43 protein-coding genes and 1 pseudogene are annotated in these 41,441 nt (G+C 72.3%); 16 read left to right on the plus strand and 28 right to left on the minus strand.

The window, feature by feature from the left end:
* Positions 1–119: 119 nt before the first annotated feature.
* Positions 120–560, minus strand: a complete 441-nt coding sequence (locus ACWGR4_RS18560; RefSeq protein ID WP_380011516.1) for a MarR family winged helix-turn-helix transcriptional regulator — start codon at positions 558–560, stop codon at positions 120–122.
* A gap of 111 nt (positions 561–671) precedes the next feature.
* On the opposite strand from ACWGR4_RS18560, the gene ACWGR4_RS18565 reads away from it, so the two are divergent.
* Positions 672–1,046, plus strand: a complete 375-nt coding sequence (locus tag ACWGR4_RS18565; protein ID WP_380011519.1) for a cupin domain-containing protein — start codon at positions 672–674, stop codon at positions 1,044–1,046.
* Positions 1,047–1,067: 21 nt separating this feature from the next.
* On the opposite strand, the gene ACWGR4_RS18570 is transcribed toward ACWGR4_RS18565, so the two are convergent.
* The 3 genes from ACWGR4_RS18570 to ACWGR4_RS18580 form a co-directional block, all read right to left on the minus strand.
* On the minus strand, positions 1,068–1,787 hold the full coding sequence (locus ACWGR4_RS18570) for a TetR/AcrR family transcriptional regulator (protein ID WP_452133673.1): 720 nt from the start codon (positions 1,785–1,787) through the stop codon (positions 1,068–1,070).
* Positions 1,788–1,901: 114 nt separating this feature from the next.
* Entirely contained in the window at positions 1,902–2,381 is a 480-nt protein-coding gene (locus tag ACWGR4_RS18575; RefSeq protein WP_380011525.1) for a carboxymuconolactone decarboxylase family protein, read from the minus strand.
* Complete coding sequence (locus tag ACWGR4_RS18580) at positions 2,378–3,457, minus strand: NAD(P)H-dependent amine dehydrogenase family protein (protein ID WP_452133915.1); 1,080 nt, start codon at positions 3,455–3,457, stop codon at positions 2,378–2,380. Before ACWGR4_RS18580 ends, ACWGR4_RS18575 begins: the two co-directional genes overlap by 4 nt.
* Before the next feature lie 327 nt (positions 3,458–3,784).
* Between ACWGR4_RS18580 and ACWGR4_RS18585 the strand changes: the two genes are divergently transcribed.
* The 4 genes from ACWGR4_RS18585 to ACWGR4_RS18600 all read left to right on the plus strand — a co-directional run bounded on the left by ACWGR4_RS18585 (position 3,785) and on the right by ACWGR4_RS18600 (position 9,953).
* Positions 3,785–3,976, plus strand: a complete 192-nt coding sequence (locus tag ACWGR4_RS18585) for a hypothetical protein (protein ID WP_452133914.1) — start codon at positions 3,785–3,787, stop codon at positions 3,974–3,976.
* A gap of 271 nt (positions 3,977–4,247) precedes the next feature.
* Complete coding sequence (gene lanKC, locus ACWGR4_RS18590) at positions 4,248–6,758, plus strand: class III lanthionine synthetase LanKC (protein ID WP_452133913.1); 2,511 nt, start codon at positions 4,248–4,250, stop codon at positions 6,756–6,758.
* Between the two features lie 233 nt (positions 6,759–6,991).
* Positions 6,992–7,645, plus strand: coding sequence for a response regulator (locus tag ACWGR4_RS18595; RefSeq protein WP_380011966.1), 654 nt, complete (start codon positions 6,992–6,994; stop codon positions 7,643–7,645).
* 217 nt (positions 7,646–7,862) lie between these two features.
* The gene (locus ACWGR4_RS18600; protein WP_452133912.1) at positions 7,863–9,953 is read left to right on the plus strand and encodes a GAF domain-containing sensor histidine kinase; all 2,091 of its coding nucleotides are present in this window, start codon (positions 7,863–7,865) and stop codon (positions 9,951–9,953) included.
* Between the two features lie 599 nt (positions 9,954–10,552).
* Here ACWGR4_RS18600 and ACWGR4_RS18605 read toward each other — a convergent pair.
* The 10 genes from ACWGR4_RS18605 to ACWGR4_RS18650 all read right to left on the minus strand — a co-directional run bounded on the left by ACWGR4_RS18605 (position 10,553) and on the right by ACWGR4_RS18650 (position 18,900).
* Entirely contained in the window at positions 10,553–11,899 is a 1,347-nt protein-coding gene (locus tag ACWGR4_RS18605) for an acetyl-CoA carboxylase biotin carboxylase subunit (protein WP_452133264.1), read from the minus strand.
* A gap of 6 nt (positions 11,900–11,905) precedes the next feature.
* Positions 11,906–12,379, minus strand: a complete 474-nt coding sequence (accB, locus tag ACWGR4_RS18610; RefSeq protein WP_380011543.1) for an acetyl-CoA carboxylase biotin carboxyl carrier protein — start codon at positions 12,377–12,379, stop codon at positions 11,906–11,908.
* Positions 12,376–14,157 carry a carboxyl transferase domain-containing protein gene (locus ACWGR4_RS18615; protein ID WP_452133263.1) on the minus strand — a complete coding sequence of 594 codons (1,782 nt, stop codon included), beginning with the start codon at positions 14,155–14,157 and terminating at the stop codon, positions 12,376–12,378. Before ACWGR4_RS18615 ends, accB begins: the two co-directional genes overlap by 4 nt.
* A gap of 46 nt (positions 14,158–14,203) precedes the next feature.
* Positions 14,204–15,376 carry a type III polyketide synthase gene (locus ACWGR4_RS18620; RefSeq protein ID WP_452133262.1) on the minus strand — a complete coding sequence of 391 codons (1,173 nt, stop codon included), beginning with the start codon at positions 15,374–15,376 and terminating at the stop codon, positions 14,204–14,206.
* Positions 15,377–15,609: 233 nt separating this feature from the next.
* A complete protein-coding gene (locus tag ACWGR4_RS18625; protein ID WP_452133261.1) occupies positions 15,610–15,855 on the minus strand; it encodes a DUF5999 family protein in 246 nt (81 codons plus the stop codon).
* 209 nt (positions 15,856–16,064) lie between these two features.
* On the minus strand, positions 16,065–16,496 hold the full coding sequence (locus tag ACWGR4_RS18630; protein ID WP_380039072.1) for a GNAT family N-acetyltransferase: 432 nt from the start codon (positions 16,494–16,496) through the stop codon (positions 16,065–16,067).
* Positions 16,497–16,660: 164 nt separating this feature from the next.
* Complete coding sequence (locus ACWGR4_RS18635; protein WP_452133260.1) at positions 16,661–17,119, minus strand: hypothetical protein; 459 nt, start codon at positions 17,117–17,119, stop codon at positions 16,661–16,663.
* An 84-nt stretch (positions 17,120–17,203) separates the two neighbouring features.
* On the minus strand, positions 17,204–17,857 hold the full coding sequence (locus tag ACWGR4_RS18640) for a methylated-DNA--[protein]-cysteine S-methyltransferase (protein ID WP_452133259.1): 654 nt from the start codon (positions 17,855–17,857) through the stop codon (positions 17,204–17,206).
* Positions 17,858–17,861: 4 nt separating this feature from the next.
* A complete protein-coding gene (locus ACWGR4_RS18645; RefSeq protein WP_380011561.1) occupies positions 17,862–18,344 on the minus strand; it encodes an RNA polymerase sigma factor in 483 nt (160 codons plus the stop codon).
* Positions 18,345–18,387: 43 nt separating this feature from the next.
* Positions 18,388–18,900, minus strand: a complete 513-nt coding sequence (locus ACWGR4_RS18650; RefSeq protein WP_452133258.1) for a methylated-DNA--[protein]-cysteine S-methyltransferase — start codon at positions 18,898–18,900, stop codon at positions 18,388–18,390.
* A 291-nt stretch (positions 18,901–19,191) separates the two neighbouring features.
* Here ACWGR4_RS18650 and ACWGR4_RS18655 point away from each other — a divergent pair, with 291 nt between their 5' ends.
* Positions 19,192–20,058, plus strand: a complete 867-nt coding sequence (locus tag ACWGR4_RS18655) for a universal stress protein (protein WP_452133257.1) — start codon at positions 19,192–19,194, stop codon at positions 20,056–20,058.
* A gap of 98 nt (positions 20,059–20,156) precedes the next feature.
* On the opposite strand, the gene ACWGR4_RS18660 is transcribed toward ACWGR4_RS18655, so the two are convergent.
* Positions 20,157–20,579, minus strand: coding sequence for a CBS domain-containing protein (locus ACWGR4_RS18660; protein ID WP_380011570.1), 423 nt, complete (start codon positions 20,577–20,579; stop codon positions 20,157–20,159).
* A 220-nt stretch (positions 20,580–20,799) separates the two neighbouring features.
* Here ACWGR4_RS18660 and ACWGR4_RS18665 point away from each other — a divergent pair, with 220 nt between their 5' ends.
* Positions 20,800–21,063: a hypothetical protein gene (locus ACWGR4_RS18665; protein WP_452133256.1), complete on the plus strand. Its 264-nt coding sequence runs from the start codon at positions 20,800–20,802 to the stop codon at positions 21,061–21,063.
* A gap of 18 nt (positions 21,064–21,081) precedes the next feature.
* Here the strand turns inward: ACWGR4_RS18665 and ACWGR4_RS18670 are convergent, their stop codons facing one another.
* From ACWGR4_RS18670 to ACWGR4_RS18715, 10 genes are all read right to left on the minus strand, one after another.
* The gene (locus tag ACWGR4_RS18670; protein WP_380011576.1) at positions 21,082–21,846 is read right to left on the minus strand and encodes a maleylpyruvate isomerase family mycothiol-dependent enzyme; all 765 of its coding nucleotides are present in this window, start codon (positions 21,844–21,846) and stop codon (positions 21,082–21,084) included.
* Positions 21,847–21,946: 100 nt separating this feature from the next.
* Complete coding sequence (locus tag ACWGR4_RS18675) at positions 21,947–24,478, minus strand: ATP-binding protein (protein WP_452133255.1); 2,532 nt, start codon at positions 24,476–24,478, stop codon at positions 21,947–21,949.
* Positions 24,479–24,746: 268 nt separating this feature from the next.
* On the minus strand, positions 24,747–25,127 hold the full coding sequence (locus ACWGR4_RS18680; protein WP_380011582.1) for a hypothetical protein: 381 nt from the start codon (positions 25,125–25,127) through the stop codon (positions 24,747–24,749).
* Positions 25,111–25,617, minus strand: a complete 507-nt coding sequence (locus tag ACWGR4_RS18685; protein WP_452133254.1) for a SigE family RNA polymerase sigma factor — start codon at positions 25,615–25,617, stop codon at positions 25,111–25,113. Before ACWGR4_RS18685 ends, ACWGR4_RS18680 begins: the two co-directional genes overlap by 17 nt.
* A gap of 116 nt (positions 25,618–25,733) precedes the next feature.
* Positions 25,734–26,582, minus strand: coding sequence for a metal ABC transporter permease (locus tag ACWGR4_RS18690; RefSeq protein WP_452133253.1), 849 nt, complete (start codon positions 26,580–26,582; stop codon positions 25,734–25,736).
* Positions 26,579–27,451 (minus strand): metal ABC transporter permease, encoded by an 873-nt coding sequence (locus ACWGR4_RS18695; protein WP_452133252.1) that lies wholly within the window; start codon positions 27,449–27,451, stop codon positions 26,579–26,581. Before ACWGR4_RS18695 ends, ACWGR4_RS18690 begins: the two co-directional genes overlap by 4 nt.
* Before the next feature lie 6 nt (positions 27,452–27,457).
* Positions 27,458–28,222, minus strand: a complete 765-nt coding sequence (locus ACWGR4_RS18700; protein WP_380011593.1) for a metal ABC transporter ATP-binding protein — start codon at positions 28,220–28,222, stop codon at positions 27,458–27,460.
* A gap of 58 nt (positions 28,223–28,280) precedes the next feature.
* Entirely contained in the window at positions 28,281–29,279 is a 999-nt protein-coding gene (locus ACWGR4_RS18705; protein ID WP_452133251.1) for a metal ABC transporter substrate-binding protein, read from the minus strand.
* Positions 29,280–29,462: 183 nt separating this feature from the next.
* Complete coding sequence (locus ACWGR4_RS18710; protein WP_380011599.1) at positions 29,463–29,723, minus strand: hypothetical protein; 261 nt, start codon at positions 29,721–29,723, stop codon at positions 29,463–29,465.
* 95 nt (positions 29,724–29,818) lie between these two features.
* A complete protein-coding gene (locus ACWGR4_RS18715) occupies positions 29,819–30,232 on the minus strand; it encodes a hypothetical protein (protein WP_380011602.1) in 414 nt (137 codons plus the stop codon).
* A gap of 219 nt (positions 30,233–30,451) precedes the next feature.
* Here ACWGR4_RS18715 and ACWGR4_RS18720 point away from each other — a divergent pair, with 219 nt between their 5' ends.
* The 5 genes from ACWGR4_RS18720 (at position 30,452) to ACWGR4_RS18740 (ending at position 34,294) form a co-directional block, all read left to right on the plus strand.
* A complete protein-coding gene (locus ACWGR4_RS18720) occupies positions 30,452–31,063 on the plus strand; it encodes a TetR/AcrR family transcriptional regulator (RefSeq protein ID WP_452133750.1) in 612 nt (203 codons plus the stop codon).
* A 96-nt stretch (positions 31,064–31,159) separates the two neighbouring features.
* Entirely contained in the window at positions 31,160–32,161 is a 1,002-nt protein-coding gene (locus ACWGR4_RS18725; protein WP_452133751.1) for a hypothetical protein, read from the plus strand.
* Positions 32,162–32,304: 143 nt separating this feature from the next.
* Entirely contained in the window at positions 32,305–33,225 is a 921-nt protein-coding gene (htpX, locus tag ACWGR4_RS18730; RefSeq protein WP_380011611.1) for a zinc metalloprotease HtpX, read from the plus strand.
* Positions 33,225–33,785, plus strand: coding sequence for a PspA-associated protein PspAB (pspAB, locus tag ACWGR4_RS18735; protein WP_380011614.1), 561 nt, complete (start codon positions 33,225–33,227; stop codon positions 33,783–33,785). Before htpX ends, pspAB begins: the two co-directional genes overlap by 1 nt.
* A gap of 275 nt (positions 33,786–34,060) precedes the next feature.
* Positions 34,061–34,294, plus strand: a complete 234-nt coding sequence (locus tag ACWGR4_RS18740; protein WP_380011617.1) for a DUF2795 domain-containing protein — start codon at positions 34,061–34,063, stop codon at positions 34,292–34,294.
* A gap of 48 nt (positions 34,295–34,342) precedes the next feature.
* On the opposite strand, the gene ACWGR4_RS18745 is transcribed toward ACWGR4_RS18740, so the two are convergent.
* Genes ACWGR4_RS18745 through ACWGR4_RS18755 form a run of 3 tightly spaced genes read right to left on the minus strand, consistent with a single transcriptional unit; the run spans position 34,343 to position 36,580 of the window.
* Complete coding sequence (locus tag ACWGR4_RS18745; protein WP_452133752.1) at positions 34,343–34,831, minus strand: hypothetical protein; 489 nt, start codon at positions 34,829–34,831, stop codon at positions 34,343–34,345.
* A gap of 22 nt (positions 34,832–34,853) precedes the next feature.
* Positions 34,854–35,459: a response regulator transcription factor gene (locus tag ACWGR4_RS18750; protein WP_380011623.1), complete on the minus strand. Its 606-nt coding sequence runs from the start codon at positions 35,457–35,459 to the stop codon at positions 34,854–34,856.
* Positions 35,456–36,580 (minus strand): sensor histidine kinase, encoded by a 1,125-nt coding sequence (locus tag ACWGR4_RS18755; protein ID WP_452133753.1) that lies wholly within the window; start codon positions 36,578–36,580, stop codon positions 35,456–35,458. Before ACWGR4_RS18755 ends, ACWGR4_RS18750 begins: the two co-directional genes overlap by 4 nt.
* 129 nt (positions 36,581–36,709) lie before the next feature.
* Between ACWGR4_RS18755 and ACWGR4_RS18760 the strand changes: the two genes are divergently transcribed.
* From ACWGR4_RS18760 to ACWGR4_RS18775, 4 genes and pseudogenes are all read left to right on the plus strand, one after another.
* Positions 36,710–37,621 (plus strand): ABC transporter ATP-binding protein, encoded by a 912-nt coding sequence (locus tag ACWGR4_RS18760; protein WP_452133754.1) that lies wholly within the window; start codon positions 36,710–36,712, stop codon positions 37,619–37,621.
* The gene (locus tag ACWGR4_RS18765; RefSeq protein ID WP_380011632.1) at positions 37,618–38,328 is read left to right on the plus strand and encodes an ABC transporter permease; all 711 of its coding nucleotides are present in this window, start codon (positions 37,618–37,620) and stop codon (positions 38,326–38,328) included. Before ACWGR4_RS18760 ends, ACWGR4_RS18765 begins: the two co-directional genes overlap by 4 nt.
* Before the next feature lie 435 nt (positions 38,329–38,763).
* A complete protein-coding gene (locus ACWGR4_RS18770) occupies positions 38,764–40,314 on the plus strand; it encodes a M4 family metallopeptidase (protein ID WP_452133755.1) in 1,551 nt (516 codons plus the stop codon).
* Between the two features lie 253 nt (positions 40,315–40,567).
* Positions 40,568–41,441 (plus strand): annotated as a pseudogene (locus ACWGR4_RS18775) (peptidase M28); the annotation flags it as partial.

Genomic DNA, 41,441 nt, shown 5'->3' on the forward strand with positions numbered 1-41,441 from the left:
CGGCGGTCCTGCCCGGCCTGTTGCACTTGCGGGGCGGCGTGGTCGGCCCCCCCCCCCCCCCCCCCCCCCCCGGGCCGCCCCCCCCCCCCCCCCCACGACTCCATCGTGTCCGGAGGCGGTCACACGGACCGGAACAGGCGCGTGGAGTCGGGCGTGGTCGCCACGACGCGGGACAACACCTCGCGCGTGGTCGCCACCTCCTCGGCACCGAGCCGTTCGGCCAGGCGGCGTTCGAAGTCGGCGTGGAACGCCCGGACCCGATCGAGCAGTTCCCGGCCCTGCGGGGACAGGTACAGCCGCTTGGCCCGACCGTCGGCCGGGTCGGGCCGCCGTTCCACGTATCCTGCCGCCACCATGTCGTCGACGATCTTCGCCGCCCCCTGCGCGGTGATCCCGAGCCGGTCGCCGAGTTGGCTCGTGGTGACCGCCGCCACGTCCAGGGTGCGCAGCACGAAGCCGTACGACGCGCCCACGACGGTCGCGCCGTTGGCGGTCAGGTGCGCGTGCAGTTCCTGGACGAACGACTCGTAGGCGTGCCCGAGCAACAATCCGAAATCCATTGACGGCCTCTCCCGCATATGTTCAACTCTGGTTACACACCTTGGTTGTCAACCCCGGTTGAACACTCAGGATGCTCACCATAGCCGTTGATATCACCCGGAGGAACCACCATGCCGCTCGTCAAAGCCGCCGACGCCCCCGTCTTCGACAACGACCACGCCACCTTCGTAGGGTTGGCCGCCCCCAGCCGGGGCTCCGGCGAGAACTCGGCCTGGCGGGTAATCCTCAAGCCCGGCGCGGCGGGTCCGCCACACGCCCTGTCCCGGGAGGAGATCTTCGTGGCGCTCTCCGGCCGGGCCGTCGTCACCATGGACGGCGACACCCTCGACCTCGGACCCGGCGACGCGCTGATCGTCCCGGCCGAGACGCTGTTCACCCTCGCCAATCCCGGCCCGGACCCGTTCGAGGCGGTGGCGATCCTCCCGGTCGGCGGCCTGGGCCTGCTCGCCGGCCAGGAGCCGTTCACCCCGCCGTGGGCCGCCTGACCCGCCGCGCGCACCCGCGCCTCACGCCGGCGGCACGAGCAGCGTGTCCACGATCCGGCGGACCCGGCCCGGCGCGTCCGCGTCGCCCAGGCGCAGCGCGGTGTTGGCCGCGGTGAGCACCGCGTCGATCTGGAACGCCGCCAGGTCCGCGTCGGGGTCCACGATCTCACCGGCCTCGACGGCCTGGCGCACCTCTCCGGCGAGCAGGGCCAACCAGCCGCGGTGGTGTTGCAGCAGTTCGTCCCGGATCGGGCCGGGCCGGCTGTCGAAGTCGGGGAGGTTGGCGGCCCAGAAGCAGCCGCCCGCAAACAGCGGCGTCTCGGCGTAGCCGATCCAGTGCTCGATCAGCGCCCGCAGTCGCGCGGCGCCGCGCGGGGCGGCGGAGGCGGGACGCACGACCGCGTCGAGGAAGGCGGCGTGCGCCCAGGCCGCGGCGGCGAGCTGCAACTTCTCCTTGGTGCCGAACAGGGTGGCGATGCCGCTCTTGCTCAGCCCCAGGTCACCGGCCAGGCGACCGATGCTGAGACCGTTCAGCCCCTCCATGGAGGCCACGTCGACGGCGTGCCGCGCGATCACCTGCCGAGCCCGAGCACCGCGCAACAGCCGCCGATCGGTCGTCCCGGACGCGACCGGATCCACCGGCTCCATCGGGTCGACACGATCGACCGGATCGTCGGCATCGACCGGATCCACCGGCTCGCGGGCCGACCCGGCTGCCGAATCGGGACGTGTCGGACTCATACCTCCATCGTCCCACGCGCCTTCCCGATCCATACGAACGCTCGTATGGGGAGGGATCCGCCCCGGTCGCCCGCCGACCGGGCGACCGGGGCGACCGCGCCCGGCCGCTCGGCGTCAGTGCTGCGTCAGCACACACACCGTGTCGAGGCCGAGCACGTGGTTGAGCCGGCCGAACGCCAGCCAGGAGCCGATCGCCATGCTCAGTTCGACGATCTCGGCCTGGCTGTACAGCGCGGACATCCGGGCCCAGAACTCGTCGTCCAGGTTGTGGTGGTCCTCCGCGTAACGCTCGGCGTACTCCGCGGCCAGCCGGGTGCGGTCGTCGAAGACCTCGGTGGTGCGCCATTGCGCGACCGCCTCGTCGAAGCCGTCCTCGACCTTCTCCCCGTCCCGTTCGGTGCGCCAGTCCAGGCAGAACACACAGCCGTTGATCTGCGCGATCCGCAACCGCGCGGCCTCGAACTCACGCAGTCCGAGCGTGCTGTGGTCGTAGACCTTCATCGAGAAGGTCGAGGCGGCGATGCCGATCTCCGGCACCATCTCGCCCCAGACGTAGGCGATCGGGTCCTTGTCCTCGGGGATGTCGATCCTCATGCGTGTTTCCTTCCCAGTTTGCCCACGGCCGGCCGAAGGGGAATGTCGAGTGCGTCGTAGAGCCCGGGTTCGGCGGCCACGAGCCAGTCGATGGCGCCCACCAGGCGCCCGACGGCGGTGGCGTTGCCGCCGGCGGATCGGTTCTCGCCCTCGTCCGTGGCCTCCACCGTGACCTCGATCCGCGGCCGGCCCTCGATCACCACGCGGTGCGCCCCGGCCCCGTCGGGCGGCGTCGGCCAGTCGGGCGCGCAGGACGGGTGGATCCGGGTGACGTGTTCGATGACGATGCGCGGTTCGCCCTCGACGATGCCCTGCACCTCGAACCGCACCGCGCCCTGTGTGCCCGCCGCGAACTCGCCCATCGTCGAGGTCCGCACCGTGCTCTCCAGCGCCCGACGGTCCATCGTCTCGCGGATCTCCTCCAGTTCCACCCCGAGCGCCCGGGCCATCAGCCGGATCTGCCCGCCCCACACCATGGTCGGCATCTCCGGCCACAACATCGGCGCGCCGTAGTCCATGGGTTGGCCCATGCCGACCAGGTTGCGGACCGAGTCCTCCTGGTCGTAGGTGGAGTAGTCGAAGATCTCCTGGCAGCGGATCGCGTCGACCGTGGTGCCCAATCCGCTGATCAGCAGCGGCAGTACGTCGTTGCCCCACCCCGGGTCGACGCCCGAGACGAACAACGAACCGCCGCCCGCCGCGATCGCCGCCAGCACCGGATCGCGCAGCTCCGCCGGGGCGTTGGTCGGATCGTAGAGCGCGTACAGGGCGGGCGTGACCACCACCGCGCCGGCCTCGATCGCCCGCACGATGTCGGCCAGCGCCTCGTCGGGGCGGATATCGCCCGACGCCGCGTACACCACTGCCCCCGGCCCGGCGGCCAGCACCGCGTCGATGTCGTCGGTCGCCGCGACCCCCAGCGTCCCGTCGAGTCCGGCGAGTTCGCCCGCGTCGCGGCCGACCTTGTCCGGGTTGTGCACGAGCACCGCCGCGAGGTCGAGCGCCGGGTGGGCCTCGACGGCTCGAATGGCCGCGCGACCGACGTTGCCGGTACCCCAGACAACCGTGGAAATCATGCGCTGGAGGGTAGCGACGGGTGCCGGCGGTTCCTAGGGCCATGCCCGGAAAACCTGACCGGTTGGGGCAGTTGCGCCACAACCGGGTCGATCGGCGGGCGTGGCGCGGGCTCGGGGCGACCGGTGTCCTGTCGCAATGAAGGCGGGCCGGCGGAACTCTGGGCTGTTGCGCCAAACGACTACGGTCCGCCCTCGAATGGCGGCCCATCTCAGGCCATACCGACGAATCGGGTATAGCTTCCTATACGGACCTGAAAAGATGGCAGGCGGAAGGAACGCGGCCGGAACCAGCAGGTCTCCCCCCTCCCACACACAGGAGAAAACGCCATGGGAAGCGAATCGACTGTCTCAAAGATCCTCGAAGGCCCCGAGTATGAAAACGTGAAGAAGCTGGCAGAGCAATCCATCGGCCATTCCCTGGATCGGATTCTGGAGCGACAGGGTCGCCCCGGGCAGGATCTCGAAGCCAGCACGTGTTTCAGCCTGCTCAGCGTCATCATCACAAGCTCCGCCGAGTAGTGATATATCACAAACTCTCGGCCTGCGGCACGAATTCCGTGCCCTACAGGAAGCCTTGAATCGCCCCGCCTTTACTTCGAGGGCGGGGCGTATCACCGAACGGTTCAGCCGGGCCCCAACGGGTGCCCCGGCTTTCTGTCGTATCGTCCCACTGCCGGCGCCCCGGGCCTGTCAACGGTCGGGCACTTGAGCCGGCGGGACGCGGTACCCGGGCGGGTCGGTACCTGCCGGGCCCTTCCGCCCGAACCCCGGACCAGGGAAAGAGCAGCCTGTGCCCGACCTACAGACCACCCAGCTCTACTGTCAGGCAGACCGACGCTACTACGAGGCCCTCTACCACTTGGCCGACGCGGGTACGCACTTCACGCTCCCCGAAGCTCCCAGCGGATGGCGCTGCTCGGCTCAGGGCATCTGGACCGTGCTCACCCCCCTCGATCATCAATCACCCGAGCAAGGGTGGAAAATCCACCTCGCCGCCGTCCCGGAAGAGGCTCGCAGCACGTTGGCCGCCGCCTCCGATATCTGCTTCGACGCTGGTGTGCCGTTCAAGTTCCTACGTAGCCCGGACATGCTACGGATCATGTCCGCGACACATACTCCGCGGTCCAGCAGTGGCAAATTCCTCACCATCTACCCGGCGGACGACGCCCAGTTCGGCAAGCTGGTCGAGGAGTTGTCCGCCGCGCTGGTGGGCAGGCGCGGTCCCTACATCCTCAGCGACCTGCGTATCGGCAGCAGCCCGGTGCACGTACGCTACGGCGCCTTCCGCCCTCGGTACCGTCCTGGGCCGGACGGCGTGCCGACTGCAGTACTGCGGGGGCCGTCCGGAGCATTCGAACACGACGAGCGACGGCCGGTATTTCGCATCCCGACCTGGGCGACGATTCCTGACGTGCTCGTGCCTCACATGGACGCTCGTGAGAACAACACAGAGTCCGGCCCGCCCTACGTGGTACGTGATGCCCTTCACTTCACCAATGCCGGCGGCGTCTACCTGGCCGACGATCCTCGCACCGGCGACCGCCTTGTCCTGCGCGAGGCTCGGCCGCACAGCGGGCTGGACCCATTTGGTGCAGACGCCCAGGAGCGGCTGCGCCGGGAGTACGCCACACTACGCCGCCTTGCTGGACTGCCGTGCGTCCCTCGGGTATTCGGACTGCACGAAATCTGGGGACATCTGTATCTGGCAGAAGAGTACGTAGAGGGCGAGACGCTGCTGCACGCGGTCATCGCTCGAAGCCCTCTGGTCCATGTCGGGCACACCCGACAGGATCTGGCCGACTACGTTGCATGGGTGGATGGTGTGGTGGGCAGCATCCGGAAGGCTCTCACTGCCGTACACGCCAACGGCATCGCGTTCGGGGATCTGCACCCCAGCAACGTCATCATCCGCCCGGACGGCTCGGCCGCCTTGATCGACTTCGAGTATGCCGCAGCCCTTGATGAACCGGCCGCCCCACGCCCTGGCGCAACCGGCTTCACCCCGCCTGCCCACCTCACTGGCGCCGAGGCCGACCTGCACACGCTGGGGATGCTCAGGCTCTGGATGCTGATGCCGATGACCGAGCTGCGGGAGCGGCATCCAGGCAAAGCCACCACCATGGTGCGACTGGTCATCGACCGGTACCCGTTTCCCGCCGAAGAACCAATGCCCGCCCCCGACGTTGACGAGAACGTCGTACGAGCCTTGTTCGGCATTCCCGACCATGACGCGGGTTGGCTGGACGGCCTCGCCGCCCACCCGGACTGGCCGGCGCTGCGTCGGGCCCTGACAGCCGGTGTACTCTCCGCCGCGACCCCCGAACGCACCGACCGGCTGTTCCCGGGCTCCCCCGAGATGTTCACGTATGGCGGGCACACGCTGGCGCACGGCGCCGCGGGTGTACTGGGCGCCCTCCACCGAATCGGCGAACCAGTCCCGGAGACATACACCGATTGGTTGCTCACGGCGGCACGGAGCGCCGACGCGAACGCCGGCGGGGGGCTCTTCCACGGCCTGCACGGCGCCGCCTCCGTGCTGGCGGACCTCGGCCGCCGCGAGGAAGCCCTCGAACTGGCCGACCGTGCCGCCGAACCGCCTCCATCGGCGAGGGGACTTGCCACCGGAGCGGCCGGGGTGGGGCTCGTCCACCTCAAACTGGGCAACCTCACAGCGGCACTTCGCATCGGTGCGCGCCTGGCCGACGAGCCGGCAGACCCACCGGACGAGGCCGGACTGCTCCTCGGCATGAGCGGCCCGGCACTCCTGCATCTCGCGCTCCACCAAGCCACGGGCGACACCCAATGGCTCCGCGCTTCCCGCGCCGCCCTTGCCCAAGACATGTCACGATGCGTGACCCGACCGGACGGAACCGTCCAGGTGCAGCGGTCGGGCAATCGCTACCTCGTCTACCTGGGTATGGGCAGCGCCGGTATCGCCACGGTTGCCCACGCCTACCTCGCGGCGGCCGACGAGGACGACCCCGAAATCACCGCCTTTGTCGCCGGTACCCGGCTGGCCTGCACGAACTTGTTCGTCCGGGAAGCAGGCCTGCTGCAAGGGCGGGCCGGGCTGGCGGCCGCACTCGCCGCGCTCGGCGCACCACGCGCTGCGGTCACCGCCCAGGCCGCCCGGTTGGCCTGGCACGGCATCCACGACTCGGGCAAACTCCTGATCCCCGGCGCCCACATGTTGCGGTTCTCCGCTGATCTGGCCACCGGCGCCGCCGGTGTCCTGCTGGCCCTGCACGCCGCGCTGACCGACGCCCCGGTCTCCCTGTTGTCCCTGCTCGCTTCGGACTGAAGGGGCGCCGTCGAATCGCTGCTGGTCAGACTTCACTGCATGGAGCCGGCGATGTGAACCGTTCCGGATGGTTCGGAACGACTGGGATTGGCTCACCAGCAGCGGGACAGGTCACGCGGGCTCGGGCCGACCGGGTGGCGACGCCGGCGTCGCCACATGCGGAACTTACGGAATGTGACGGTCTTTTCACGCGTAGTATGTACCGCGTGGTTGGTGAATGCGGGTCCGTGCCGTTGCGAATCGTGATCGTCGACGATCATCCGCTGTTCCGCGCCGGCCTGCGGGCGGCCCTGGAGAGCGCCGGTGACATCGTCGTGATCGCCGAGGTGGAGACCGCCGCCGCGGTGATCCCGGCGGTCGCCGAACATCGGCCCGACCTGGTCGTGATGGACCTCAACCTGCCCGACGGTTCGGGCATCGAGGCCACCCGCGCCCTGGTCGCCGACACGCCGGTGCCGGTCCTGGTGCTGACCATGTCCGACGACGACGGCAGCCTGCTCGCCGCGATACGCGCGGGCGCCGGGGGCTATCTGGTCAAGGGCGCCGCCCGGGACGAGGTGCTGCACGCCGTGCGCACCGTCGCCGCCGGCGGCGCTGTCTTCGGCGCGCAGACCGTACCCCGGCTGACCGCACTGCTCGCGGGCACCGCAGGGCGTGGCGGCGAGCGGGTCTTCCCCGAGCTGACCGACCGCGAGTGCGAGGTGCTCGACCTGCTCGCCCGCGGCCTGGACAACCGCCGCATCGCGCGCCGGCTCTTCCTCGCCGAGAAGACCGTGCGCAACCACATCACCCACATCTTCGAAAAGCTGCACGTGAGCACCCGCGCCGAGGCGGTGGCCCGGGCCCGCGACGTCGGTCTGGGCGCCGACCACCCCACCGAACCCTGAATCGGCGCCCGCCAAGGCCGCTCCCCGCTCACCCGGCCCCCGGTGTCCCGACCCACCTCGGGACCGCCTCGGGACCGGTGCCTCCCGCGCCCGGGACCACGGGAGCCGCACGCTGGGACCGGCGAACGCAGATGGCACCCACGCGTCGGATCCGCCGGGGACGCCCCGGCTCCACTCGTCCGCGACGTCCCCCGCCGACGTCCCGTGAGGAGGCCACATGCCCATCACCGCGCTGGAGCAACGGGCGGGACCCGCCCGGGTCTACGGGGCGGGCGCCGTCAGCCTGCTGAGCTGCCTGGTCGCCCTGGTCCTGCTGATCACCCACCTCGACGACCCGCGCCTGGCCCCCAACCCCGGCCTGACCGGTGTGTTCGTCCTGCTCGGCTGCGGCTTCGCGCTGTCCGGCCTGTTCGTGCTCGCCCGTCGCTCCGCGCCCGGTCTGGGCCGCCTGCTGCTCTATACCGGAGTCGCGGTCACCGTCGGCTACGCGGTCCTGCTCGGCGCGGTGTTCGCCGACGCCGGTCCGGGGTGGTCCGCCTTCGCCATCGTGCTGTGGCTGATCGCCGACACCGTGTACTTGTTCACCATGTACGCGCTGCCCCTGTGGCTCCCCGACGGCCGACTGCCACGCTCCCGCGTCGTGCGGGTCTGGGTCGCGCTGGTCGTGGTGTGGAGCGCGGTACACGCCTACCGCGACTACGCCGGCTTCGACTGGTACGGGCTGCCCGGCTTCCTGGACCAGGGCGTGTGGGCCGACGCGGAACGGTGGCTGAACGATTGGGTCACCCCGCACCAGGATCTGATCCCGCCCCTGGTCATCGCCGTGAGCCTGACCATCATGACGGTGCGCTGGGTGCGCTCCCCCGGCCCGCACGCGGTGCGCTTCCTGCCGCTGCTGCCCTACGTGTTCTGGCTCGCCGTGGAATTCCTCGGCTACCACCTCGAACTCTCGGACTCGATCTACAACTTCCTGATCTACGGGGGCATCGTCGTGTGGCAGCTCTCCTTCGCGTACGCCTTCGCCCGGGACCGACGCCGACATCTGGACCGCTCCGTCTCCCGGGCGTTGGCCGCGTTCGCGCTGGCCGCGGTGCTCATGGGCGGATACCTGGCGATCGCCGTGCAACTGTCCGACCGCCTGCCCGGCGCCGACAGCTCCGGCGCCATCGTGGTGGCCGGCGGCGCGCTCGTCATCGGTGCGCTGCTGCGCCCGACCGTCGGCTGGGGCGCGCGCCTGGTCGATCGCTTCTACTACGGCGAACGCGCCAAGCCCTACCAGGTGGTCCGCGACCTGGCCGAACAGCTCAGTCGCGCGGTCGCTCCCGGCGCGGCCCCCGAGTTGTTGTGCCGCACCGTCGTACACACCCTCGGCCTGCCCGGTGCGAGCGTCGTCGTCGACACCCGGCGCGGCGAACGCGAACTCGCCCGGCTGGGCACTCTCCCCGAGGACTGCACCGAATTCCCGCTCGCCTACGAGGGGGCCGTCATCGGCCGGTTGTCCGTACCGCCACGCGTCGGCCAGACCACGCTCGACCGGCAGGACATGGACCTGCTGCGTTTCCTCGCCGACCAGGCCGCCCCCGCCATCGCGTCGCTACGCCTGTACGAGGAGTTGCAGGAGAGCCGCGAGCGCATCGTGCTCGCCCGCGAGGAGGCCCGCCGCCGGTTGCGGCACGACCTGCACGACGGCCTCGGCCCCGCGCTGTCCGGCACCCGCCTCCAGGTCGACACCGCCCGAGCCTGCGTACCTCCCGACACCCCCGCCGCCGGCACCCTCGTGATCGCCTCGCAGGGGATCGGCGAGGCGATCACCGAACTGCGCCGGATCACCGACGGACTCGCCCCCGCCGCGCTGCTGCGCCTGGGCCTGGCCGGCGCGCTCCGCGACGCCGCACACCGCCTGGACACCGGCCGCGACGGGCACCCCCGGATCGAGATCACCTTCGACCCCGACCCGCCGCCGGAACTGGCCCCCGCCGTCGAGGTCGCGGTCTACCGGATCTGCGGCGAGGCACTGAACAACGTGGTGCGGCACGCCCGCGCCCGACGCGCCGCGCTCGCGGTCCGGATCAGCGAGACCCGGGTCACCGTCGAGATCACCGACGACGGTGTGGGCCTGCCTCCCGACCCGGCCGGCCCCGATGCCGCGGGTGGTGGGGTGGGGTTGCGCTCGATGGCCGATCGGGCCGAGGAGCTGGGCGGCACCTTCACCGCGACCCGGGACGAATACGGCACCACCGTGCGTGCGGTGATCCCGCGCCCCGGCCCACACACCCGGGACATGCCCCGGACCGGGCCGGGACCGTGATCACATGCGCCCGGGACGGCGCTGCGTGAGAGTGGAGGAGCGGTCGCAGAACAGGAGCACCGCATCCCCACCCAACTACTACGGAGGACGACATGTCGCACCATTCCCACCCGAAGGGCGAACAGCCATCCGAGCCGAATGGGATCGACAAGGGTGCCTCGTGCACTCCGCCGAACCCGAAGTGCTTCGTGCTGCCCGACCCGAGCGAACCGGACAAGCCGGGTGGTGAACACCCGTCGAAGCCGGGGAAACCGGGGAAACCGGGGAAACCGGGCAAGCCACACCGGCCGTCGGCACCGGGCAGTTCGCCCACCTCCGACCCGGGCCACCGCTACCCACCGTAGGCCCGGCACACCAGCGGAGCGCCCATCGTCGCGGATCCCGATCCACCCGGTCGGTGACATCGGGATCCGGACGTCGGGAAACAGTCGAACAGCGAGAATCTCGCCCCCATCGCGTCCGGCGATGGGGGCGAGATCATGTGGACATCCGGCGCACCGAACCGGCCGACGCCTCGAAGGCTCGGGCCGGGCCCGGCTTCGCAAGCCGATACCCGGCCCGGACGGGGCACCCCCGTCGACGCGCCGGATGCCCCGTCGTCAGGACGCCGACCGTCGATCGAGCAGGGTCGTGTCGTGGCGGCCCGCACAAAAGTCCGGGTCGTCGAGCACGTCGGCAAGCAGCCCGGCCGTGGTGTGCACGCCCGGTCCCTCCACCCTCAATTCGCCCAGCGCCCGGCGCATCCGGGCCAGCGCCTGATCCCGGTCCTGCCCCCACGTGACCACCTTGGCCAGCAGCGAGTCGTACTCCGGGCGGGCCTGCGCCCCCGGGAACGCGTGCGTGTCGACCCGGACGAACGGCCCGCCCGGCGCCCGGAATCCGGTCAGCGTGCCGGGGCACGGCGCGAAGTCGCGCGCCGGGTCCTCGGCGTTGATCCGACACTCCACCGAGGCCCCGCGCCGCTCCACCCGATCCTGGTCGAAGCCCAGCGGTTCCCCGGCGGCGATGCGCAGCTGCTCGCGGACGATGTCGATCCCGGTGACCATCTCGGTCACCGGATGTTCCACCTGGATCCGCGAGTTCACCTCGATGAACGCCGCCTCCGCGCCACGCACCAAAAACTCGAAGGTGCCGGCGCCGCGATACCCCGCGGCCCGGCACCCGGCCACCGCGTAGCCGGCCAGGCGATCGGCCAGGCCGGCGGGCAACTCCGGAGCCGGCGACTCCTCGACCAGCTTTTGATGTCGGCGCTGCACCGAACAGTCACGCTCGCCGAGATGCACCACGTTGCCGTGCCCGTCGGCCAGAACCTGGATCTCGATGTGCCGGGCGCCGTACAGGTATTGCTCCATATATACGCGGTTGTCGCCGAACGCCGCCTGAGCCGCGGCGCGGGTGGCCCGAAACGTGGGCAGCAGCGCGCCGGCGTCGCGCACCACCGCCATCCCCCGCCCGCCCCCGCCCGCGACCGCCTTGACGATCAGCGGGTAGCCGATCCGCCGCGCCACCTCGGCCGCCTCGTCGGCGGTGCCCACCGGCTCGCGCGAGCCCGGCACCACCGGCAGCCCGGCGTCGGCCATCATTTGCCGAGCGGTGGACTTGTCGCCGAGGCGGGCCATCACCTCGGCCGCCGGGCCGACGAAGACCAGCCCGTTCTCCGCGCAGATCGTGGCGAAGTCCGGGTCCTCGGACAGGAATCCGTATCCGGGATGCACGGCCTGCGCCCCGGTCAGCCGGGCCGCCTCGATCACCGCCGGAGCGTAGAGATAGCTTCGGCGCGGATCGGCCGGGCCGATGTTGATCCGCCGGTCGGCGGCCCGCGCCGCGGCCGAATCCGCGTCCACCCCCGAGTGCACCACCACGCTGGTGATGCCCAGGTCCCGGCAGGTGCGCACCACGCGCAGCGCGATCTCGCCGCGGTTGGCGATCAATACGGTGTCGAACACGGTGGTTCACCCCTGCCCGTCGCAGTCGAGTTCGAAGAGCGGCTCGTCGTAGCCGACCCCGTCGCCGTTCTTGACCAGTACGGCGGTGACCCGACCGGCGCGGTCCGCCTCGATCGGGTTCATCAGCTTCATCGCCTCGATGATGGCCACCTGTTGCCCCGCCTCGACGAGGTCGCCGACCGCGACGAACGGCGGCGCGCCGGGTTCGGGCGCGGCGTAGAAGGTGCCGACCAGCGGGGCGCGGACGAGGTGTCCCTCGCTCGCCGCCGGCTCTCGCTGCGCCTCGACCGGCGCGGGCGGGACCGCCTCGGGTGCGGGCGGCGGGGCGACCGCGGCCGACCAGGTCAGCTCGATGCTCTCCCCTCCGGACCGCACCACGACGTGCGTGGGCGGTCGCGAGGCATCGTGCAACACCCGGTCGAGCGCGGCGTGCAGTGCGGCCAGGGTGGCCGCCGGGCCTTGGTGGTCGGCGCCGGTCATGCCGATTCCTCCTCGTCGGTGTCCTCGAAGCGCGCCCGGTCCGAACCGGTCGCGGTCGGCCCGGGCAGTCCGAAGCCGCGCAGTCGCCGCCGCCGTCGGCGCACCCGTTCGGCCGGATCGAGCACGGCGAGTTCGTCCAGCGTGCCCAGCACCGCGTCTCGCAGGATCAGGCTCGCGGCGGCCGGATCGGCCTGCGCACCGCCCTCGGGCTCGGGCACCACCCCGTCCACCACGCCCAGTTCGAGCAGCGACCGGGCGTCGAGACCCAACGCGCGGGCCGCCGCCGGGCTCTCCTCCCGGGTCTTCCACAGGATCGCCGCGCAACCCTCGGGGCTGATCACCGAGTAGAGCGCGTTCGCGCCGATCAACACCCGATCGGCGACGCCGAGCGCCAGCGCCCCGCCGCTGCCGCCCTCCCCGGTGACCACCGCCACCACGGGCACCCGCAGCCCGGTGAACACCCGCAGGCAGTCCGCGATCGCCCCGGCCTGGCCCTGCTGCTCCGCCTCGATCCCCGGATGCGCCCCGGGGGTGTCGATCAGCGTCACGAGCGGCACGCCGATCTTCTCGGCGAGCCGGGCCAGCCGGATCGCCTTGCGGTAGCCGGCGGGCGAGGCCATCGCGAAATTGGCCCGCACCAGTTCGGCGGTGGTGTGCCCCTTCTGGTGGCCGAGCACCACCACGGACCGGCTCTCCACCGTGCCGAGGCCACCGACGATCGCCGGGCAGTCCGCGCCCGCCCGATCGCCGTGCAGTTCGACGAAGGTGTCCATCCAGTACGCGAGGTGGTCGCGCGTGGTCGGCCGCCGCAGGTCCCGGGCCGCCGCGACCACCTCCGGCGCGGACCGCACGGCGAGCCGCGCGGGATCGCGCACCACCGTCGCCGGTGCGGGACGCGGCAGTTCCGCGACCCGATCGTCCCGACCGGCGCGCGGCGGCCCGGTGCGGTCGAGGTGTCCGCGCGCCGAGGCCAGCAGGACCGCGAGCGTACGGCGCAGTTCGCCGCGCGGGTGCACCGCGTCCACCAGGCCGTGCCGCAGCAGGAACTCGGCCGTCTGGAAGCCGTCCGGAAGCCGCTGCCCGATGGTCTGTTCGATCACGCGCGGGCCGGCGAACCCCATCCGCGCCCCCGGCTCGCACACCACCACGTCGGCGAGAGTGGCGAACGAGGCGGCCACCCCGCCGTAGGTCGGATCGGCGATCACCGTGACGGTGAGGATGCCGGCCTCGTCGAGCGCCGCCATCGCCGCCGCGGTCTTGGCCATCTGCATCAGCGCCAGCGCGCCCTCCTGCATCCGCGCCCCGCCCGACGAGGTGACCAGGACCAGCGGCGCCCGCCGGGCCAGCGCGACCTCGGCGGCCATCGCCACCGCCTCCCCGGCGGCTACGCCCAGACTGCCGCCCATGAAGGCGAAGTCCATCGCGGCGACCACCACCGGATACCCGAACACCGTGCCGGCCGCCACCCGCACCGCGTCCGCGTGCCCCGTGGCCGCGCGGGCGGCGGACAACCGGTCCGGATACGGCTTCAGATCGGCGAACGAGAGCGGGTCGTGCACCGTCTCGGCGGCGGTCAACGGCCGGGCGCTGCCCGGATCGAGCAGCGCGTCCAGGCGCCGTGCCGCACTCAGCGGCGCGTGCGTCCCACAACTCGGACACACCCCGTCGGCCCGCTCGAACCGTTTGCGGTACACGAGCGCCCGACAGCGCGGACAGGCCAGCCAGTCCGTGACCGGCGCCCCGGCGGGATCGGCGGGATCGGAGGTTTTCGCGTTCATCGAGATCTCCCGGTGCTGGGTTCGGCGGACGGTCGGCTCGGCGGCCTCATCCCGGCCACACGGGCGAGACCGCCGGGTGCACGGGCGAGGTCGCGGGCTGCACGGGCGCGGACCGCTGCCCGGTGACCCGGCCCCGGGTGCGCCCACGCCGGCGGTGCTCGACGGGCGGCGCGCCGCGGGTCCAGGTACCGAGCGCCATCTCGGCGGTGATCCCCGGGCCGAATCCGGCCACGATGCCGCGCCCGCCGACACTCGGCTCACCCTCGGCGAACAGCCGGTCGAGCGCGTCGAACACCACCGCGCTGGCGATGTTCCCGTACTCGGTGAGCGTGGCCCGGCTGTGCCGGAACGCGTGTTTGTCGACGCCGAGGAATCGGCTCAGGTCGTCCAGGATGCGCGGGCCGCCGGCGTGCACGACGTAGAAGTCCAACGCCGAGGCGTCCCACGTGTGTCGGCTCACCAGATCGGCGATCACCGGCGCCAGCGGCTCCATCGTGCCCGGCACCCGCTTGTCCAACCGGAAGTGGAAACCGGTCTCCTTGACGGCGTACGAGATCCAGTCCTGGGTGTGCGGGATCAGGTAGGAGGCGTTGCGTTCCAGGCGAACCCCCGTACCACCCGAACCGCGCACCACCGCCGCCGCCACCGCGTCGCCGAACAACCCGTCGGACAGCAGCGAGCCGATGTCGTCGTCGCCGGGCTGGTAGCACAGCGAGCAGAACTCGCAGGCCACGATCAGCACGTTGGCGTCGGGATAGGCGGTGGAGAAGTCGTGCGCCCGATTGATCGCCGCGCCACCGGCGGCACACCCGAGCTGGGCGATCGGCAACTGGCGCGTGTCCGAGCGCATGCCCAGTGCCTCGACCAGCCAGGCGGTCATCGAGGGCATGGTGAAGCCGGTGCACGAGACGTAGATCAGCAGATCGATGTCCCGCACGCCCAACTCCGCGTTGGCCAGCGCCTGATAGACCACGGGCGGCACCCGGCGCTTGGCCTCCCGCTCGTAGACGAGGTTGCGCGCCTCGAAACCCGGGTGCCGCAGGGTCTGTTCGAGCGGTTGCACGAGGTGTCGCCTGCGGACACCGGTGTTGCCGATCAGCCGCAGCGCCAGCGGCAGCCGCGGGTTGTCGGCATGCAGCCGGCGGGCGATGTCGATCGACTCGTCCAGCGTGACGATGTTCTCGGGGACGGCCACGGCGGGCCGGCACAGAGTACTCACGGGGTGCCTCTCTCTATCGTTCGGAACTGCGGGGCGATGTGTCCACAACCCTCGGTGCGCCCGGGTCCCGTTCACCTGAGGCCGAAGTCCCGTCCCGAGTCCCGGAACACCTCGGGACCGAACGAGGCGGTCGCACCCCTTGGAACACCCGCCGCGCCTCCCCGGACGCACACGAAGAGGACCGCACGCGCGGGGCGTGCGGTCCTTTGTGGGTATCGGTGCGGTCGGCCCGCCTACCCGGCGGTTTCCAGTCGGCGCTGCGCCGGGACCCGGGCGGGCCCGTCGACGGGCGATCCTTCCGGGTCCGGCCGGTGCGGTGCCTCGACGGCACCGTCGGGCAGCAGCGCGCCGGTGTCCTCGAAGATCACCACCCCGTTGCACAGCAGGCTCCAGCCCTGCTCGGGGTGGCTGGTGACGACGTGGGCCGCGAGGTGGTCGGGGGCCGATGCGGTGGGACAGGTGGGAATGTGCCAGCACATGATCCTGGTCCTTCCGAGGGATGCTACGGGTGCCGAGGGCGGGAGCGGGTCGTCGAGCTCCCGCGTGATCGTGTCGCCTTGGTAAGTCATGCACCTACCGTGCGCCCGGCGGTGTCCCGAGCGAATGAGCCTGCGGCCCTCCGCCGGCCCGGCCGTGTCCCGCCCGGACCGGGGCCGCCGGCCGCGGGCCGGGTGGGCAGGCGCGGCGGTCACTGCTCGCCCAGCACCATCCACGTGTCCGTCGAGGCCGGGCGTCGGAAACCCGCCTTGGCGTACACCCCGTGCGCGTCGGCGGTGGCGAGCATGATCCGGCGCAGCCCGTCCGGCGCCAACTCGTCCCGGACGGCGATCGTGAGCGCCGTGCCCAGACCCTTGCCGCGCACCGTCGGATCGATGTAGACGTCGCAGAGCCAGCCGAAGGTGGCCCGGTCGGTGATCACCCGGGCGTAGCCGACCTGGGCGCCGGAAACGACGTCGTACACCCCGAAGTTGAGCGAGCCGGCGATCGCCCGTTCCAGCTTCTCGCGCGGCCGGCCGAGCGCCCAGTAGGCGTCCTCGGACAACCATCGGTGGATCGTCGCCACGTCGAGCCGCGTCGGATCGGTGGACACCTCGTAGCCCTCGGGGAAGTGACTGTTCATCCCCGGATCCAACCAGCCCCGCCGCCGTCGAACCACCGGATATCCGGGCCCGGGGCGGCAGTTCGGCAACGCCGGGCACCACGCCCGGAGTACCGGTGTCCGGGTCTCCCGGGTGCCCGGCCCGGCTTCCGCGTGGTTTCGGCGGCAGGCTCGAAGCGCGGGGATCAGGGCGCGGGGATCAGGGCTTCCGCGTGGGCCCGAAGGGTGGGCCTGCCGTCGGGCCCGGGCGCGACCAGGCGCAGCCGGAGCAGGTAGCCTCGGCCGGGGCCGGGGGTGTCGCTGCGCAGGGTGCCGGTGACGCAGTCGAAGGTCGCGGCGTCGGTGTGGTGCACGAAGAAGGCCGGGCCGGCGACGCCGGCCAGCAGCTCGATGGCGTCGGCGAGGAGGCGGGGGCTGCGGGGGCGGGCGTGCTCGACGTCGACGGCGAGGATGCCGCCCGGCAGGAGCGTGGTCCCGCGCAACCGCCAGGGCGAACCGGGCAGGTCACAGGCCACCCGCAGGCGCGGCACCAGGTCCGTCGCGGGATCCGGCTCGACCCAGTCCGGGCGGGTGGTCTGTTCGGCCAACTCGCGCACCGCGTCCCCGGGCGCCTCATCGCCCGACACGCCGAAGAAATCGTCCATGAAAGTCACTGTATGTCCACATGTCGTAACCGGCTCGCCCGAAACCTTCCTCCGGACCCCGATCGTGGCGTTCGGGATCGCCGACTAGCCGGTTTCGCCGGACCGGGCCCCGGTCCGGCCGCCGGCCTCCAGGGCCAGCAGAGCGGACTTCCGGGCCGGGCCGCCGGCGTAGCCGCCGAGGGTGCCGTCGGCCCGCAGCACCCGGTGGCAGGGCAGCACGATCGGCAGCGGGTTGGTCGCACACGCCGTGCCCACCGCGCGGACCGCGCCGGGGTTGCCGACCAGGCGCGCCACCCGCGCGTAGCTCCAGGTGTCCCCGTACTCGATCTCGGCGAGCCGGCGCTGCACCAGCCGCCGGAATCCCCGGGACAGCGCAAGGTCGAGCGGCAGGTCGAAGCGCGTCCGGGTGCCGGCGAAGTACTCGTCGAGTTCGCGGGCCGCGCGGTCCAGGCGGGCCGGCGCGCGCAACACGCGCGGACCGAGCCGGCCGGCCAGCGTGTCCAGGACCAGGTCGTGGTCCTCACTCTCGAAGGCGACCCGGACCAGGCCGGTCCCGGTGGCGGCCAGCAGGAGCGATCCGACGGGGGTGTCCACGCTGGTGTAGGCCACGTCCACGAGCCCATCCCGACTCGCGGCGGCCACCAGCCGCTCGTGCAGCCGATCGAGGGTGTCCGGGCCCGAAACGGCGCGGGCGCGGAGGGCGGAGGTGTCCGGGTCGTCGGTGCGAGTGTCGATCACGGTGCTACTCCTTCGGGGTGGGTGCGGACAGCGCGGCGCGGAGCGCCCCGATCCCGTCGGACGCGGCGCGACGGATGGCCGCCGGGGTACCGCCGACGATCTCGGCGATGGCCGCGTAGGGCAGGCCCGCGAAGTGGTGGTAGGCCACCGCTCGGCGCTGCTTGGGCGGTAGTGCCTTGACCGCGTCCCACAACTCGTGGTCGACCGCGCCGGGCACGCCGATGGTCGACGGCCGCTCGGGCAGGTCGTCGGTGACCACCGCGTGCCGTCGCCGGGCGCGGGTGATGTCGATGGCCTTGCGGTGCGCGATGGTCACCAGCCAGGCCTGCACGTTGGCGTCCTCGGGCAGGTCGGGGTAGGCGCGCAGGGCGGCGAGGAAGGTCTCCGACCAGGCGTCCTCGGCGTCGTGCACGCCCACGATCGCCCGGCAGACCCGAAGGACGGTGTCCCCGTGTTCGTCGACGACCCGTTCGAAAGGTTGCTTCATCTCCCCGATCCCGTACGGCGTCGCTCCCGTGCCCGGTGGGCGCTCAGAACAGCCGGGCCGCCTTCGACGCGTCGGACTCCTCCAGATCCAGCAGCGTACGTTTGCGGGCGAGGCCGCCCGCGAAGCCCGTGAGCTTGCCGTCGCTGCCCACCACCCGGTGACAGGCGACGATGATGGAGATCGGATTGTGCCCGACGGCCTGGCCGACCGACTGGGCCAGCGCCTTGTTGCCCAGCCGCTCGGCGAGTGCTCCGTAGGTCGTGGTCTCGCCGAACGGGATCTCCCGCAACATCGCCCACACCTGCTCCTGGAACGGGTCGCCGTGGGTGGCCGTCGGCACGTCGAACGAGGTGCGCTCGCCGGCCAGATACTCGACCAGTTGGGCCGCGGTCCGGGCCAGGAGCGGGTCGTCGTGGTGGTCGACCCGGCGGCCCAGGCTCTCCTCGGGCGGCAGGTACCAGTGCCCCGGAAAGTAGAGCCCGACGACCGCGTCGTCCGCGGCCACCACGGTCAGTGCGCCCAGGGAGGTGTCCACGAGCGCGTGGCGGGTGTCCATGATGCCGGTCTCCTCTGCGATGTACGGCTGCCGCGTGCGGCCCGCGGCCCTGTGTCGGTATGTGCTGGTGTGTGTCGGACCGTGTCGACTCGGTATCGACTCCGTATCGGGTAGACGCGTGGGCGCGGCCGAATGTGAGGTCCCGGGTCGATCTCGTCGAACTCGGCACCCGTCGGAGCGGGCATCAACCGAGTGGAACTCGGTACCCCCCGGAACGGGCATCAACCAGGTGGAACCCGGTACCCCCGGAGCGGGTATGAGCGGGGTGGATGCCCTCTAGAGGTGAGTGCCATGTCGTCCCCACACAGTGAAGTCGGTCTCGGGGTCCTGGTCGGTCACGACGGTTCGGCCGCGGCCGAACACGCGGTGCACTGGGCGGCGCGGGACGCCGCCGCGCGCCGGGTGCCGCTGTACATCGTCACCGCGGTGCCCGTCGGCGGGCTCGGCCATCAGCATCGTGCCGAGGTCCGCGAGCGCGCCCACGCGCTGATCGACACGGCCGCGGCGCGGATCCGCGCGGACTTTCCCGCGTTGGCCGTGGAGACCTCGGTCCGCGAGGGCGACAGCGCCGAGTCGTTGCTCGCCGCGAGTGCCCGGTGCGACACCGTCGTGGTCGGCAGTCGTGGACACGGCGGCTTCACCGGGCTGCTCCTGGGCTCGGTGTCGTTGCGGGTGTGCGCGCACAGCAGTTGTCCGGTGGTCGTCGTACACACCCCGGCGGCCGTGGACGCGCGCGGCGTCGTGGTCGGCGTCGGCGGCCCCGAGGACGGCCCCGCCGCGGACTTCGCGGCCGACCACGCGCGACGCCTCGGCGGCGGACTGCGCGCCGTGCACTCGTGGGCGCTCCCGGTCACCGGCCTGGCGCCGAGCCTGGTGTTGCCGAACATGATCGACGTGGAGGCGGTCCGGGCGGAGCGCATCAGGATGGTGGACAACGCGCTCGGCAGGATCCGTACCGCGGATCCCGAACTGCCCGTGGACACCGTGGTGATGAACGGAACGGCGGGCCGCGACCTGGTCGACGCCTCGATCGACAGCGCCCTCGTGGTGGTCGCCGCGCACCGCAGGCGCGGCCACCTGCCGATGCGGCTCGGCCCGACCACGCACGCCGTCCTGCACCACGCGCGGTGTCCGGTGGGCGTGGTGCCCATCCACTGACCGCGTCGGCGCCCGGCCCACGCGCAACGGCCGTCCCCCGCGCCGCGGGAGATCGAACCGGGCTGCGGGGAACGGCCGTCGACGAAAGCGGCCGGCGACTAGCGAGACGCCGCGTACACGCTTTCCGCGAAGGCGGCTATCTGCTCGTCCGTCAGGTGCCGGGCCAGATCCGCCTCGCTGATCATGCCGACCAGGCGCTTGTGATCGATCACCGGCAGTCGCCGAATCCGGTGTTCCTGCATCTCGTGCAACACCTCGCCGATGTCCGCCTCGGCGTCGATCCAGCGCGGTGTGCCCTCGCACAGGTCGCCCGCCGTCACCTTGGCCGGATCGTGGCCGAGGGCAACACACTTGGTGACGATGTCGCGATCGGTGATGATGCCGCACAGTCGTTCGTTCGCATCGGCGACCGGCAACGAGCCCACGTCGAGCCGAAGCATCAACTGGGCCGCCCGGTCCAACGTCTCCGTCCGCGGAATCCACTGCGCGCCCTCGTGCATGATGTCCCTGGCCATGGTCATGATGTGTACCTCTCCGGAAATCCGCCGCCGACGGCGGCGGCCGAAACCGCGCGGCGAAGCCCGCACACGCTCTTTTCATCGTCTCCGCCGCACTCCTCGTCGGCCACTCGGGTGTGTGCGCGTATCCGTTGCGTATGGATCACGCGCCGGCACCACACCCGTCCCGTGCCTCGGGGCGATGCTCGACGGAGCACCGAGCCGAACGGCGAAGGAGATTGTCATGGTGTCCTCCGGGTCCGTCCCCCGGGAGCGGCTCGACGAGTTGCGCAGCGCGGTCGAGTCGACCCACCGGACCCTCGGGGTGTTGCGCTGGCGTACCACGCGCCTCTCCCCGGCTACCCCAGAGGACCGTCTCGTCGACGAACTGGCCGTGCTGTCCCGGGCGTTGTATACGCTGCTCGCCGCCGCCGAGGCGGTCGCCCCCGCTCCGGAGCCGCCGCGGGCCCGCCCCGGGTCCCCCGGTCCGCGGGCGGTCCGGGGCTGACGCGGGGCACGATCGGCACTACTGCGTGGCGACGACGATGCAGCGGTGCAGTTCCTCGACCGCTTCCGGGGCGCCCACGACCGTCACCGGGCTCGTCGCGTCGGCCTCCTCCCGGTTCCAGAGCCGGCGCAGCACCGCCGCCGACGGCCCGCTCACGGTCACGTCCGCCGGGCCGGTGCCGGCGCCGTCCTCGACGCGGAACAGGCCCGGTCCGGTGGATACCCGCCAGGCCGTCTCGTCGGCGCGCACGAGGTAGGTGCGACCCGGCGATTCGGCCAGGACACCGGTGAAGTAGTCGCCCCACTCGGCGACGCCGTACGCCACGAACACTTTCAGCAACTCGTCGACGCCGTCCACCGCGAGGTCGGTGGGGATCTCGGCGATCGGCTCCCCGGCGGCGAGTTCGGCGTCGATCCGGTGGATCACCGTCTCCTGCGCCATCCGCCGGATCCAGAAGCCGACGGTCGGGTCCGGGGCGTACCAGGATCCGGCCGGATCCTTCGGGCCGTGGGTGGCGAACTCGTGTCGCAGGTCGGCGTACGCGCGGTCGAGCAGCGCGATCGGGTCCTCCTTCGCCAACTCCCGCGGCGGCCACGGGTCGGGTTCGGCGCCCTCGCGGATGGCCTGCGTCTTGTGCAGGTACACCTCGCCGACATGGCGGGTCAGGTCGGCCACGGTCCAGCCCGGGCAGGTCGGCACACCGGCCGTGGGGTCCATCGCCGACACGGCCCGGAGGCGGGCGAAGTCGGCCGCGAGACAGTCGAGTAGTCGGGAGAATTCCATGCCCACAGTTCAGCACAACCCCCCACCCCGACGCGCCCGTTCGAGATCGGCGCCCCGAGCGCGTTCGAGCCGGTTCGGTCCGGCCCGTCTGCCCGCGGGCTCAGGGCGGGGACCCCTCGGGGTGGTGGGCGCCGGTGGACGCCGCCAGGGTCAGGACCATGGTCAGACCGCCGCCCGGGGTGTCCTCGGCGGTGAGCGTGCCGGCCATCGCCTCGGCGAAGCCCCGGGCGACGGCGAGTCCCAGACCCACCCCACGACTTCGGTGCGCGTCGCCGTGCCGGGCGAAAGCCTCGAAGACCCGCGCCTTCGCCTCGTCGGGCAGACCGGGGCCGCGATCGACCACCCGCAGCACGATCCGGTCCTCGACCTGCTCGGCGGCCACCTCCACGGGCGTGTCCGGCGGGGTGTGCAGCACGGCGTTCGCCACCAGGTTCGCCACCACCCGCTCGAACAGCTCCGGATCGGCCCGCACGGTCGGCAACGTCTCCGGGACGCACACCCGCACCGCGCCGTGCGTGGCCCGGATCACCGCGCCCGGCACCACCTCGTCCAGCGCGATGTCGACGGGCAGCGGTTCGATGGTGCCCATCCGCAACCGGCTCATGTCGAGCAGGTTGCCGATCAGTCGGTCCAGGCGGTCGGCGCCGGCCTCGATGGTGGCCAGCAGCTCGGCCCGGTCCGCGCGCGCCCAGGCGACCTCCTCCGCCCGCAGCCCCGACGATCCGGACTTGATCGCCACCAGCGGCGCCCGCAGGTCCCTTGCGACGGTGGCGAACAGGGCGGTGTCCACGCTGTGCCGCTCGCCGAGCAGGCGTGCCTCCTCGGCCTCGGCGCGCAGCGCCCGCCACTCCAGCACCAGCGCGGCCTGCGCGGCGAACGCGCCGAGCACCCGGCGGGTGTCGGCGGGCAGCGTACGCCCGGACAGGACCAGTGCGAGCGAGTCGTCGATCGGGACCTCCACGTCGGCGGCGTCCGGCCGGGTGGGCGGGTCGGCGCCGACCGCGCCGACGCTCGTCCACACACCACGCGGCCCCTCTCGGCGCAGCAGCGCGACCGACTCCATCCCGAACGTCGTGCGCACCCGTTCCAGCAGTGCGGGCAGCGCCCGTTCGCCGCGCAGCACGCTGCCGGCGAGGAAGCCGAGCGTCTCCGCCTCGCGCTGCCCGCGCGCGGCCTGCTGGGTGCGCCGCGCGGCACGGTCCACCACCGACGCGACGGCCGGTGCCATCACCACGAACACCGCGAAGGCGAACACGTTGCCCGGTGCGACGATGTCGAGGGTGTCCAGCGGCGGGGTGAAGTAGTAGTCGACCATCGTCGAGGCGAGCACCGCGGTGGTCACCGCCTGCCACAACCCGCCGAACAGGGCCACCACCAGGGTCAGGAGCAGGAACAGGAGCATGTCCACGGGCAGGGTCGCGGTGCCCCGGGTCGGCATCAGCGCGGCGGTCAGTGCGGGCGGCCCCAACAGCGCGGTCACCCAGCCGGCGATCGCCCGCCCGCGCGGCACGGTCGAGCGGCGCGGCCGATCCGGCCGGCCCCGGCCGGCGTGTTCGTGGGTGACCAGTTGGGTGACGATGTCGCCGGCCCGGGCGGCGACGCCGGCGCCCACGCCGGGACCGAAGAAGTACTCCAGGCGGGTGCGCCGACTGCACCCGAGCACGATCCGGGTGGCGTCGACCCCTCGGGCGAAGTCGAGGAGGGCCCCGGCCACGTCGTCCCCGACCACGGAGTGGAAGGTGCCGCCGAGCGAGTCGACCAGGCGCCGCTGGCGGGCGAGTTCCATCGGCGAGGACTCGGACAGGGCCTCGCTGCGGCTCACGTGCACCGCGAGCAGTTCCCCGCCCGGACCGCGGCCGGCGATCCGGGCGGCCCGGCGGATCAGCGTGTCGCCCTCCGGGCCGCCGGTGAGGGCGACCACGATCCGCTCCCGGATCGGCCGGCTCGTCTCCATGCCGTGCTCGTCGCGGTAGGCGCGCAGATACTCGTCGACCCGATCGGCCACCCACAGCAGGGCCAGCTCGCGCAGCGCGGTCAGGTTGCCGACCCGGAAGTAGTTGGCGAGGGCTGCGTCGATCTTGTCCGGCGTGTACACGTCGCCGTGTTCGAGTCGGTGGCGCAGCGCCTCCGGTGCCATGTCCACCAGTTCGATCTGGTCGGCGCGGCGCACCACGCCGTCGGGCACGGTCTCTCGCTGCGGGACACCGGTGATGGACTCGACCACGTCGTTGAGCGATTCGAGGTGTTGCACGTTGATCGTGGAGATCACGTCGATCCCCGCGTCCAGAAGTACGTCGATGTCCTGCCAACGTTTCTCGTGGCGCGAGCCGGGGACGTTGGTGTGCGCGAGTTCGTCGACCAGGGCCAGTCGCGGCCGGCGGGCGAGCACCGCGTCGACGTCCATCTCGGCGAACGAGCCGTCCCGGTAGGAAAGTTGCCTGCGCGGCACGATTTCGAGGCCGGCCAGCATCGCCTCGGTCTGCGGCCGGTGATGGCATTCGACCACCGCGACCACGACATCGGTGCCCCGGTCGAGGCGGCGGCGCGCCTCGTCGAGCATCGCGTAGGTCTTGCCGACCCCGGGCGCGGCGCCGAGATAGACGCGCAGTGTGCCGCGTCGAGAGATCTGCATCCGGGTCGGTGCACCCCCGATTTCCGTTGCTCGGCCGTCCGGGTATCCGTTGCTCGATCGTCCGCGCGGCGAAACCGGCTCGGCCACGGCTCTGCCTCTCGCCGTAGACGCGGCCGACGAGTCCCAAGTTCCTCGATCGCCCACCACTCGGACGAGTCTTGACACACCTTTGGCGGCTCCGCGGCCGACCTTGTCGCATTCTTGACGCGGGTCGACGGGTCGACGGGTCGACGGGTCGACGGGTCGACGGGTCGAGCGGCCGGCGGGGTCAGCCGGTCGGGTCGGTGGCGGATTTGTTCGACGGGTCCGTGTACAGCGTCGGTGTCGCGTCGGTGCCCTTGGGGGTGGGGACCGGCGACTCCGAGGGCACGGGGACGGGCGATACCGCCGGGGGCGACGGGGTCGGGTCGTCCTGGATCAGCGCCGCCGCGAGTGTCGCGGTGCCGCCGAGGACCAGGCACGCGGCAGCGCCCAACAGGGCCATCCGGCGGCGGCGCATACGGTCGCCGCGGCGCCGGATCGTGGCGAAGGGCGCGGGTGTGGCCTGCCGACTCCCGTCCACGGCGACCTCCAGCAGCGCCGTGCGCAACGGATCCGGCTGCGGGAGGGACGGGACGGGCGGGTTCGACGACTCATGAGGCTCCGGCACCGGGGGACTCCTCTGCGTACGGGTCGGGCAGGAGGTGGGCGAGGGCCACACGTCCGCGCACCAGGTGGGTCTTGACGGTGCTGCACGCCATGCCGGTCTCGGCGGCGATCTGCTCCACCGTCAGGTCGCAGACGTAGTGCAGGGTCATCACCCGGCGCTGCTTCGGGGTCAACTCCCGCAGCGCCGAGACCAGTACGACCATGCCGGGTTCGGGCCCAGGCGCCTGGAGGGGTGCGCCGTGCCGCCGCCACGCGTCGTCGGTGCGCCGTCTACCGCGCCAACGGCTCACCGCCAGCCGCCAGGCGACCACCCGGATCCATGCCTCCGGATTGCCGTGCCGGTCGAGTTGTCCGCGTCTGCTCCACGCCTTGACGAACGCCTCCTGGACCACGTCCTGGGCCTCGTGCCGATCGCCGAGCATCAGGTAGAGCTGACCGGTGAGTCGGCCGACGGCGGCCGCGTAGAACTCTTCGAACTCCTCGACGGTCAACGACTCCCCCGGCTCTGTTTCGGACTCGGCGGATATACGCCCGCGGACCAAGTTTCGGTCGACGCGTACAGCCGGGGAAATCGGGTGACCTGCACCACAGCGTCTCCCGGGGCGGGTCAGGCCGGCGCCGTCGCCGTTCCCGGGCGGCGGTCGAGGAGCCGGCCGAGCGCGCCGTGTCGCGGGGATACGAGCAGCGAGACGACGAAGCCGGCCGCCGCCACGAGGGCGATGGTCGCGCCCGCGGCCACGTCGTAGTGCCGGGAGAGTTCCAGGCCGGTGACCGCGCTGCCGACGCCGAGCAGGCCGGCCAGTACTGCGGTGCGGCGCAGCGAGTCGGTCCACAGCCGGGCGGTCGCCGCCGGTGCCACGAGCAGGGCCAGGGTGAGCATGACGCCCACCGCCGGGGTGAGCACCACCACGACCGCCTGCACGATCAGCAGGAGCAGCAGGTCGAGGGCGAGGGCCGGGTGTCCGGCGGCCCGCATCCCGTCGTGGTCGAAGGCGGCGAAGCCGAGTTCGCGGCCGAACATCGCGAGCAGCGCCAGGATCACCGTTCCGACGGCGGCCGTGACGGCCAGGTCGTGGGTGTCGATGGTGACGATGGAACCGACCAGGAAGGCCGACAGTTTGCGATCGCTCGCGGGTCCGGCCGCGACCAGGACGGCGCCCAGGGCGAAGCCCGCCGCGAGGACCACGCCGATCGCACCCGACGCGGTCCGGCCCGGGCGCCGGGTCAGCGCGAGGACCGCGACGGAGAGCAGTACGCCGAACGCGGTGCCGCCGAGGTAGATGTCGATGCCGAGGATCGAGGCGAGGACCACGCCGGGGAAGGTGGCGTGGGTCGTCGCCATGGCGTGGAACGCGAGTCTGCGCAGCACGACCTGGACACCGACGACGCCGGCCAGGAGGCCGACCATGACCGCCTCGGCGTAGGCGCGGTGGGTGTAGGTGTCGAACCAGGTCATCGGGGGCTCCGGAAGCGGGCGGGGCGCAGTCGGGCCGCGCCGCACGCGCCGAGGGCGAGCAGGTACCCGGCAACGAGGGTGAGCACGACGGTGGGGGCGGCGGGCAGGGCGACGTCGTGGTCGACGGAGGCGGTGTAGCTGATGGTCAGGCCGAGGTAGCCGCACCCCACGGCGGCGGCCGAGCCGATCAGCGCGAGGTGGGCCGGGCGGCGGCCCAGGGTGCGCCCGATGGCCGCCGGGAGCACGAGCAGGGCCAGGATCAGCGCGGTGCCGACGGTGCGGACCGCGGCGACCACGGTCAGCGCGACGATCAGGTTCAGCGCCAGGTCCAGCGCGCCGACCCGGTGGCCGGCGGCTCGGGCCGCTTCGGGGTCGAAGGCGCGCAGCACGAGTTCGCGGCCCAGTACGGCGAGCGCGGCCAGGCAGAGCACGGCCACCACGGCGGTTTCGGTGATCTGCGCGCGGGAGGTGTACAGGACCTGGCCGAACAGGAACGTCTCGAGGTCGGCGGAGTAGGAGTGGCTGCGGGAGACGACCAGGACGCCGATGGAGAACATCGCGGTCAGCACGATGGCGAGCGCGGTGTCGTCGCCGGTGCGGCGGTGGCGGGTGAGCAGGGTCAGGGCGCAGGCGGTGACGCCGGCCGCGATCAGCGCGCCGGCGAGGATGCCGGTCGCGCCCCGGAGGGCGAAGCCGATCACCACGCCGGGGAAGACGGTGTGGGTGAGCGCGTCGGCGACGAATTCGAGGCGGCGCAGCGCGACGAACGTGCCGACGGTGCCGCAGAGTACGCCCAGGATGGTCAGTTCGATCAGGGCCCGGGTCAGGTAGGGGACGCGGAAGGGTTCCAGGAGCAGTGCGGTGTCCACGGCCGGTCAGCCCCGGGTGACGACGAGTCGGCCGGCGTCGAGGTCGACCACCTGTCCGCCGTAGCAGGCACGCAACAGGTCGGGGGTGAGCGCCAGTTCGGTCCGGTCGAAGGCGATCTGCCGGCGGTTGACCAGGCAGGTCTGTTCGCACAGACACTGGACCGGCCCGAGGTCGTGGGTGCTCACCAGTACGGCCGTGCCGGTGCTCTTGGCCCGGGTGAGGGCGGTGATCAGCGCGTCCTGGCTGACCGCGTCGACGCCGTTGAAGGGTTCGTCCAGGAGCAGAATCGGCGGGTCCGGGGACAACGCGCGGGCCAGCAGCACCCGCTGACGCTGCCCGCCGGACAGCGTGCCGAAGCGGGCGCCGGCGCGGTCGGCGAGGCCGACCCGGGCCAGCGCTTCGTCGACGGCCGCCCGGTCCTGCCGGCCGGGTCGGCGCCATCTGCCGATCAGCCGCAGCCGGCCCATCATCACCACCTGGCGGGCGGTGACCGGGAATTCGGGGTCCAGACTCGCGGCCTGCGGTACGTAGCCGACCCGGGCGCGCGCGTCGGCCGGGCGGCGGCCGGTCACGGTCACCGTGCCCGCGATCACCGGGACCAGGCCGAGCACGGACTTGATCAGGGTGCTCTTGCCGCCGCCGTTGGGGCCGATCAGGGCCACCGCCTCGCCGGCGCGGACCCGGCCGTCGACGCCTTCCAGGACGGGCGCGCGGTGGTAGGCCATGGTCGCGTCGGTGAAGCGGATCGGGTCGGGGGCGGGGGCGGTCATGGCCGGGCCCACGGCGCGGCGACAACGATCGTGGTGGTGGCGCTGCGGTCGGTCATCGTCACCCTCGCAGCGCGGCGACGATGGTGTCGGTGTTGTGCTTCTCCGCGCCGAGGTAGGTCTCGCCGGCCGAGCCGGGGGCGCCGAGCGAGTCGGCGTAGAGCGAGTCGTCGCCGTCGACGATCTTGACGCCGGCCTCTCGCGCGATGGTCGCGGCGGTCTTGGGCGGCAGCGCGCTCTCGGCGAACACGGCCTTGGCGCCGGTGGCCTTGATCTTGCCGACGATCTCCTCGATCCGGCTGCCGGAGAGTTCGGCCTGGTCGTCGAAGCCGGGGATGATCGAGCCGACGAACTCCAGCCGGTAGCGGTCGACGTAGTAGCCCAACGCGTCGTGGTTGGTGACCAGCTTACGATCGGCCGCGGGGATGCCGTCGATCCTGGCCCGGGTGTCCGCGTCGAGCGCGTCGAGCTTGGCGGTGTAGGCCGCGAGGTTGTTCTCGTACACCTTGGCGTTCGCCGCGTCGGCGGTGCTCAGGGCGCGGCCGATGTTGGCCACCATCACCTTGGCGTTGCTCGGGTCGTGCCAGATGTGCGGGTCGAACTCCTCGCCGTCGGTGCCGGGTTCGCCCTTGCGCAGCCGTACGCCGGTGGAGGAGTCGACCACCTTTCCGGTGAAGCCGGCCGCCTGGACCGCCTTGGGCAGCCACGCCTTCTCCATGTCCACGCCGTTCTCGACGACGAGCTTGGCGCCGCGGATGGCGTTCAGGTCGGCGGGGGTGGCCTCGTACTCGTGTGCGCTCGCGTTGGCCTTGATCAACTGGGTCACCTCGACCCGGTCGCCGCCGACGTTGCGGACGAAGTCCGCGACCTGCGTGGTGGTCGCCACGACCTTGACCTTGGGCCCCGAACCGGCGGCGGGTGCGCCGGCGTTGGCCACCGGGGCGGCCTCGGTCCGCTTGCCGTCCTTGGCGTCCTTGTCGTCGGAACCGCACGCGGCGAGGGCGCCGGTGCTCAGGACGCCGGCGGCGAGGGCGGCGCCGGCGCGGACGGATATACGCATGGGATGTCTCCAGGCAGGGGTGGGTCCACGTCGATCGGCGGGTGCCGCATCGACGTCTCGATAATGAAAACCATAATCATCTAGCGGGAAGGTGTCCAGGCCGGGGGTATGAGGGCACGGTCGGTCGAATCGGGGCGCCCCGTGTCTCCCGGCACGCGCGTGCCGAGAGACACGGGGCAGGGATCAACGCCCGGGGATCACACCGGTCGGGTCGTGGCCGGCGCCCGAGACACCCGGGACACCCGGGCTCCCCTCGGGTTCGGCCCGGGCGCCGGGTGGGTCGCCGACCACGGGGTCGGCAACCGGGGGCGGGGTCTTGGTGGTTGGAGTCTTGGCGGTTGGGGTCTTGGCCGGCGGCGGCTCCGGGGCCGGGGCACCGGCCGCCGCGCGGGCGGCCTCGGCCCGAACCAGGGCGCTCATCAGCAGGTAGACGTCGAAGGGCATGGCGGAATCTCCCGTGTTCGCGGGCTGCGGAATCGGATCGGCACGCCGGCCCGGCCGATCGCCCACTGCGGCGACGTCGGGGCGGCGGTGCCCGCTCAGCAGCGCAGGACCACGGTCCGCGCGGGTGTCGCCGGCCCCACCATCGGGTTCGACCCGGTACGGGCGGCCGGCACATCCGGGTCGGCGGGTCGAAGTCCGGGCCTGCCGACCGACGTTGCGCTCGACGCGGAGACGGACGGGGGCCGCGGCCGGAGGCCGGGCGGGGTACAGCCGGTCGGATCCCCCGGACCGGGCCGACCGCCCGAGTCCTCCGCCGGCGTGTCCTCGGCGTCGACCGGGGCCGTGTACCGGGTGGTGCCGGCGGCACACCGATCCGGATCCCACCCACCCACGCGCACTCCGGCACCGGCGCCGTGCGCCGCGTGCAACAGGGCCACCAGCGCGACGAGTACGACCACCAGGCGCACGCCGTGCCGCGACACAGCACCACCGGCCGTGACGCGCGCCATCGTGACCTCCTTCGGAACCGCCCTCCGAGAGAACCTCCGATTCCGGCCACGGGCACGCCGGCAAGGCCGAGAACCCCGAAATTTCACCCGATCCGGCGAACCCTTTCGGCCGCCCCGAAGCGGCGAGCACATCCCGGCTCCTCGGGGCGCCGGCGCTCCGGTAAACGGATGAATCCTCCTAATGGACTACTCATCCGCTTTGCCGATAACGTCGCGCGCATGGACGACACGGCCTCTCCTCATCGCCCCACGCGGCGCAAGGACGCGACCCGCAACCGGCGGCGCATCATGGACGCCGCGCGGGTGCTCGTGCGCGGGGGCAGGCCGCCGCAGCTGAACGCGGTCGCCCTGGCCGCCGATGTCGGTGTCGGCACCGTCTACCGGCACTTCCCCACCCCCGAGGCGCTGCTGGAGGCACTGGCCGCCGACCGCTTCGCCGTGCTCGTCCGGCAGGCCCGCGAGGCAGCCGGACTGCCCGACCCGCAGAAGGCGTTGCGCGCCTTCCTCGGCGACGCGCTGGACGCCTACATACAGGACGAGGCCTTCGCCGCCGCGGCCTCCGACCCCGGCGCGGCCACTCCGGAGACGCTGGACCTTCGGGGCCAACTGCTGCGCGCCACCGGCGACTTGCTCGCCCGTGCCGCCGACGCCGAGGTGCTGCGCCCGCCGCTGGGGCCCGCCGACCTGCTGCTCCTGCTCTACGGTCTCGGCTTCGCCGTCCGCCACTCCCCCGACCGCGACGATCCGGAGCTGGCCGCCCGCTACCTCGACGCCCTGCTGACCGGAATACTGGTCCGGCCGCCGGCGGACGCACCCGGACCGGCGTCGTAGCCGACACCCGCGCGCGAGACCCGACGCGGTCCGAGGTCGGCCCGACACGACACCGGATCACCCGAAGCAGGCGGGCTCGCGGCCTATCGTGGCGGTGTGCACAAAACGCCTGTTCCGGGCCGGCGCGCGCTGGTACTCGGCATCGTCGCGGCGGCGGCCGGTTGCTCGTCGTCGGGAAGTCGGCACACCGAACCGACCCCCTCGGGCACCCCGCCGAGCCCGACCGCGAGCCCGAGTTCCACCGCGACCGGCACCCCGCCGGCCACCCCTCCCGCACTGCCCGCGGCCACCGCCTGGGCACCCAACCCCGGCGACGTGCAACCCCACGTCAAACAGCGGGCGGTCACCCTGGTGTCCGCGCTCGGCGCCTGGCCGCCCGGCGAACAGGGGATCGCCGCCGCGCGGGCCCGGATCGCCGCGCTGGGATACGCCCCGACCCTCGCCGACCAGGCCGGGCCACTGCTCGCGGACGCGCCGGAGGCCGTCATCGAGGTGGTCGCAGCCCAGTACGGCGGCATCCTCGACAACACCGCCAGTGTCCTGGTCGTCTGCCGCTCGTGGATCCGCGGCGCGGAAGGCACCACGGTGGCCGACGGCGTGACCGTCGACGTACGACTGAGCCGGGCCGAGCCCGACTGGACGGTCACCGCCCTGCACCCCTCGACGCCGGGAACGGCCGCCGCCACCCCCTCCGCCCAGGAGACCCGCGTCCTGGCCGACCCGCGCATCACGCTGCCGCCCGCCGCGGCCGCCGACCTGCGCGCCGGCACCATCCACACATCCGTACTGACCGCGCTGGAAACGCTCGCCGAACAGCACACCGTCGACGTGAGCATCCTGCGCTCCGGGCACCCGATCGACGTCTTCGGCACCACGCGCCCCAGCGACCATCCCGTCGGCCGCGCGGTGGACGTGTGGCGCGTCGACGGCCGGGCGATCGTGGATCCGGCCACCCCACGATCCCTGGTCGAGAGCTTCATGCGCGCGGGCGCGGCGGCCGGCTCGTACAACGTCGGCGGCCCGTACCGACTCTCCGGCGCGACCTTCTTCAGCGACGACACCCACCACGACCACGTCCACCTCGGATTCCGCACCTGAACCCCTCGCCCGCACGCCCACCACGCCCGCCGGCGAGGCAGAATCGAAGTGGCGCCCGATTCGTTGGCTTTTCACCCGCTTGAGCGCTTCCCTCGGGCCATCCACGAGGCCCGCCGCCAGGTCCCCCCACAAGGGAGGAATCGATGACCAGGACCAGCGCCGGCACCCGATTCGGCACCGACCGCGGCCTGGTGGGCCGCATGCTCGCCACCATGTTCCTGCTCGGCCTGCTCTACGTCGTCTTCGTGGGCACGCTCGTGGTCGTCCTGGGCCGGGCCTGGCCGATCGCGGTCGTCCTGATCGGCGGCGTGTTCGTCGCCCAGTTCTGGTTCAGCGACAAACTCGCCGCGTTCGCGATGGGCGCCCGCGAGGTCACCCCCGAGGAGCAGCCGGAACTGCACGGCGCGGTGGACCGGCTCTGCGCGCTCGCCGACATGCCCAAGCCGCGCGTGGCGGTCGCCGACTCCGACGTGCCCAACGCGTTCGCCACCGGCCGCAACCGGAAGAACACGGTCGTGTGCACCACCACCGGGCTGCTCCGCCGCCTGGAGCCCGCCGAGTTGGAGGGCGTACTCGCGCACGAGCTGTCGCACGTCGCGCACAAGGACGTCGCGGTGATGACCATCGCGTCCTTCCTCGGCGTCCTGGCCGGGCTGCTCACCCGCGTCGGTGTGCAGTTCGGACTCTTCGGCGGGATGCGCCGCGACCAGAACACGGCGGTCCTGATGCTGGTGGTGACCGCGGTGAGCGTGGCCGTGTACGCGCTGAGCTTCGTACTGATCCGGACCCTGTCGCGCTACCGCGAGCTGTGCGCGGACCGCTCGGCGGCGCTGCTCACCGGACGGCCCTCCGTACTCGCCTCCGCATTGACCAAGATCAGCGGCACCATGGCCCGGATCCCGACCCGGGACCTGCGCCGGGCCGAGCCGTTCAACGCGTTCTTCTTCGCACCGGCGATCGCCTCCAAGGAGAGCCTGGCCAACCTGTTCGCGACCCACCCGACCCTGGAACGGCGGCTGGAGCAGTTGGCGCGGATCAGCGCCGAACTCGGCGGTGCCGCCTGATGGGGTTGTTCGACTCGCTCTTCGGCCGGAGCAGGGCGGTCAAGCCCGATCTCGACCAGCTGTTCGGCCTGCCCTCGGCGGCGATCACGCTGGAGGCGGCGGTCGGCTTCCGGCCCACCGGAGCCGGGTCGGTGTGCTTCGCCACGGTCGAGGGCGGCACGTTCGACCGGGTGCTGCGCGACCTGGACGAGCTGCTCGACGGGGTGCGGAGCAGCCGGGACGACTACGGGTACACCTGGCTGCTCGCCGAGCGGCCGCCGGAGGACACGGGCTCGCTGGTGACCGACCTGCACGCGATCAACTCGGCGCTGGAGGACGGCGGTTTCGGTCCGCAACTGCTCTGCTCCCTGGCCGCTTTCGGGCATCCCGACGGCCGCCGGCTCGCCCTGGTCTACCTGTACAAGCGAGGCACCTTCTATCCGTTCGCCCCGGTGCCGGGCGGGCACGAGAAGCGAGACAGCGCGTTGGAGCTGCAGGTGGGCGCGGCGGTCACCGACGATCTGCGGCTCGAATCCGATCTGTCCCGGTGGTTCCCGGTGTGGGGCGCCCCGGGGCTGTGAGCGGTGCAGGCCGCTCGGGTCCGTGCCGGGTACATCCGGACCGGGTCGTGATCCCCCATCGGTGCTCGGGCGGCGTATTATAGCTCTGAAACCACAAGCTGCCGCCACACCGGGCTCCCGAGCCGCGACCACCACCTCGTGCTCGTCCGACCGGCGGCTCTTCGTGTCGACGCGCGACCCCGAGGGCGACACGGAGACCGGCTCCCGGTGTGCGCAGCGACACCGGCCGTCGGTTCTCGCGCACCCGCGGTCGGGCGGACGTGTGTGGAGGAGCCATGAGGAGCATCGGCGAATCGACGACCGTGGATCCCGAGGTGTTGCACTGCGCGATGTTCGGTGTGCGGTTCCCGGCCCGCCCGGCGGCGCTGAGCGCGGCGGCCACGATCAACGGAGCCGCGGTCTGGGTGGCTCGGGCCTTGGCGGCCCTGCCGGAGCGCGCGTACGAAGGACCCAATCAGGTCTGCATGGCCCTGTGCGGTCGGCACGCGGGCCTGGATCCGGGTTTGTGAGGGCACCGGACCGGGCTCACCGCCGGATCGCCTCACCGCCGGATCGCCTCACCGCCGGATCGTCGACGGGGCCTCCACCTCCAGATACCGCCGACCACCCCTGCCCCGGTACTCCAACACCACCCAGCCCAGCTCGCCCAGGACCCGCGCGCACCCGTGCAGCGCCCGCTCCGCCTCGTGAGCGGCGCCGCTGCCACGCGGGCCGGGCCATTCGACCCGGACCACCCGGGGGTGGTCGCCGGCGGTGACGCAGTATCCGGTGGCGGTCCGCTGTCCGCGCTCGTCCAGGGCGGAGGGCGGTACGCCGGCGGCCTCCAGGGCCAGCGCGACGGCACGCACCATCCGCACCCACTCCCACTCGGCCGGCGTCGCGCGCGGGTCGCCGGCGCCGCTGTTCACCACGTCGCGAATCCGCAGCAGCGCCTCGAACGCGTCCCGCACGGCCGCCGCGCGCTCCGGCGTGCCCGCCACCGGTACGGTTTCCGCGCCGGTGGCCGGCTCGAAGCCCGCCGCCTCGGGCGATTCCCGGCCGGTCACCGTCGATCCCCCACCACGGCCGTCACAACCATCCGCGTTCGACCGCGTAGCGGGCCGCGGCGTGCCGGCTCGGGGCGCCCACCTTGATCATCGCCGAGGACAGGTAGTTCCGTACCGTCCCGGCGGCAAGGTGCACCCGGCCGGCGATGTCGCGCACGCTCAACCCCTCCCGGGTCAGCCGCAACACCTCCAACTCGCGCTCGGACAACGGGCAGTCCAGTACCAGCGCCGCCGCCGCGATCTCCGGATCCACGTGTCGGTGTCCCGCGTGCACGTCGCGAATCACCTGGGCCAGATGCGCGGCCGGCCGCGACTTGGGCACGAATCCGCGTACGCCCACCCGCAGTGCGCGGGTGAGCACGCCGGGGCGGGCGTGTCGGGTGACCAGCACGATCCGGGTGTCGGGGCGCCCGGCCAGGATGCGGCCGGCCGCCTCCAGACCGTCGGGGCCGCCGGGCATCTCCAGGTCCATCACCACCACGTCGGGCACGTGCCGGGCGGCCTCGGCGATCGCGGCCGTCCCGTCGGCGGCTTGGGCGACCACGGTCAGGTCCGGCTCCAACTCCAGGAGTTGGCCCAGCGCGCCGCGCAACATCGCCTCGTCCTCGACCAGCACCAGGCGGATCACGCGGGGGCCTCCGTACGGTCGGCGACATCGAGTCGGGCCACCACCTCGAAGACGCCAAGGCCGGCCGAGGCGCGCAACTCGCCGCCGTGGCCGCGCAGCCGGGCGTCCAGGCCGGCCAGGCCGGTGCCGCCGGGACGCTTGCCCTGCGTCGCGCCGTCGTTGCGGATGGTGAGCCTGCGGCCGTCGGCGGACACGTCGATCGAGGCGGTGGTGGCTGCCGAATGCCGCAGGATGTTGGTCGTGGCCTCCCGCACCACCAGGCCGAACAGCGTGCCGGCCCGGTCCGGCAGCGGTGGTGGGCTCGCGTAGCGGCACTCGATCCCGGCGGCCGTCAACACCGCCGCCGCGTTGGCCAGTTCGGCGGCGAAGGACACCTCGCGGTAGCCGTGTACCAGGTCCCGGGTGTCGGTCACCGCCTCGCGGGCCAACGCCTCCACCTCGCCCATCTGCGCGGCGGCGGCCGATGGATCCATCTCGACCAGCCGCCGGGCGAGTTCGCTCTTGACCGCGATCAGGGTCAGCGTATGGCCCTGGATGTCGTGCAGGTCCGCGGCGAACCGCAACCGTTCGTTGGCCACGGCCAACTCGCCCGCGATCCGGCGCGCGTCGTCGAGTTCGACGAACTGACGCCAGACCCAATCGTTGATCACGCAGGTCACCGCCACGCTGGTGGCGATGACGAGGGCGCCGATCGTCTGATCCGGAGCCTCCCTCGGCGACGGCCCGAAGAGTATCGGCAGCGCCGCCATCACCAGCAGGCCCGCGGCCAGGACCCGCCACCGACGGCCGCGCGCGTACATCGTCAGCAGTCCCACGGCGGTGGCGAGCGGCATGGGCCACGGGAATATCGCGTCGTGGGCCAGCGCCGCCGCGGAGACTCCGAGGGCCACCGCGCAGGTCACCGTCAGGAGGCCGCGCGGCGGCGTGCCGGCCCAGTGCCGGGCGGTGGCGAACAACAGTCCGCAACAGCCGGTCGCGGCCAGGGCCAACGGCCACCCGTTGTCGCCGTGGACCGCCTCGACCACCGCGAGCACCGCGGGGATGCCGGGGACCAGCACCACGCCGGACAGCAGCGACCACGCGGTGAAACGGCGTGCCCGTCGCATCGTGGAGGAGACCATGTGCCCAGCGTAGGTGTGCGGCCGGGGCTCGCTTCCGGTGATCGGTCATCGGCGGGCATGACATTTGTCAGCCGGGGAGCGGACACCGGGCCACTACCGAGCGCGGATGGCCGGGCACACGCTGGGGTCATGGATGCGACGATGATCGAAGTACGCGGACTGCGTTGTTCATACGGCACCTTCGAGGCCGTCTCCGGCATCGACCTCGACGTGCGGCGGGGCGAGGTGTACGCCCTGCTGGGCACCAACGGGGCGGGGAAGACCACCACGCTGGAGACCCTGGAGGGCCACCGCCGGCCGACCTCGGGGTCGGTGCGGGTGCTCGGCGGCGATCCGCGCTCGACGGCGGTGCGGTTGCGGACCGGGATGATGCTTCAGGAGTCGGGGTTCGCGGCCGAGTTGACACCGATCGAGACGCTGCGGCTGTGGGGGCGGGTCGCCCGGCGCGAGGACGACGACGAGGCGTTGATCGACCGGCTCGGGCTGACCCGGCGGCGCGACGTCCGGGTGGACCGGTTGTCCGGCGGCGAGCGGCGGCGGCTCGACCTGGCGATGGCGGTGTACGGGCGGCCGGAACTGCTGTTTCTCGACGAACCGACCGCCGGGCTTGATCCGCAGACGCGCGATCTCCTGTGGGACCTGCTGCGCGAGTTGTCGGCGGGCGGCACCACGGTGGTGCTGACCACGCACTACCTGGAGGAGGCGAGCACGCTGGCCGACCGGATCGCGATCATGCGCGAGGGTCGGATCGCGGTCGAGGGCACCCTGGCCGAACTGCTCGCCCCGTACCCCGCGCGGATCTCCTTCGACCTCCCCGACGGACCGGCCGCGACCGATCTGCCGCTCGCGGTGGACGTGGCCGGCAGTCGGGGAGATCGGGTCACCGTGACCACCGACGAACCGGAGCGTGCCATGGCGACGCTGCTCGCCTGGGCGGACGGGCGCGGCGTGCGGCTGCGCGGCCTGGTGACCCGGCCGGCGACGCTGGACGACGTCTTCCGGGCCGTCGCGGGCCACGCGTCGACTGGGGCAGCGGCGTGAAGGGCACCGCGTGGCGGGCCGTGGCCGCCGCCGAACTGCGCATCATGCTGCGCAACAAGGCGGTCGCGGCCACGGTGGTACTGGTGCCGCTGTTCGTCGCGTTCACCGCGCTGGCCTCGCCGACGCCGGACACGGTCGCGCATTCCGTGTTGTTCATGCTGCTGATCGGGGTGCACGCGACACTCGCCACCACGCTCGCGGCCCGGCGCAAGGACCTGTTCCTCAAACGTCTGCGCAGCGGCGCGGACCCCGACGCGTCGGTCATCGTCGGACTGGTGCTGCCGGCGATCCTGGTCACGTGCGGCCAAATCGTGGTGTTGGTGGCCGTGTTGTCGCACACCCGTCTGTCCGCGCCCGACAACCCGGCGCTGCTCGTCCTGGCGATCGTGAGCGGGGCGCTGATGTGTACGGGGGTCGCGATGGCCACCTCGGCGTTCACCGCGTCGGCGGAGCAGGCGCAGATCACCACGATGCCGTTCCTGGTCCTCGCCATCGGCGGCAGCCTGCTGGTCCAGGACCGTGCCCCGGAAAACCTGCAATGGCTCGGCTACCTGGTCCCCGGCGACGGCGTGGTGGACCTCGCGACCGGGGCCTGGGAAGGGATGGGCGTGGGCGCCGCGTTCCTGGCGCTGGCGTCGGTGACCGCCTGGACGCTGATCGGCGCGGTGCTCGGCATCCGGCTGTTTCGCTGGGAGCCCCGGCACTGAGCAGAGCATGCCGGGGCACCGAGCGGGCCCGGCATCGGGCGGGACCGGCACCGAGCGGAACCGGGCGCCGAAGACGATCTCGGCGCCCGGGCCGCCGGGCTCAGGCCCCGCAGTGCCCAGGGATCCGCCGAGGTGGCGATCAGTCCTCCGGTGCAGGACACCGCCGTCCTGCACCTGGCTTTGCACGCCACCCCGTAGCCCACGATCGCCGGCCCACACGATCGCCGATGGCCAGTCGGCGAGGGGAGGACGGCGCTCGACCGGGCGTTCCAATCGCCCACTCCGCTCCCACAACTAGCCAGAATGTGCCGATTGTTCGGCCTTCGTTGCCGCAGAACCGTTCCGCTGTGAGGGTGTTCCTCGCTCGGGCGACGAACCCGGCGCGCCGGCGATCGGTTTCGTCGTCGCGGCCCGTCTTCCACCCGAGGAGCCTCGATGCAGCGCAGAACACTGACGGTCGGGTCGGTCCTGACCCTGCTGGCCGGCCTGGTAATCGGCACCACCACACCCTCGAACGCGACCCCGCCACCGAACTCCCCCGTCGCCGCCCGCGCCGCCGCGATCGACGCGGCCGACCGCGCCGTCTCCGGCGACTCGGGCAACCTCGCCAAGGCACCCGGCGAGCGGTACCGGCGGGGCATGGTGACACCCTGGCTCGACAACCTCTACTCGATCGCCTATACCCGCACCTATCGCGACCTGCCCGTGGTCGGCGGCGACGCCGCCGTGTTGGCCGACGGCACCGGCCGGGTCCGGGCCGTGGAGACCGCCGACGGCCCGCGCATCGACGTACCGACCGAGCCGACCGTGCCCGCCGCGACGGCCGAGGCGAGCGCTCGTGCCCGGCTGACCGCGGTGGAGCGGGTCGACGCGCCCCGCCTGGTGGTGCAACTCGGGCCCGATACCGCCCACTTGGCCTGGGAGACGGTAGTGGCCGGCCGGGTCGGGAACACGCCCGGCAGGCTGCACGTCTTCGTCGACGCCCGATCCGGTGCGGTGCTCGACGCCGCGACCTTCGACGACGTACGCGCCGGCACCGGGCACAGCAAGTGGAACGGCCCGAACCCGATCACCATCACCACCGCCTCCAGCGGTTCCACCTACTTCATGCAGGACCTGACCCGCCCCGGCCTGAGCTGCGCCAAGTACAACGCCGGAGTGTTGACCAAGACCATCGACGACTGGGGCAACGGGGACCCGACCACGATCGAGACCGGCTGTGTCGACTCGATGTGGGCGGTGCAGAAGGAATGGGACATGCTCCGCGACTGGCTGGGCCGCAACGGACACAACGGCAACGGTCGCACGCTCCCGGTCGTGGTCGGTCTTCCCGACGTCAACGCCTACTCCGACGGCTCCAAGGTGTTCATCGGCCACGACGTCAGGGGCCGGTGGCTCGGCGCGATGGACATCGTGGGCCACGAATACGGGCATCTCGTCGACGCGGCCACCCCGGGCTACCCGTTCAAGGAGTACGGCCTCAGCGAGGGCACCGGCGACATCTTCGGCGCGCTCACCGAGTTCTACGCCAACGAACCGGCGCCGTTCGACACCCCGGACTACACCGTCGCCGAGATGGTCGACATGGGCGGCGGCCAACCGCTGCGCTACATGTACAACCCGTCGCTGACCGGCGACCCGAACTGCTACTCCTCGACGCTGCCGCCGGACGAGCACCGGGCGTCCGGCCCGCTGAACCACTGGTTCTACCTGCTTGCCGAGGGCTCCAACCCCGGCGGCGGCAAGCCCAACAGTCCGACCTGCAACAGCTCCACGGTCACCGGCGTGGGCATCAAGATGGCCGGCAAGGTCTTCTACGGCGGCCTCCTGAGCCGGCCGGCGGGCACCAACTACCGAAAGCTGCGCATGATCACCGTCCGCGCGGCCAAGCTCCTCGACCCGACCTGCGTCACCTGGAAGGCGACCAGGGACGCGTGGAGCGCGGTCAACATCCCGATGCAACCGGCCGAACCCACCTGTCCCTGACCCCCTTGCGACGGCCTGGCCCCGGACCCCGCCGGGGCCCGGCCGTCGCGTCCGCAACAGGCCCGAAGCGGCGGCCATTTCGCCAGTATTTGCTGGCCTCGCCGGATCCCTTCGCGCGGCCCTTGTGTCCGTGTGAGTGTTTCGCTCGCTCGGGCACGAACCCCGGCCTGCACGGTCGATCGCGGCGCTCACGAGGCGCGCGGTCCAAGCCGGATTCGTGGTCGAGGTCTGCCTTCCCACTCGAGGAGCCTCGATGAATCGAAGAATGACCACGGCCGGAACCGTTCTGGCCATGCTCACCGGCCTCACCGTGGGCGTGGCGGCCCAGCCGGCGTCAGCCGACCCGCCGCAGCCCAGCTCGCAGGAACTGGCGGTCTCCGCCGCCGACCGTGCCGTCTCCAGCGGCCTCGACACCCTCGCCAAGGGTCCCGACGAGCAGTACCAGCGCCAAGCCGTCACCCCGTGGATCAACGACCTGTTCTCGGTCGCGTACCAGCGCACCTACCGCGGCCTGCCGGTCGTCGGCGGGGACGCCGTGGTGATGGCCGACGGCAAGGGCCGGGTACGGGCGACCCAGTCGTCCACCGACGCCCGAATCTCCGTACCGACCCAGCCCACCGTCGCGGCCGGCGCGGCCGAGGCCACGTCCAGGACCAAGCTGGCGAGCGTGGACCGGGTCGACTCGCACCGCCTGGTCGTCCGGGTCAAGGACGGCAAGAGCGCGCTGGCCTGGGAAACCGTGCTGATCGGCCGGACCGCGACCGCGCCCAGCCGGCTGCACGTGTTCGTGGACGCGAGCACGGGCACAGTGCTCGACACGACCGACGACGTCAAGGCCGGCAGCGGCAACAGCCAGTGGAACGGCCCCAACCCGCTCACGATCGACACCACCAACTCCGGTGGTACGTACTCCCTGCGCGACCCGAACCGGCCGGGCCTGACCTGCGCCGACTACTCGACCGGCCAGGTCTTCTCCAAGTCCTCGGACTCGTGGGGCAACGGCCAGGCGTCGAGCAAGGAAACCGGCTGCGTCGACGTCTTCTGGGCGGCGCAGAAGGAATGGAACATGCTGCGCGACTGGCTCGGTCGCAACGGGCACAACGGGACCGGTGGCAGTTGGCCGGTCA

The sequence above is a fragment of the Embleya sp. NPDC055664 genome (genome assembly GCF_053618075.1).

Coding starts and splice junctions, on each gene's coding strand:
- ACWGR4_RS18560 (WP_380011516.1), bottom strand. CDS start 560: ATGGATTTCGGATTGTTGCTCGGGCACGCCTACGAGTCGTTCGTCCAG.
- ACWGR4_RS18565 (WP_380011519.1), top strand. CDS start 672: ATGCCGCTCGTCAAAGCCGCCGACGCCCCCGTCTTCGACAACGACCAC.
- ACWGR4_RS18570 (WP_452133673.1), bottom strand. CDS start 1,787: ATGAGTCCGACACGTCCCGATTCGGCAGCCGGGTCGGCCCGCGAGCCG.
- ACWGR4_RS18575 (WP_380011525.1), bottom strand. CDS start 2,381: ATGAGGATCGACATCCCCGAGGACAAGGACCCGATCGCCTACGTCTGG.
- ACWGR4_RS18580 (WP_452133915.1), bottom strand. CDS start 3,457: ATGATTTCCACGGTTGTCTGGGGTACCGGCAACGTCGGTCGCGCGGCC.
- ACWGR4_RS18585 (WP_452133914.1), top strand. CDS start 3,785: ATGGGAAGCGAATCGACTGTCTCAAAGATCCTCGAAGGCCCCGAGTAT.
- ACWGR4_RS18600 (WP_452133912.1), top strand. CDS start 7,863: ATGCCCATCACCGCGCTGGAGCAACGGGCGGGACCCGCCCGGGTCTAC.
- accB (WP_380011543.1), bottom strand. CDS start 12,379: ATGACCGGCGCCGACCACCAAGGCCCGGCGGCCACCCTGGCCGCACTG.
- ACWGR4_RS18615 (WP_452133263.1), bottom strand. CDS start 14,157: ATGAACGCGAAAACCTCCGATCCCGCCGATCCCGCCGGGGCGCCGGTC.
- ACWGR4_RS18625 (WP_452133261.1), bottom strand. CDS start 15,855: ATGTGCTGGCACATTCCCACCTGTCCCACCGCATCGGCCCCCGACCAC.
- ACWGR4_RS18630 (WP_380039072.1), bottom strand. CDS start 16,496: ATGAACAGTCACTTCCCCGAGGGCTACGAGGTGTCCACCGATCCGACG.
- ACWGR4_RS18635 (WP_452133260.1), bottom strand. CDS start 17,119: ATGGACGATTTCTTCGGCGTGTCGGGCGATGAGGCGCCCGGGGACGCG.
- ACWGR4_RS18645 (WP_380011561.1), bottom strand. CDS start 18,344: ATGAAGCAACCTTTCGAACGGGTCGTCGACGAACACGGGGACACCGTC.
- ACWGR4_RS18650 (WP_452133258.1), bottom strand. CDS start 18,900: ATGGACACCCGCCACGCGCTCGTGGACACCTCCCTGGGCGCACTGACC.
- ACWGR4_RS18655 (WP_452133257.1), top strand. CDS start 19,192: ATGTCGTCCCCACACAGTGAAGTCGGTCTCGGGGTCCTGGTCGGTCAC.
- ACWGR4_RS18660 (WP_380011570.1), bottom strand. CDS start 20,579: ATGACCATGGCCAGGGACATCATGCACGAGGGCGCGCAGTGGATTCCG.
- ACWGR4_RS18665 (WP_452133256.1), top strand. CDS start 20,800: ATGGTGTCCTCCGGGTCCGTCCCCCGGGAGCGGCTCGACGAGTTGCGC.
- ACWGR4_RS18670 (WP_380011576.1), bottom strand. CDS start 21,846: ATGGAATTCTCCCGACTACTCGACTGTCTCGCGGCCGACTTCGCCCGC.
- ACWGR4_RS18675 (WP_452133255.1), bottom strand. CDS start 24,478: ATGCAGATCTCTCGACGCGGCACACTGCGCGTCTATCTCGGCGCCGCG.
- ACWGR4_RS18690 (WP_452133253.1), bottom strand. CDS start 26,582: ATGACCTGGTTCGACACCTACACCCACCGCGCCTACGCCGAGGCGGTC.
- ACWGR4_RS18700 (WP_380011593.1), bottom strand. CDS start 28,222: ATGACCGCCCCCGCCCCCGACCCGATCCGCTTCACCGACGCGACCATG.
- ACWGR4_RS18705 (WP_452133251.1), bottom strand. CDS start 29,279: ATGCGTATATCCGTCCGCGCCGGCGCCGCCCTCGCCGCCGGCGTCCTG.
- ACWGR4_RS18710 (WP_380011599.1), bottom strand. CDS start 29,723: ATGCCCTTCGACGTCTACCTGCTGATGAGCGCCCTGGTTCGGGCCGAG.
- ACWGR4_RS18715 (WP_380011602.1), bottom strand. CDS start 30,232: ATGGCGCGCGTCACGGCCGGTGGTGCTGTGTCGCGGCACGGCGTGCGC.
- ACWGR4_RS18720 (WP_452133750.1), top strand. CDS start 30,452: ATGGACGACACGGCCTCTCCTCATCGCCCCACGCGGCGCAAGGACGCG.
- htpX (WP_380011611.1), top strand. CDS start 32,305: ATGACCAGGACCAGCGCCGGCACCCGATTCGGCACCGACCGCGGCCTG.
- pspAB (WP_380011614.1), top strand. CDS start 33,225: ATGGGGTTGTTCGACTCGCTCTTCGGCCGGAGCAGGGCGGTCAAGCCC.
- ACWGR4_RS18740 (WP_380011617.1), top strand. CDS start 34,061: ATGAGGAGCATCGGCGAATCGACGACCGTGGATCCCGAGGTGTTGCAC.
- ACWGR4_RS18755 (WP_452133753.1), bottom strand. CDS start 36,580: ATGGTCTCCTCCACGATGCGACGGGCACGCCGTTTCACCGCGTGGTCG.
- ACWGR4_RS18760 (WP_452133754.1), top strand. CDS start 36,710: ATGGATGCGACGATGATCGAAGTACGCGGACTGCGTTGTTCATACGGC.
- ACWGR4_RS18770 (WP_452133755.1), top strand. CDS start 38,764: ATGCAGCGCAGAACACTGACGGTCGGGTCGGTCCTGACCCTGCTGGCC.